This is a genomic window from Chitinophaga sp. 10T418 (assembly GCF_056394125.1).
The window spans coordinates 1-57,671 of sequence record NZ_JBFTHG010000009.1 but is presented as its reverse complement, the minus strand read 5'-3'; the positions used below and the strand labels follow the sequence as shown (position 1 = coordinate 57,671).

At 45.6% G+C, this 57,671-nt stretch carries 34 protein-coding genes (1 of these 34 running past the window's edge); 19 read left to right on the top strand and 15 right to left on the bottom strand.

The features are described 5' to 3' along the window. Positions 1-3,286, top strand: partial view of a discoidin domain-containing protein gene (locus AC1DCV_RS24455; protein WP_477025619.1) — the 3' portion only. Its footprint begins 989 nt before the window's first position; only the last 3,286 of its 4,275 coding nucleotides appear in the window; the start codon falls outside the window, past its left edge; it ends in the stop codon at positions 3,284-3,286. A 163-nt stretch (positions 3,287-3,449) separates the two neighbouring features. On the opposite strand, the gene AC1DCV_RS24450 is transcribed toward AC1DCV_RS24455, so the two are convergent. Next, complete coding sequence (locus AC1DCV_RS24450; protein WP_477025618.1) at positions 3,450-4,364, bottom strand: hypothetical protein; 915 nt, start codon at positions 4,362-4,364, stop codon at positions 3,450-3,452. A 549-nt stretch (positions 4,365-4,913) separates the two neighbouring features. On the opposite strand from AC1DCV_RS24450, the gene AC1DCV_RS24445 reads away from it, so the two are divergent. The 7 genes from AC1DCV_RS24445 (at position 4,914) to AC1DCV_RS24415 (ending at position 13,374) form a co-directional block, all read left to right on the top strand. Then, on the top strand, positions 4,914-9,797 hold the full coding sequence (locus AC1DCV_RS24445) for a PKD domain-containing protein (protein ID WP_477025617.1): 4,884 nt from the start codon (positions 4,914-4,916) through the stop codon (positions 9,795-9,797). 160 nt (positions 9,798-9,957) lie between these two features. Beyond that, positions 9,958-10,113 carry a hypothetical protein gene (locus AC1DCV_RS24440; RefSeq protein WP_477025616.1) on the top strand — a complete coding sequence of 52 codons (156 nt, stop codon included), beginning with the start codon at positions 9,958-9,960 and terminating at the stop codon, positions 10,111-10,113. Between the two features lie 202 nt (positions 10,114-10,315). Then, the gene (locus AC1DCV_RS24435; RefSeq protein ID WP_477025615.1) at positions 10,316-10,888 is read left to right on the top strand and encodes a hypothetical protein; all 573 of its coding nucleotides are present in this window, start codon (positions 10,316-10,318) and stop codon (positions 10,886-10,888) included. 13 nt (positions 10,889-10,901) lie between these two features. Next, a complete protein-coding gene (locus tag AC1DCV_RS24430) occupies positions 10,902-11,186 on the top strand; it encodes a winged helix-turn-helix domain-containing protein (RefSeq protein ID WP_477025614.1) in 285 nt (94 codons plus the stop codon). A 207-nt stretch (positions 11,187-11,393) separates the two neighbouring features. After that, complete coding sequence (locus AC1DCV_RS24425) at positions 11,394-12,098, top strand: hypothetical protein (RefSeq protein ID WP_477025613.1); 705 nt, start codon at positions 11,394-11,396, stop codon at positions 12,096-12,098. 29 nt (positions 12,099-12,127) lie between these two features. Beyond that, positions 12,128-12,877, top strand: coding sequence for an SDR family NAD(P)-dependent oxidoreductase (locus AC1DCV_RS24420; RefSeq protein ID WP_477025612.1), 750 nt, complete (start codon positions 12,128-12,130; stop codon positions 12,875-12,877). A gap of 38 nt (positions 12,878-12,915) precedes the next feature. After that, positions 12,916-13,374 (top strand): hypothetical protein, encoded by a 459-nt coding sequence (locus tag AC1DCV_RS24415; RefSeq protein ID WP_477025611.1) that lies wholly within the window; start codon positions 12,916-12,918, stop codon positions 13,372-13,374. 84 nt (positions 13,375-13,458) lie between these two features. Here the strand turns inward: AC1DCV_RS24415 and AC1DCV_RS24410 are convergent, their stop codons facing one another. The 6 genes from AC1DCV_RS24410 to AC1DCV_RS24385 all read right to left on the bottom strand — a co-directional run bounded on the left by AC1DCV_RS24410 (position 13,459) and on the right by AC1DCV_RS24385 (position 22,147). Further along, positions 13,459-14,631 (bottom strand): IPT/TIG domain-containing protein, encoded by a 1,173-nt coding sequence (locus AC1DCV_RS24410; protein WP_477025610.1) that lies wholly within the window; start codon positions 14,629-14,631, stop codon positions 13,459-13,461. Positions 14,632-14,641: 10 nt separating this feature from the next. Further along, entirely contained in the window at positions 14,642-15,307 is a 666-nt protein-coding gene (locus AC1DCV_RS24405) for a DUF4397 domain-containing protein (RefSeq protein WP_477025609.1), read from the bottom strand. 102 nt (positions 15,308-15,409) lie between these two features. Then, positions 15,410-17,131, bottom strand: a complete 1,722-nt coding sequence (locus AC1DCV_RS24400; RefSeq protein WP_477025608.1) for an NHL repeat-containing protein — start codon at positions 17,129-17,131, stop codon at positions 15,410-15,412. Between the two features lie 24 nt (positions 17,132-17,155). Beyond that, positions 17,156-20,425, bottom strand: coding sequence for a TonB-dependent receptor (locus tag AC1DCV_RS24395; protein WP_477025607.1), 3,270 nt, complete (start codon positions 20,423-20,425; stop codon positions 17,156-17,158). 121 nt (positions 20,426-20,546) lie between these two features. Continuing rightward, positions 20,547-21,509, bottom strand: coding sequence for a FecR family protein (locus AC1DCV_RS24390; protein WP_477025606.1), 963 nt, complete (start codon positions 21,507-21,509; stop codon positions 20,547-20,549). Positions 21,510-21,574: 65 nt separating this feature from the next. After that, positions 21,575-22,147 carry an RNA polymerase sigma factor gene (locus tag AC1DCV_RS24385; protein ID WP_477025605.1) on the bottom strand — a complete coding sequence of 191 codons (573 nt, stop codon included), beginning with the start codon at positions 22,145-22,147 and terminating at the stop codon, positions 21,575-21,577. A 280-nt stretch (positions 22,148-22,427) separates the two neighbouring features. On the opposite strand from AC1DCV_RS24385, the gene AC1DCV_RS24380 reads away from it, so the two are divergent. From AC1DCV_RS24380 to AC1DCV_RS24340, 9 genes are all read left to right on the top strand, one after another. After that, a complete protein-coding gene (locus tag AC1DCV_RS24380) occupies positions 22,428-22,946 on the top strand; it encodes an RNA polymerase sigma-70 factor (protein ID WP_477025604.1) in 519 nt (172 codons plus the stop codon). Positions 22,947-23,045: 99 nt separating this feature from the next. Next, positions 23,046-24,014 carry a FecR family protein gene (locus AC1DCV_RS24375; protein ID WP_477025603.1) on the top strand — a complete coding sequence of 323 codons (969 nt, stop codon included), beginning with the start codon at positions 23,046-23,048 and terminating at the stop codon, positions 24,012-24,014. Between the two features lie 105 nt (positions 24,015-24,119). Next, on the top strand, positions 24,120-26,705 hold the full coding sequence (locus AC1DCV_RS24370; protein WP_477025602.1) for a TonB-dependent receptor: 2,586 nt from the start codon (positions 24,120-24,122) through the stop codon (positions 26,703-26,705). A gap of 407 nt (positions 26,706-27,112) precedes the next feature. Beyond that, entirely contained in the window at positions 27,113-27,844 is a 732-nt protein-coding gene (locus AC1DCV_RS24365; RefSeq protein ID WP_477025601.1) for a DUF4397 domain-containing protein, read from the top strand. A 41-nt stretch (positions 27,845-27,885) separates the two neighbouring features. Next, complete coding sequence (locus AC1DCV_RS24360) at positions 27,886-28,992, top strand: efflux RND transporter periplasmic adaptor subunit (protein WP_477025600.1); 1,107 nt, start codon at positions 27,886-27,888, stop codon at positions 28,990-28,992. Positions 28,993-29,017: 25 nt separating this feature from the next. Next, a complete protein-coding gene (locus AC1DCV_RS24355; protein WP_477025599.1) occupies positions 29,018-32,128 on the top strand; it encodes an efflux RND transporter permease subunit in 3,111 nt (1,036 codons plus the stop codon). Between the two features lie 2 nt (positions 32,129-32,130). Beyond that, entirely contained in the window at positions 32,131-33,387 is a 1,257-nt protein-coding gene (locus tag AC1DCV_RS24350) for a TolC family protein (protein ID WP_477025598.1), read from the top strand. A 9-nt stretch (positions 33,388-33,396) separates the two neighbouring features. Further along, positions 33,397-34,098 carry a porin family protein gene (locus tag AC1DCV_RS24345; protein WP_477025597.1) on the top strand — a complete coding sequence of 234 codons (702 nt, stop codon included), beginning with the start codon at positions 33,397-33,399 and terminating at the stop codon, positions 34,096-34,098. A 63-nt stretch (positions 34,099-34,161) separates the two neighbouring features. After that, on the top strand, positions 34,162-35,028 hold the full coding sequence (locus AC1DCV_RS24340) for a glycoside hydrolase family 16 protein (RefSeq protein ID WP_477025596.1): 867 nt from the start codon (positions 34,162-34,164) through the stop codon (positions 35,026-35,028). 57 nt (positions 35,029-35,085) lie between these two features. Here AC1DCV_RS24340 and AC1DCV_RS24335 read toward each other — a convergent pair whose 3' ends face one another. The 4 genes from AC1DCV_RS24335 to AC1DCV_RS24320 all read right to left on the bottom strand — a co-directional run bounded on the left by AC1DCV_RS24335 (position 35,086) and on the right by AC1DCV_RS24320 (position 39,077). Continuing rightward, positions 35,086-35,799, bottom strand: a complete 714-nt coding sequence (locus AC1DCV_RS24335) for a hypothetical protein (protein WP_477025595.1) — start codon at positions 35,797-35,799, stop codon at positions 35,086-35,088. A 2-nt stretch (positions 35,800-35,801) separates the two neighbouring features. Continuing rightward, positions 35,802-36,485 (bottom strand): glucosaminidase domain-containing protein, encoded by a 684-nt coding sequence (locus tag AC1DCV_RS24330; protein WP_477025594.1) that lies wholly within the window; start codon positions 36,483-36,485, stop codon positions 35,802-35,804. Positions 36,486-36,726: 241 nt separating this feature from the next. After that, positions 36,727-38,109, bottom strand: a complete 1,383-nt coding sequence (locus AC1DCV_RS24325; RefSeq protein WP_477025593.1) for an MBL fold metallo-hydrolase — start codon at positions 38,107-38,109, stop codon at positions 36,727-36,729. 59 nt (positions 38,110-38,168) lie between these two features. Next, the gene (locus AC1DCV_RS24320) at positions 38,169-39,077 is read right to left on the bottom strand and encodes an AraC family transcriptional regulator (RefSeq protein ID WP_477025592.1); all 909 of its coding nucleotides are present in this window, start codon (positions 39,075-39,077) and stop codon (positions 38,169-38,171) included. A gap of 377 nt (positions 39,078-39,454) precedes the next feature. Here AC1DCV_RS24320 and AC1DCV_RS24315 point away from each other — a divergent pair, with 377 nt between their 5' ends. Continuing rightward, positions 39,455-39,913, top strand: a complete 459-nt coding sequence (locus AC1DCV_RS24315) for a hypothetical protein (RefSeq protein WP_477025591.1) — start codon at positions 39,455-39,457, stop codon at positions 39,911-39,913. A 979-nt stretch (positions 39,914-40,892) separates the two neighbouring features. Beyond that, on the top strand, positions 40,893-42,464 hold the full coding sequence (locus tag AC1DCV_RS24310; RefSeq protein WP_477025590.1) for a hypothetical protein: 1,572 nt from the start codon (positions 40,893-40,895) through the stop codon (positions 42,462-42,464). A gap of 148 nt (positions 42,465-42,612) precedes the next feature. Here AC1DCV_RS24310 and AC1DCV_RS24305 read toward each other — a convergent pair whose 3' ends face one another. The 4 genes from AC1DCV_RS24305 to AC1DCV_RS24290 all read right to left on the bottom strand — a co-directional run bounded on the left by AC1DCV_RS24305 (position 42,613) and on the right by AC1DCV_RS24290 (position 57,671). Then, positions 42,613-44,151: a S8 family peptidase gene (locus tag AC1DCV_RS24305; protein WP_477025589.1), complete on the bottom strand. Its 1,539-nt coding sequence runs from the start codon at positions 44,149-44,151 to the stop codon at positions 42,613-42,615. A gap of 137 nt (positions 44,152-44,288) precedes the next feature. After that, positions 44,289-45,257, bottom strand: a complete 969-nt coding sequence (locus AC1DCV_RS24300) for a 2,3-diaminopropionate biosynthesis protein SbnB (protein WP_477025588.1) — start codon at positions 45,255-45,257, stop codon at positions 44,289-44,291. Positions 45,258-45,282: 25 nt separating this feature from the next. Further along, positions 45,283-46,251, bottom strand: a complete 969-nt coding sequence (locus tag AC1DCV_RS24295) for a pyridoxal-phosphate dependent enzyme (RefSeq protein WP_477025587.1) — start codon at positions 46,249-46,251, stop codon at positions 45,283-45,285. 125 nt (positions 46,252-46,376) lie between these two features. Then, positions 46,377-57,671, bottom strand: coding sequence for an amino acid adenylation domain-containing protein (locus AC1DCV_RS24290; RefSeq protein WP_477025586.1), 11,295 nt, complete (start codon positions 57,669-57,671; stop codon positions 46,377-46,379).

Genomic DNA, 57,671 nt, shown 5'->3' with positions numbered 1-57,671 from the left:
GGAAGCTAACTGGGCCACCATGATCCATACCGACATGCATGGCATCAAAGTAGATCCTTACAATACCTCCAAACTGTTTAATTACAACGATGGCGGCGTATGGCTCAGCACCGACGGAGGTACCACCTGGGTACCCAAATGCAGCGGCCTGGCCACTTCTGAAGTGTATCATGCGTCCAATAGTCCTATCCGCAGAGATATGATCAGTATTGGCACCCAGGATAACGGAGAACTATATTATAAATACGCCGGCAATCCCTGGTTTACTAACAGAGGTGGCGACTGGGGCTCCAGATCTAACTTTGATTACAATACCAATAACCAGGTGTACTATTTCAACGGAAAAAGAAGAGCAGTGACCGGTGGCGATGCTACCTACAACCTGCCTTTTACCGGCACCAACAATATGCAGCTGGAATTCACCCCACAAAATGTAGCCATTGCTTTTGCTGCTGATACCGGCTTGTGGAGAAGTGCCAACATCACCGCGGCTTCTCCTGCCTGGACCAAACTGGTAAATAACACGGAAAAGATCAATGCCCTGCAGGTAAGTAATGCGAGTGCAAATGTGGTATACTACGTAACCACCAATCAAAAAGTATATCGCTCCCGTAATGCTACTGCTGCCACGCCTACATTCACCAGCGTGGCCGCTCCGGTAGCTACCAGTATAGCTGCCAGCGTTACTACCATCGCCAGCGATACCAATATCGTGTACCTCGCCTGCGGAAGTAAAGTGTACAGGTCTGCTGACCAGGGAAATACCTACACCGATATCAGTGGCTCTCTCCCTCCTGTGAATGTGATAAAACTACTGGAAGACCGCTACGCCACCAACGAATCTGTATATCTCGCTACGGCAAGAGGCGTTTATTATCGGAATAAAAACATGACCGATTGGTCACTCTACTCCATAGGACTACCTACAGTAGCAGATATTACAGATCTATTTGCCTACAATAACGGTGTAGCCGATAGCAGTGAATTGCGTGTAAGCTTTTACGGAAGAGGTGTATTTGGTACCAAGTTCAACAACCAGATTACACCATTAATCTCTTTTGCCTCTGTTAATGTAGGTACAACTGCTGCCGGCACCAACGTCTCCGGATGTAAGCCTTACACCGATTATACGCTCAACCTGTCAGTCAGTCCCGCTCCTGCCGGCAATGCCAACGTACAGCTGGTGGTGGGGCCTACGTCTTCGGCTATACGTGGTATTGACTATGATATCACCACTAATGGCAGCTTCACCACACCAGGTGATACCCTTATTTTCGCATCCGGTCAGGCAGCTGTACGCCCAGTTACCATCAGGGTATATGGCAGTAAAACGGATCCTATCAGTAAGTTTGCTCTTCTTACTTTCAACGTAACCGGCACAACAAATGCCATGGCCAATCCATCAGCGCAAACTGCCCGCATAAATATTACCTATCCGGATGCCTCTCCTGTAGGAGATACCGCATTGGTGAATCTGACGTATGGCAATGGTACCACCGGAGGAAGTGCGTCCAGTCCGTTCAATGGCACCCAATCCGATAAGAAGGCCCAGACCATTTATCCTGCCGATGAATTAAGGGCCGGCGGTATACAGAAAGGATACATTTACGCGGTGTCCTACCATGTAACTTCCAGGACAGTGACAACTACCAGCACCTTCCAGAATTTCAATGTAGCGATAGGTGCAACGCCACAAACAGCATTCACGGAAACCCTGTTCGATGCCAGTCCGCTTACAAGCGTATATTCCGGCAGCATCAGTGTTACCGATACCGGTTGGATACAGATACCGTTCTCCCAGCCTTACTACTGGGATGGCTACTCCAACCTCCTGATACAGTCCTGCTACAATAATACAGATGGCAATGACCAGGGAGACAACCTCGTTGCTTCTGTATCCGTGAGCGGTGCGAATCCTACCGCCTTCCAGCGGCAGACCAGTGGTGCCGGTTGTTCATTTAATGCGCCGGGATACGGCTCTACAAGACCTAACCTGATCATCAATACCAGGCCGTCTGTAACACCAGTAGCCAGCACATTGAATACCACTACCACCCAATATCTCGGACCCAATGCCACCGTATACTTTGCCGACACCAGTGGCAAAATCATTGCAAAGGTGCAAAACCAAAGCAGCTTTGATTATGGCTGCACCACGGTAAAAGTAGACCGTGCCGGTACCGGCGCCACTCAATTCTGGGACGCCACACCTGCACATTATCTCGCATCTAAGACAGTGAAAATAACACCTGCCAATAATAACGYGGCAGGCAAAGTAAGTGTAACCCTTTACTATAGCCCATCAGAAAAGTCAGGATGGGAAACTGCTACCGGCAAATCATGGGACAGTATACAGCTGGTGAAAGTTAAAAGCAACATCAGTAATGTAACGCCCGCCACGCCATCCCCGGATGGTCCGGGTACCATTGAGGTAGGCAGAGATACCAGCAGTAAAAAAGGCGCTACCATTTACTATGTAACGGCTACGTTTAATACTGGCCTGGGGGGTCTGGGTGTTGGTATCCCCGGTACACCGCCAGCATCGTCTGCCTGCAACACCCCTATACCACGCACGCAACTGAGGATTTATCAGTTCGACAGCCAGGAAACGGTTGGTGAAAGCGCGCCTGTTACCAATGTGATCGACGGCAACAACACTACCTTCTGGCATACACAATGGTATAACAGCACCGCTCCTATGCCACATTATGTAGCTGTCTACCTGGGTGGTGCATACAATCTCAGTAAGCTCACCTATGTACCAAGACAGGCAGCCGTTAATGGCCGCATCAATGCCTACCAGGTACATGTAAGTACAGATAGCATTAACTGGACACAAGTAGCCACCGGCAACTTTGTGAACAGCACGGCTTCACAGGATGTGGTATTCAGCCCTACAGTAAAAGCTAAATATGTAAAACTGGTAGCTACGTCAGAAGTGAATGGTAATGCATGGACTTCCGTTGGAGAACTGACCTTCACCGGTTGCCCTGATACTACCCTTGCGCCGATGATGCTGAAAACAACAATGGCTGCCGGGATTAACGTATACCCAACGATGTTACAACGCGGTCAAAGTATCAATATCCGGGATAAAGCGGCTGGCAACCTGGTCGTGAAGTTGTATGATATGAATGGCAGAATGATAAAGACACAGCGTATTACAGGCAGCGGCAAAATTAATACCAGCGACCTGCCTGCAGGTGTGTACATCTATAATATTTTCAATAGCAAGATAAGTACTGTTAAACAGGTAACGAGTGGAAAAATTGTGATAGCGAACTAATTGAAAATAAATGATATAAAAAGAGCTGCTTCAAAATTTGAAGCAGCTCTTTTTATTGTAATTAAATCTAAAAGGCGTATCCGGGGAAAATCACTTTAACCAATTTGCTCTGGCCACCTTGTCGGGATGTTCATAAAATAGCCTGCGGAGTTGAATCTCCCCATTACATGGCTTCTACGATCATCCAGGCTATTTTCGCGGGTCCTAAACCGGTCCTGTTTCTATTGGAAGTAATTGTAAAAGATTCACCCGGCGTGGAGGAGCTCACATTGACAATTAATACATAAAGGCTCGCAGGCCCAGACCCAATGGCTCCCTGCCCGCTTTGAGGCGTCAAAAATATACGGCTATTAGCAGTAAGCGCGGTGGTATTAACGGTGGCAGTATATTCGCCATCTGCAAGGTCTATGACCCCCATTCTTGCATCACTTGCACCTTCCTTTATCTTAATGACTTCTTTTGATTGGAAATGTGTTTCTGCATAATCTTTAAACAACAGCTCCCGCCAGTTACTCCACGCCGTTTTTGTATCGTCTTTAATTCTGAAGAAAACACCGTTAGGGCCCAGCAACTCGCCGTCCCAGTTAACGGCCATATCAAAACCTGTGGTCCCGTTGCCCACCATCAGGCCATTGTAGTAAAGTGTTGTTCCTCTTGATTGAAAAGCCTGGTCGGACAATGTGGGCATATCGATGCCGGAATAAATACCATATCCTACCACTTTATTCATAGGCCACTGTGCAAACGGAACAGCAGTACCGTTGGGAATAGTTTTATAATTGCTGCCAGCCAGATCATACCTGCTATCTCCCCATAAGCCCAGGTCTACTGTATCCTGGCCTGGAATAGAGAGCGCGTTGCCGGACATGTTTAACTGTAACTGCCGGAACTCTGTTCGTCCCTGTCCTTTATTAAAGAGAAAGCCGGGCACCTTCTGGGTCCTGTTTTCGAGGATTAACTCCGCCGTGTCACAAGTATTATAGATGCGGACACTGTCTGCGCGGATCTGGTAAACCGTTTGGCTAAATAATGAATGGCAGATAAAAATCAGTAGCAAAGTACTCAGCAAAGTTTTCATAGGAATAATAAGGGATTTGTTCAATTTCAGGCGATTAAGAAATAAGACAACATGGTGTACCAATGCAACGCATTGACACACTTCTATACAAAGTATTTACCGGGTTATAGATATTATGATGGGAGAAGCTTACCTGTTCTGTAGTATCAAAAACATTATAACTGCACCACGCAGCTATGATGAGTTGACAATCTTTGAGAACATTTACATTGATATCTAAAATTGGAGCGGTCGATAAAAATAATTGCTTCATTGTAAAAAGAAAGGGATCAATTACACAACAGTTGCTAAGCTGAACGCTTTACCACGCGCTGTTTAGCTCCCACAGGAAATAGGATCACGATTAACAAAATAAGTCTCCAAATCTAGGATATAATTTGAATTATTAAATGAATTCGTTGATCATGATTAACAAAATAATGGCCTAACTGATCTAGTAATGAATAAACGACCCCGCCCCGGCAAATCACCTCCGCTTTCTTTTTTAATGGCACATGATTGTACATTGCCATTAATAGCGTAAATTCAGGTAACACAACGTATCCATGAATGAACCTTTTTAGCCTGGCAAAGCTTAAATTGGGTCCATCACTACTTGCCTCTCTATTAGCAGGCTGTTTTATTTCCTTGGGAGCAAAGGCACAACAACTCAGAGCAGACTTTAATGCTACATCAACCAGTGATTGCGAACTGCTGCTAACAACATTTAGTGATAAATCGACAGGCCAGCCAATATCCTGGCAATGGGACTTCGGTAACGGATATACCTCTACCGAACAGCACCCCGGGGCTACCTATGTCAAACCCGGCATTTATACAGTATCCCTGACGGTAAAAGATGCGGCCGGACAATCTGCCACCATCACCAAAACAGGATTTATCACCGTAAGATCCAGACCTAAAGTGGATTTCACGGCAACAAACACAAGTGGCTGTGCACCGTTACAAACTATTTTTACAGATCAATCAGACCCGGTAAGCGGTACCTTACTTACCTATACCTGGGATTACGGAGATGGAACAACCGGCAGTGGCAAAAACAGTACGCACTCCTACCAGCAGGCAGGGAAATACCCCGTAACACTCATAGTTACCAACAGCTATCAATGCACCAGTTTTAAATTAGTGGATACCCTGGTGAAGGTAGCTCCTCCTATTGTGGCTGGCTTTAGCGTTGCCGATAAAATATTCTGTAAAGCACCTGCCACCATACAACTTACCAATACCTCCACCGGACCAGGCAACCTGGTGTACAACTGGTCTTTTGATGATGGAAGCACCTCTTCCCTAAAAGATCCCGGTACGCATACCTTTACCAGCAAGGGCCTCCACGGGGTTTCCCTCACCGTAACCAATGAACAGCATTGTACTGCCACTAAAAAAATAGCTGATATTAACGTAGCCGCATATACCACCAACTTCACCTTTCCGGCTCCGGTTTGTTCCAATACCCCAGGCACATTTGGCGGTGTATTTGCCACTACCGATCAGCTCCAGGTGGCCTGGGAAATAAACGGACAACCGGCATTGAACAATACAGATAATACTACTACCTACACCCCTTCTGCCGCGGGGCCACTAAATGTTAAGCTAACCGCTACTTATGGTAAATGTGTGGATGTGGTAGAAAAAAAGCTGGACGTAAAGCCATCTCCTGCTGCCAGCATAGGCGTAGTGGTACCACCTTTTTGTAACATGCCCGCTACCGCCAGGTTTACTGACAATGCCCCTGCCGCCGTTGCCTGGAAATGGGACTTTGGCGATGGTCAAACCTCCACCGGCAAACAACCTGCACATACCTATACTACAGCCGGAAATTATACCGCCACACTGATAACTACCAGCAAAGACGGCTGCATAGCTACCACTGACAGCAGCTTCAATATATCTCCGGTAAAAATAACAGCAGATGCAAAAAACAGAACTGGTTGTGAAGGACTGGTGACCACTTTCAGTGCCGTCACCAATAATGAAGACGTGATTAAAACCTACGAATGGGACTTTGGTGACGGCAGCCCGGCAGCTGCGCTGGCAACGCCTACCCATACCTATCATCATGCAGGCATCTACCCCGTTTACCTGACCTATACTACCGTCAACGGCTGTACGGGAAAAGTACAGACTGTCAATAATGTAGCGGTATATAAGAAACCGGTTCCCGCTTTCTTTTCACCGGATGCGCCGAAAATCTGCGGTAATAATCCGGCTACATTCAAGGATCAATCAGATATTGGTGACAACTGGCAATGGGATTTTGGAGATGGTGGCACCGGTACCGGCAAAAACACCACACATAGCTACCAACTACCCGGAACGTATACGGTACAAATGATTGTGGGTAATCATACCTGCTATGATACCCTTGTTAAAAAAGAATACATCACTGCTACCAACCCATTCCCACGATATGCTATCCGGCCGGTTGACTGTAACAAACGAACCACCATCGTTTTCGAGGATCATTCCATCGGTGCAGAATCCTGGCAATGGGATTGGGGCGATGGTACCGATACGGCCTATACTGTCGCCACTGCTACCTTAACCCACGTTTTTCCCGGCAGTGGTATTTACGAGGTGGCACTTACTACCAAAGACAGCCACTGTACCACACATGAAGGACTTAAGGTAACAGTAATTGCGCCTTCTCAGGTAGTGATCACTACAGATAAAACTACTTTATGCAGCAATGATTCGCTGAATGCGGCTATCACCAGCTACAACGCTGCTATCTATAAATCTGCCGGCTACAAATGGCTGGCCAATGGTGTAGACCAAAGTATCACTGATGATCAGCAAATATTCATTTACAAAAACCTGCCTCCCGGCAAAGAACTAATACAATTATCTGCAGAAAACCTGCAAGGCTGTATAGATCTCAGTAACATCATACCCGTAAATGTACGAGGCCCCGTTGCCGCGTTTAAGCTACCCGCCGCAAAGTGTGCAGGCAGCGAACTTACATTCACGGACATGACCAATATCACTCATAGCGCAGGCATTAGCCAATGGCAATGGGATTTCGGCGATGGTACCCCTGTTGCCACGTTCACAAAAGGCCCTTTCCTGCATACCTATAAACAACCAGGGAGTTATAACCCTATGCTGAAGGTAACAGACAAAGAAGGCTGTATCAGCTATGGCTATGATAATACCCTGCAGGTAAAAGGCCCCCACGCCGTATTTGATGCCAGCAGCTATCTTGTTAAACCAGGTACAGATGTATACTTCTACAACCACTCTACCGAAACCGGTGGCTCTATCACCAGTGTAAACTGGAGCTTTGGAGATGGCCATACCTCCACCGGCACCGGAACGGTCATCAACAATTACACCCTGTCGGGTACCCACCAGGTAGTATTGCAGGTGAAGGATAACAATGGCTGTGAAGACCACGCAGAAAAACAGGTAAGAGTATCTGCGGTTGGGGCCGACTTTACCTACAGTTCCATTTTTGCAAATGGTGGTAGCTGTGCCCCTATGATCTTCTTCTTTACCAATACTTCTCTCAGCTATGTTTCCAGCAACTGGAGTTTTGGAGATGGCACCAGTTCCACAGAAACAAATCCCATACATACCTATACGGAACCGGGACGCTATGTGGTGGTACTAACGGCTAAAGGCGAAGCGGGTGTAGAAGACAAATACATTGATACCATGGAAGTAAAAGGCCCCTATGCCGCTATAATAGCCAGTTCGGATGGTGGCTGCCTGGAAAAGGAAATTAAATTTAATGTTACCAACAATGGTGCGCAGGATTTCAGTTGGGATTTTACTGACGGTATTATCCTTCATACCACCGATCCGGTAGTGAAACATGTTTTCAAAACACCTGGTATCTATCAGCCCCGGTTGCTGCTCTCTGATGCTTCCGGCTGCAGAGGCAGTGCCCTGCTGCGCAGCCCTATTGTTATAGATAAACTGGATGTACAGTTAACGCCAACACCGGCTATTCTTTGTGGTAAAGGGACTGTGGCCTTCCACCCGGTATTCAATAGCTTTTCTATTGATCAGCTAGGCAAACCAGCTATCTATAAATGGGACTTTAATCCCTCACTGACACCCTCCAACGAAACAACTGCTACCCCATCTTTTTATATTCCTGCACCAGGCAAATATGATTTCAGTCTTACTACCACTACCGCCTATGGTTGCAAACAAACAGTCACTACTAACGTGAACGTATATACTAAGCCGGAAGCAAATATTGCCGGCCCGGGTAAAGTATGCGTGCAATCGCCCGCCAGTTTCAACGGCAGCGCCACCAACGACAATGGACTCACCTGGAACTGGAATTTTGGTAACGGGCAAACCTCGGCTGTCAGCAAGCCACCAGCGCAAACCTACTCCCAGCCTGGCCCCGTAGCCGTATCGCTTATTGTTACCAATACTGATGGATGTATTGATACGGCGAGGCACCTGTTGACCGTAAACCCGCTGCCCAATGCAAAAGCCACTTCACTGAGTGAATTTATTTGTCTTCATAACACTACCAGGCTGCAGGCCACCGGAGGCAGCACTTATGAATGGACGCCTGCTGTCGGGCTGGATAACCCATTGAGCGCAACGCCGGCGGCGAGCCCGGATACCAATACCACCTACCAGGTGAAAGTAACAGACATTAACGGGTGCATCAATACAGATCAGTTAACACTACAGGTACTTCAACCTTTTAAAATAACCGCAACACCGGATACCTCTCTTTGTTTGGGTGCAGTACTACCACTATCTGCTTCCGGAGCGGATTATTACAAATGGGAAGGCATGGGGTTGGCAAATCCGGATGCAGGTACTACCACGGCGACTTTAGCGAATACAGGTAACTACACCTACGCCGTGACGGGCTATGACAACAAAGGGTGCTTCTCTGATAAAACTTCCCTGCAGGTAATCGTAGCCCCTTACCCGTTAGTAAATGCAGGACCAGACCAGAACGCCCCGGCTGGCATGACGCTGCAGCTCACCGCTGCCGCCAGCAATGATGTTGTCAGCTACAAATGGTCTCCGCCCGAGGCGCTCCATTGCCCAACCTGTGCATCTATACAGGTGATTCCCAACCTTACTACCACCTACTCGGTGGAAGTGGAAAACAGGTATGGCTGTAAAGCAAAAGATGAGGTCACCATACATATCCTTTGCAATCAGGCCGCTATTTTTATGCCTAACGCATTTACACCTAACCAGGATGGACAAAACGACCGTGTATATCCCAAGGGTAAAGGCGTGAAAGAAATCGGGTACCTGCGTATTTATGATCGCTGGGGTAACCTCGTATTTGAAAATACACACTTCCAGATCAATGTGCCTGCTGCCGGCTGGGATGGGCGAAGAAATAACCAGGACGCCCCACTGGGAAGCTATATTTATTACATGCAAACTATCTGCGAAAATGGCGAAAAATTTGAGTTCAAAGGAAGTATTCTCCTGGTGAAATAAGTATGGCATTTAATTTTCGTGCGATCCGATCAGTGCTGTAAAATCGCAGCAGATTCCGTTAATTTTATTTTTTTCGGATAATGAATTACTACCAACGCATACTTACTTTCATTATTCGGCATTGTTACATCCTCATTCGTTTTAACCTAAATCACGATTTATGAAATCGACAAAGCAAAAAAAACTCCAATTGGGCAAAATCAAAATCGCAGATCTTAACAGCGTAAACCAGGAAAAAGGAAAAGGAGCTGGCAAGATCTGCCTGACTTCCATTGATGACACCAGTTGTCCTACCTGGTCCAGGATTAATTGCTGATGACTCCGCCTTCAGGCGAATCACAGCTATTTCTGCCAGGTACTTAAATATAAGGCCAGTATAAAGCACCGTTGCTTTATGCTGGCCTTACTATTTGGCTGGAAGCAGATGAATACAACACCATCACAAAATAAAATCCATCATTAAATTTGGTTTATATCGCAAACTATATTTACATTTGTTTTTAGAAAATAGCAAAGAGATGGACATCAGAGAGCATCATTTAGATCCGGCTCAGAGCCTGGAGGTGATCGCAGCAGTGATTGCACAGACTAAAGAAAACATAAAGGGGTATAGCTTTTTATACCTGCTTTGGGGTTGGCTGATTGCGATAGCCAGCTTTTCTTTTTTCCTCCTACAGCATTATACTTCCTTCAAATACTTTTTCCTTCCTTTCCCATTACTTGCTGTTACCGGCATTGTTATTTCCCTGTGGCGGCATAGTGCCATGCGTCACCAGTCCGAAACTTATATTGCCAGCTATCTTAAAAAACTGTGGCTGGTGCTGGGTATCAGCTTCGCATTGGTGATCTTTATCAATATTGTTGAAACCGCCACACCGTTTACATATACTTTATTGATTGGTGGTATCGGGACGTTGGTTTCCGGATTAGTACTTCGTTTTAAACCACTTGTATCAGGTGGCGTCTTATTCCTGCTTTTCTCGGTCATCAGTGTATTTACACCCGATAACTATAAACCTTTGCTGCAAGGCATTGCCGTGATTACAGGTTACCTTGTACCGGGGTACTTACTGAAATATTCCAGGACTTAAATTTACCGCTGAAATGTATAATGAATTAGATCCTGTTCTAAGTACTCCGGTAAGGCTGGCAATTATATCTGCATTGATTAAAATGAAACAGGCTGACTTCAGTTACCTGATGGAAATCACGAAAACAACTCAGGGCAACCTGAGTCATCAGATAAGGAAATTAAGCGAGGCAGAATATATAGAAGTGATAAAAACTTTTAAAGGAAACTATCCTCATACTATTTGCAAATTGACCACCAAAGGCAAGAAAGCTTTTGAGAAATATGTAGACGATATCAAAAAATATCTGCATTTATGAGAAACAAGCCACATACACATGATAGAACAGGCACCCTGGTTAGCCATGTGCCTGCATTGACATTTTTTTCAAGGTAGTTTCAGGGCGATATTTTTTTACCTTTTTAGTTTGCAACACAAACTACATTAACAGTAAAATGCTTACTCACAGTAAATATCCCGCTGAAAGGCTTTGAATAACTTTTCCATCATCATAAAAACAGTCATTATGTCTACCGCAAATCAAGTACATCATTCTCCTTATGAGCAGCACAGAGGGCCCAATCCGGGTGCACTCGCTATTGTATATACTACACTGTTTATAGCAAGCCTCATCATTTTCGGGGTATTGTCGCATGGTGCTGCCTTTCCCCGGCCGAACGGTTCCCTGGTGGATGCCCAACAGGTGTTTCTCCGGTTTCCGGATGCGATTAAATTCAATGCCCTTTTTCAGTTTGGGGCAGCGATACCGCTTGGCCTTTTTACCGCAACGGTGACGAGCCGGTTAAGTTTCCTGGGAGTAAATGCATCCGGTGTTAGCATTGCGATGTTTGGCGGTATAACTGCGTCCCTTTTTATTACTATTTCCGGCCTTTGCGGCTGGATAATGGCACAACCAGGTATAGCAGATGAGGTGCATGTCCTTCATGCTGTTCAACTTTTGAGCTTTGCCAGCGGCGGTATTGCTCATATTGTGGCACTTGGTTTACTGATGGCTGGTATATCTGTTCCCTGCCTGCTGGGAGGATACACCCCCAAATGGGTGGCCTGGTCAGGGCTGGTACTGGCGGGAATTGCCGAGCTATCTACGTTAAGCCTCGTTATTCCGGCAGCCGGGTATCTGCTTCCCCTTGCCCGCTTCGGATCTTACATCTGGCTGATCAGTACAGGATTTACCCTAACAAAACACAGGCAGGTAAACACTGCTCCATGATCTAATTAATCACCATTAACGGATAAAACATGAAAGATAAAGTTGTATTAATTACAGGAGCTACCTCAGGGCTGGGCGCAGCCGCCGCAAAGACTTTTGCGGCCCAGGGGGCCAAGGTTGTTTTCTGTGGAAGACGGACCAGAAAAGGATTAGCTATTGAAGCAGACATCCGCATAAAAGGTGGTGAAGCCACATTTATACAAACAGATGTTACCAACGAAGAACAGGTAGCGCACCTTGTAGCTGAAACAGTACGTTTATACGGCACTCCGGACGTTGCGTTTAATAATGCAGGCGCAAACTTATACTTCGGACCACTCGAAAATATGAGCAGTGAACAATTCGTGAACAATATGCAACTCAATCTCACTGGTATATTCCACGCGCTGAAATATGAAATAGTGGCTATGAAACAAACAGGCGGAAGTATCATCAATACCGCGAGTACCGCAGGCGTAAAGGGCGTGGCACAAGGCATCTCTGCCTATGTAGCTGCCAAACATGGCGTAATCGGCCTGACCAAAGCAGCAGCCCTGGAACAGGCCCGTAACCAGATCAGGATAAATGCATTAGTCATTAGCGCCATGGCTACAGAACAATGGTTGGCTGGAGTATACAAAACACCCGGCCTGTATGAAAAAATTGCAGCGGGTATGCCCAATGGCAAAATAGCCACCGTGGATGACATCCTACCTTTTCTTACTTTCCTGGCTTCAGATCAGTCTAAATTCATCACTGGTGCAGCCTTAGCTATCGATGGTGGCATAACAGCCGGCTAACAATCACGTTATGAATCCTTCACTTTAAAATAAACATCATGAATATCTTCGCATTATTCACTGCTACCGGCTGTGCGATGCTGATCTTTATCGTCGGCGCTTATGAGCGGATTTATCGTATGCCCAAATGGTTTGCTCATCCGCCGGAATCGTTTGGATTGATTACACCCCAAGCTAAAAAGTCAACCGTTTTCTGGATCCCCGCGCAGTTGCTGTTCATTGTTTCATTAATTACAGCGATCATCACCAACTGGAAATATCCCGAAGTTCGATGGTACCTGATCTTCGCATTTACCTGTTTTGCGGTAGTTGCCGGTTTAACCGGTGGTTATTTTGTAAGAGAGATACTGGCTTTTGCTAAAATGCCTGCTACCACTCCCCTTACGCCGGCGCTTGAAAAAAGAGCTGCGCAATGGTTGAAATGGACCACGACAAGAAATGTATTGCAGGCTGTTTCGCTTGGACTGCTGATTATTGCGCTTACTAAAATGCAATGATAAATCGGAACACGCACTATCACCCAAAAGGCTTGTAATCGCTGATTACAAGCCTTTTGGGTGATAGTGCGCGTCAAAACTTCGCTAGTAATATACAACGCCAGGTTCTCCATCTGTTTCAATAATTGTAACATTGCCTACCTGGTGTTCGCGCAATATTTTTACCCTGGGTTGAGTTTGATCATATGGCCCCCACACCTGCGCATATTTTACGCCATCTTCCATGATAATTTTTATAAAATTGTAATCATTTACAGGAACATCGTACTGCCAGAAAGCCAACTTCATTGTATAGGCTGTCTTCTCTTTGTCGCCATCCTGCATGGCAGAGAGCCGCATATTTTGCCCCGGCACAATAGTATTTGCCAGCATGCTGTTGTAGTTATAGGGTTTGTTCTTCACTTTTTCAAGGAAGGCCGCTTTACTGGTATTCTTCTCATAAGCCGCATTGCATGGTAAAAAAATGGTGTACTTCCTATCAGGAGAATTAATATACTGTAATACCGTGTCATAAACCGTTTTGTGGGTACTCAGATAATTGCCTCCGGCAAGCTCCGGGTAGCCACGCACCAGCGTATCCATATACGAAAATCCCGGATCTTGTTGTAACCATTGAGCCACGGTGCTGGCAGCATAGTTGGTTTGTCTTACTGGAAAGGGCGTCTCCGTTTTAAACAGGGGACCACTATAAGTTTGCCAGGAAAAGAAGCCGCTAACTGCATCTGCCGGTAATTTTACAAGAATAGTGTCTTTTCCTTTTCTTGATACAATCTGTACCTTTTTGGTACCAATAAAGATTGCATTGTTAGTTTCTGTATCACTAAAATTCTCTGTGTACAATTCAATGGTATCACCACCATAGGCTACAAGCGGGGCAAAGCTTTTTATCAGCGGTGTAGGTAGTACCACTATGTCCGGGCCATACACRCTGCTAAACTTTGTACCCTTGCTAAGGGTAACCATCACTTTGCCGTTTTGCACCTTTGCAGGTACCCTGATGGTGATGCTATCCGCAGATGAGCGTAGCATCTCCGATGGGCGTCCTGTTATAAATACTTCTGTAATTATGTCCTTTTGAACGAGGTTACTGCCGTATAAAGTAAGTTCATCACCAGCCTGTACAAAACCGGTACTTATTTTTTCAACTTTCACAGCGCCAATAACCATACCTTCACTGGGAGTATTGTCTTTCTTACAGGCAATCATGGTTGTTAAAACCAATCCGAAAATGCAGGAAAATATATGTATGCTTCTCATGGTATTTAAACTAAAAATTGGTGATGGTACTTAAGTTGATGGTTTTATTTACATTGCCATCTGCGGGGACACGATAGCCACGCAATATCATCGTATAGCACTTGCCCGCTTCCAGCGGAAACGATTTACGTACAAGGGTTCTTTCCACGCCAGCTTCATCTTTATACATAATGCGAATACCAGGCTTTATGTCCGGTGTTACGGCGGTATAATCCGTTGCCTTTCTGAAGCCAACGTCCTTAATAGCACCGATAAGAGTAGTATCTATTCTGAGGTATACAGTTCCCGCATCAGGACTAAGGTGTAGCAGTCTTATTTTAGCTTTGGCAGCATCGCGGGCTACGTCATCCTGTGTATACATGATGTTAAAAAAGCCAAGACTATCCAGCAGATAAACCGTATAATGTTTTTGATTCTCAAAAGGTAACAGCGTTTCAGAGATTTTAGCTGCATTTGCTGGTTGAGTAGTCGAATCGGTAAAGGCCATACGATAAAGGCCTGTATCAATAAACGAATACCTGGAGAAGTTGAAAGCACCTACCAACCCTGCCCCATTCTCATTATAACCACGGGTACCGTACAGGGAATTATTTACAAGTACCATACTGCTGGCACCATAAAAATCAGGTGAGCCATTGTACACCATCAAGTACGAAAGTGTAGGATACACGGGCATTCCAGCATCTTTACTACAGCCAGTTATTAAAATGGCGGAACATAAAATTATTATAAGGTATCTTTTCATTTGACTGTTTTGTTCTTGAATAAAGCTTGTGATTTATCTTTCTATCACCACTTTTACCATCCTTACGTCTACGCCGGCAGACACATTTTCATAACCGGCATACAGGTTGCCAAACTGATCAAATACAATACTGCTTAAGGTGCCAAGAATACAGTTGGTGCCTGGCTGTGTATATTTCATAAACTGCCGGTCTGAAGTGAATTCCGGAGGAAAGGCAGTAAATTTTGTCATTTGAGAAATAGTTTCGGACTGCAAATCCATTTTATAAATGGCGTTACGACCATAGAGTATATTCCCATCGTAATCAACATCAAATGTGCTAACAATCGAAAGCCCCACTTCTTTAAATGTACCGGTCGTATAATCTGTCCGTTGACCTTCCGGCAAGCCCACCACCGTAGACGCCTCTTTGGTATCCATGTTTACTTCTACAATGTTGGTTCCCCATCCGGCTCCCTCGCCCACTATATAAAATTTCCCGTTGCCTGCCTGAACCATACTGAGAGCGCCATACAAGCGTACTTCATCTCCAAATCCATCACTGTGCTCCGCAATCTCTGAGTAAAATATCACCGAATAGGTTTTATCATCTGTATCAACAAATTCGTAATACTCTCTATTGATCTTTCCCAGCACGGTTTGCACGCTTCCATCTTTTGCCAGCTTGCGAAGCAGGCTACCAGACTGAGTTCCTCCATCTATAAAATAGAGAATCCCTTGTTTGTCAAAAGTCAATGCGCGTGGGCTCCCGATCATTGCCGAATCTTTCGCCCCGTCTTCCAGCCCTCTGAAGCTCTTTTGATAATTGGAATAATAATAATCCACCGACCGGCCATTATTCCCGGCTAAGATCTCCACTTTACCCGTTGTTGGGTCTATACATTGAATAAGAGAATATAAGCTACGCAACCCGGTAATGGGGTCGGCTTCTATTGTAAATGAGTTGGTAAAATACAGTTTACCATCAGGCCCGGGTTTCATATCCAGTCCTGTTACCCCAATACTGTTAGTCGTTTCTGCACTAAGTTTCAAGGCAGCCCCGGTAGCAGCAAAGTAATTATTCCCTCCTCCTGCAATAGTGGTTACCATACCATCTTTCAGCCTGCGTATGCGATAGGAGCCATCACTCCGCTGATAGTCGAGAAAATAGAAACACTCCCGTTCTTTGTCGTAAGTAAGTTTTGCAGTGGTATTCACTACGGCGGTGCCAAATGGTCCATCTCTCAGCACTTCCGGAAAAGTATAATCAAAGGTCCCATCGTCCCGTTTCGTACTATCAGAGTACGCGATTAAATAAGGGACTACCAGCACTTTATTAGGCATCAGTATGTCGGGGCGCTTTACATTAAAATTCAGTGCGGGTTGTACGGCATCGTTTACACTAAAGTAAATACTGCCAGGACCTATTTTAGCCGCCTTAGGCACTACTATATCAAAAGTATCCATGGGAACGCTGAGGTTGTCATTCCTTCCCGGAACAGCTCCCACACGATGACCACGGCTTACCACAGGGGCTTCCACACCTGATACATATAGCTTGATAACAGCATCTGGCTGACCTATTTTAGCGTATACTGTAATGGTTTCATCTATCTGCGCCTCTTCAATATTCTTTGTATTTTTTACAACCTTAATAATACCTGATTCTTTATTCATGGCATCCAACCTTTCCTCAAATTTGGTACACGAAAAAAAGAATACAACCATGCTGCTGAATAGCAATGACAATATTTTTCCGTCTGCTTTTATATTCATAAAATGTTTCTGTTTAATTATCTTTTAAAAAATCATGTTCACCGCAAACGAGTAATAAGGGTGTTGGTAATACTTGCGGAAAATAAGATCTGAAGCCTCGTACAAGCCAGTACCCTGTTCAGGAATCGGCCTGGCCTGCTTATCATAGTGGTAGTTGTTTTTCCAGTCCTGGTAAAATAATACAGGAGCATTCAGTATATTCTGCACGCCTGCATTCATACTGAAAACTTTACTGATACGCTGTCTCCAGGTAATATCCAATTGATCCCGCCCTTTAAGCATAATATCGGCGTCCAATCGTTCGCCCTTGTTGGCGCCAACGGCATAAATGTAATCGCCTGCCCGGTTATAGGTAAATGATACTTTGGTACCTTTTGCTGCATCTTCGTAGTTAAGCGAAGCATTCAGCAGGTAAGGCGATTGTCCCTGCATGGGCCGGGAACGGGCGCCACTATAGCCTATGAACCGGGGCAACGGTGGCACATCCACGTTACTCTTAAACCAGCTGCCGTTTAAAACAGTAGATACTTTGCGGAAAAATCTGCCGGGTATAAAATCTAAATCTTTTCTTACTTCGGCTTCTATACCATATACCGTGGCTTTGCCGGTATTGGTATATACCAGCTGGTCAAATCCTTCGGAAAATATCTGCCGGAAACGTTCAATAGGTTTGTCGAGGTTTTTATAAAAGAAGCCAATGTTCATCATCTCGTTCCTGCGGCTGCTATTGGGATACCATTCCAATCGCAGTTCTGTATTGTGTATGTTTACCGTAGTCAGGTTAGGATTACCGGTGTAGGTTTCTTTATCTACATAGCTGGTATATTGCACAGGGGCGGCTTCCCGGAACTCAGGTCTGTTTAATGTTTTACCATAGCCAACACGAATAATGAAGTTACTATCTGCCTTATAAGAAATATTGATCGAAGGCAAAACGGAAGTGATAGGCTGATTAACCACCAGCGGATAGGCCGCCAGGCCATGCTCGTAACTGCCCAATATCCGGAAACGATTATGCTCGACCCTTACACCGCCCAACACGTTCAGACGATTATCCAACAGGTTTATATCCGTACTCAGGTAGCCGGCTGATATAACATTATCCGCATAGTACTGGTTGTTGGGAGTTGTTTTTTCCACCCATCGGTAGCCGGTACCATCTTCTCTGAACATGTCGGTATTAAAATAATGCTGCAGGTATTTTTCTTCTATACTGTGATTGGCCAAAACATTCCCATTTTCACCGGAAAGTTTGGAGCCATTAATAGCCAGGTTGGGATCATATAAATTGACGCCATTGAGCAATATAAAAGTTCGGTTACTAAAGTCCCGGGCCCTGGTTTCATGATAAACACCCGTTTTAAATCCCCAGGTATTATTAATGTGGTAATTAAAGTCGACGTTCCCCTGGTAGCTTTTTTCCTTTACATCGTTATATACTCTCGACAGCATATAATAAGAAACCACCTCGGTGCCCAGTATCCAGGGGCTTTGCTGCTGCATATTTCTGCTCAGCGTATAATCTCTGTTATCTGGTTCCTGTTTCTGTATACTGGAAAAACTTACATTGGCTTTAATTGTATTTCTTTTATCGGCCCCTAATAAATAGGTGCCCGCCAGTTGGCCGGAATACAAGCGATTTTCTACATAATACAGATTGGTATGCCTGTACTCATTACCCGGATAGTCGTCCAGCTGCAGGTAATCTTCCATTGCAATACGCTGGTTATTTACATTAAAAAAATTGCGAAGCTCCAGGGTTAACTTGTTGCTCACCTGCATTTCGTTGCTCTGTAATAAAGAAAGGCGGGCTGCGTGTATACCCTGCGTTATTTTACTATCGTGGTATTTGTACAGTGAGTTCTGCTCCGTTTCGCGCTGCTCATGCGTATTGGTGTAGGCAACGGTGGTCAGGTTTTTCAGGCTTCGTGCACCTATTTTCCATGCATCATAATAATTTATATTCAACCGCAGATCGGGTATGGCGTGGTAAGATTGATTAAGTGTATAAATGTTTTTGAACTGGCGTGAATACAAGGCATTTTCCGCAGGCGTAAGATGGTTAAACTTTTCTGCTCTTGGTATACCTTCGGGCAACTTACGGGTACCATCATCAAAACCTAAAAAATCGTATTTGCCACCAGTGTACGACCATACATCATTAAATGTGGAACCTGGCCGATACTGGGCGGAAAGCTGTATATCCACTTGTCGGGTCAGCTGGCTTTTCTTCGTATAAATTTTTACAAGTCCGCCGGAAAACTCACCGGGCAAATCGGCCGAAGGCGATTTGTATACTACCATTCGGTCAATGGCATTACTACTAAGCACATCATACGAAAAGGACCTGCTATCGGCATCAGTGGCGGGCGCCATGGCATCATTTAAAAAGGTGAGGTTGTACCGTTTACCAAGCCCCCGTACAATTACAAAGTTGTCGGGGGATATATTTACGCCTGATACCCGTTTTACCACCTCTGCGGCATCCCGGTCAAGGGTACGGGATATCTGCTCGTTGGAGATACCGGATATTACCGTTTGTGCCGAATAAATTTCGTTTACCAGTTGTGCATCCGTAGTATTGGCCACTCGTTTACTTTTTCTTGCCGTAATCACCACTCCCTTTATGTTAACCACATCTTCATTGCCCACCTGCATTTTTACATCTATTACCAGGCTTTTGTCGTCAGCCACCTTTATATTCTCTACCCTACCCTTTTTATATCCTACATAAGATACCAATAAAGTATAACTACCTGCCGTGATACCAGACAAACTGAAATTACCTTTTTCATCCGTGGTGGTATTATATGGTTTTCCATCAACACTAACCGTAGCACGGGCAAGCGGATCACCGTTTTCAAAATCCACCACTCTGCCGGTTATTTTGCCGGATGCTTTTTGAGGATAAGGAGCTTCTCTCTTTTTCTGATCGTTTGTATTTATCTTTTTTATAACGATCTTTTGATTTACTTCCTGCCATGCAAACCCGGTTCCTTCCAATAATGTTTTTAATATAACAGATAAAGGTTGGTTGGTATAAGTAGCGGTATGTTTTTTATTGATCTGTTTAAGTTCGTTGCCTTCATAGTAAAAACGAATACTTGTTTGGGCAGTTATCTTCTCTAAGCAATCTGCCAGGCTTTGTTCTTTAAAAGCGATAGTGATTTTTTGTTGTACCATTTCCTGCCCACTGGCTGAATAAGCCATACAAGCAATTGTAAAGAAACAGGTAATAACACCTCTCCATTGTTTTAGTACCCGTTCTTTACCACTACATAAAAATCTTTTCATTCCATTTTTAGTTTATTTTTGAAAAAAGATGTCCCTGTTTCATTGATGTCAATGAAATATCCCATGACCAAATGGGCATTTTAAAATATAACCGGGGGTTCGCGAGACGCTTCCGGTTTTTTTACCGATATATTTTTATTGTATTGGCATTTAATGGTTGATACTTTAACCCTGTTGAAATAGTAATAATATCCAGCATATCGGTGAGTGAATCCTTCGCCGTAAACTCACCCGTAAATACTTTTCCCTTCCCAACATCTGTTGACGACTGAATAACCAGGTGATATTGTTCCTCTAATATTTTCAATACTTCTGAGAGTGCTGTTGTTTCAAATACCAGGCGCTTGTCTATCCATCCGATCTGTCCTGCGGCGTCAATTTCCCCGATACTGGATTTTCCGTTAATCTTATTAAAACTAACTGCCTTGTTTGGTGTCAGGATAGCCAGTAATTGTTGCCGATGGCTGACATTTACCTTCCCTGTCAGTACGCTTACACCGGCGGCGCTGTCTTGCGGCTGATCATTGACTACAAAAGAGGTTCCGAGTACCTGTACATCTATACTTTTTGTATGCACCCAAAATGGTTGTGCCGGATTCCTGGTAACGCTGAAATATCCTTTACCATGAAGCACCACTTCTCTTAACTTCCCCCGGTATTTCCCGGGGTAGGTAAGACTGCTTTGAGGAGCAAGGGTGATCATGGTGCTATCGGGGAGCACGACCTGTTTTATGTCATAAATGCCGGTACTTACAGTTAATCTTGGGACGGGATCTACATAGTCCAGCAAATTATACCGGTATTGATAGCCCATATAGCCGGTTCCGGCAGCCAGTATAAACATAGCTGCAATGCGGATAAGGGGGTATTGCCATATTGAACGGCGTACAGCTGGAGTGATGCCTATACCGGTTCTTAGTTTACTTAAAATACGAGCTTCTGTTGCAACCCTTTCTGCTGACGATGACCAGGCAGCTTCGCTGTCTGTTTGCAGCAACCAGGTTTCCACCAGCCGTATTTCCTCCATAGTAGCGGTTCCTTGCCGGTATTTATGTAAGATTTGCTGTAGTTCGTGTAACTCCATGACAACCGTTTTATATATGCCCGATAAAGTGGCATTTTATCCCGGTCGTTTGTATTACCAAATTGTTATGAGTGGAGAATCAGCAGTAAAAMAAGGCTTTCTTTTACCAGGGGGCGTAAATTGCTGATGGCAATACTGAGTTGGTTCCTGACTGTTTTTTCAGTGATAGCGAGGGCTTTAGCTATTTCCTTAGGGCTTAACTGCTCTTCGCGGCTCAATCGGAAGATTCGTTGCATTTGCTCCGGCATATTTTGAATATGACCAGCAATTTCTTTGTCCATTTCTTTGGCCAACAGATTTTCCAGCGTTTCATTAAATGCCGGCAAAATATGTTCTTCCACATGTCCCAGTTTCTGATGATCCTTCATCATGGCTGTCAAATGATCTATTACTTCGTAACGAACAGCAGTAAACAGATAGTTGGAAAATGAACCTACAATGTTTTTGGTGGCCCGCTGCTCCCAGATATTCATAAAAACCTGCTGCACCACATCTTCCGCATCGGCCTTACTCTTAAGCCGGCTTTGTGCAAACAGGAATAGCTTTTCCCACATGCGGAGGTACAACGCTTCAAATGCGTTTATGTCATCGCACTTAATGCGTTCCAATAACTCTATATCCGTTAGCTCCGTGTACATGTTTGAAAGCAAGGCAGTTTGGGCCACGAAATTAGTCCATCCATGTTATTTCAATGTTAAGAAGCTGGCTACGGGATATTGCTGGCTTTCCCGGCAACAGGTCAGGGATAAGTTAAAAAAATCATAACAACATTCTACAACCATGGAATGAATAGAGGGCAAATCATAGTAATACGTTTATAGTTTATTGGGGGGAATTGTCATCCGTCAACTACATCTTCTCGCCCGGCCTACAACGGTAAGCAGATGTGTATTAGTCTCATATTTATAAAATTCATTGGTGAGTACAAATGACCATTACAAGCAGTTTCAACAGGTATTCGAGCAGTATTACAATCCACTTTGCAAATATGCTTTCAGCTTTATTAAAGAAAAGGAGATTTGTGAAGACATTGTACAGGATGTTTTTGCCAGGATCTGGGAAACCCGTAGAGATATTGTGATAGCTGAGGGGGTAAAATTTTATCTCTTCACAGCTGTCCGCAATAATTGTCTGACTTACCTTCGTAGGGAGCAGCGCCTGCCTGTTTATAGTCTCACAGAAATGGATATGGAAGATACCTGGCCTGCCACTGGTGTAGAGATCGGTTGTGGAGATGGCGTAAATTATAAAGCCTTGTTAACCCAGGGCATTGACCAACTCCCTCCCAAATGCAAGGAAGTATTTTTGTTAAGCCACCTGGGAGACCTCAGCAATCAACAGGTAGCAGATAACCTGGGCATATCCATTAAAACAGTGAATAACCAGCTATGGAAAGCATTGAAGTTTCTGAAAAACTTTGCTAAAAACATTCCCTGAGTAACTGTTTTCCTGTTTTTTTTGACGACCATAGGAATTTCACAAAAAATTATGTTTTATAACTGGGAGAGACAACATATGGAAGACTTACCTGATTATATGAAAAAGATACTACTAAGGCAGTTCCAGGGAGAGCCTGCCAAGGTAGATAATAAAATAATAAATGACTGGATGGCGCAGCATCCGGGACATAAACAGGACATAGCGCAGCTGATAGCCACCTGGCAGCTGTCGAATGAATTGTTGAAGGAGCCGGAATTCGATACTGCTGCCGCATGGAAAAAGCTTGATCAGCGCATTGTTGCAACGACAGAAAAAAAGAATGATACCTCCCGTTCCGTTTTCCGGATTCTCCCTCTCACCAAAGTTGTGATAGCAGCCGCTATTATAGCAGGGGTTATTTTCGCCGGTTGGTGGATGCAGCAACACCGGCAGGATGCTTTAACAACAGTGGCAGCTGTGACGGATCAACATTTATCCTTGCCCGATGGTAGTGTGGTGTGGTTGCGGAAAGGAGCTTCCATACGGTTTCCCAGGGTTTTTAATTCCCGTGAACGGAAAGTACGGTTAACAGGTGAAGCATTTTTCGATGTAAAACCGGCTAACAACCAGCCCTTTAAAGTAGAAACCAGCAAAGGATTGATTGAGGTATTAGGCACTTCTTTTCTGATAAATGCCGGCAGCCGTCAGGAAAGAGTAGCCGTAGTTACAGGAAAGGTGCTTTTTGCAGATAAAGATCATCCGCAAAAACGATGCATATTGACATCCAATGAAGAAGCCGTTTTTACAGGAACAGCATTTGAGCGGAAAACTTTTACAGACCACCATCTGCCATGGGAAGAAGAAGAATTAAGTTTCAAGGAAGCGCCATTAGAGCAGGTGGCCAAAACATTGACGATATATTACGATAGCCCTGTTAATATTGATACCATACTAACAAGCGGCGCCGGGCGCCTGACAATAACCGCCAGTTTTAAAAGCCAGGGGTTAAGACAGGTAGTGGAAGAAATCACAAAACTAACAGGGCTTCATTACAGGCATCAACAGGACAGCATTATTCTGTACTAATATTTTATTTGACTTATTGTAAGAGATATATCTCATAGAAATCGTGTTACATTTAACGACCTGCCGTCGCTACGGCATTGTTATGTCCTATCCTTCCGGCCATGGTTGCTGCCTGCTTTACTTCTACTCACCGCATTTCTTACGCATGCAACCATTGCAACTGCCCAACAACAGTCTTTAGTAAAGAAAAAGTTCTCCTGTCATCCTGCTACAGGGAATATTCCATTGTTATTGTCGAAGATCAGCAGCTATAGTGGAACTGTTATTGAGTACTCTACAAATTATCTTACTACAGATAGTATCTTTTCTATTGGAGAAGGTACGGTGACGCTGGGTGCTGTTCTGGGGAAGCTGCTGAACGGACAAAAAGTGAAGATTGAAGAAATCAATAACAAGATCATGCTGCTACCTTCCAGCATCGCCTTATCAGAGAAATTACCGGAGAAATATATCCTGTATGGATTTACGATGGAAGAAGGTAGTCTGGAGCCACTGGCGTATGCCTCTGTAAAAGATCTGGAGTCCGGTCAAATGTGCCAGTCTAACATGTTTGGCTACTACAGTATACTACTGCTGCCGGGCAAACACTACCTGGAGGTGAAACACAGCAAGATGCCACCCAGGATAATAGCCATATTTATAACGTCATCCACAAAGAACAATCTCGTTATTTCCCCCGTTAAACTTCCGGAGGTAACCGTTGATGCCGGCAATGCTTTACAACAGGATGGCGGCTCCCGGACGGATAAATACCTGACTGGTGCCTATAATAATTTTTTGGGAGAAAGTGATCCTGTCAGATCCCTGTACCTGATGCCGGGCAATGTTGAAACCCAGGAAACCACCGGCAAGCTCGTTGTCAGAGGAGGCGACCCTGATCAAAGTCTTTTCCTGCTGGATGGCAACCAGGTCTTTAATCCAAGCCACTTACTGGGAGAGATTTCTATCATTAACAATGCATCCGTAAAATCAATCAGGCAATATAAAAATGATTTTCCAAGCCGCTTTGATGGCGCCATATCTTCAGTAACAGAAGTAAATACCAGGGATGGGAACATGGATAAATGGACGGGAGAGGCCAGTGCTGGTTTACTTACAGGCGCATTGACCCTGGAAGGTCCCTTGCGCAAGGGACGCACAGCGCTCATGCTTTCCATGCGTAACAGCTGGTCCAATCCCCTGTTAGATATTCTGGATGACGACTATCGGCTCCGGTTTTATGATATTCATTTTAAGTTAACGCACATTATCGATGCGAACAATAAATTAATGCTTACCGGTTACCTGGGCAGAGACCACCTGAACCTGCGCCAGCATGACTATCAGAACCTGCAGGTGTGGGGAAACCGGCTGGCTACCGTTAACTGGAATCATCTTCTGGGCAAACGCTCTTTCGTTAATACCACATTGAATGTGAGTAATTATAATAACCTTGCAGGTATCAAATTTTCTGTGCTGAATGACAATACCGGAAAAGAAGAAGATAGCAAAGCATTCAGTAATTATGCCTCTATTGAAAGACTGGAAGCCAAGACACAATTTGAATATAATGCATTCTCTCAAGCCCGGTTAAGGTTTGGTGCAAAGGTTGCCCAAACCACCATAAAACCATTTAATACCAGCATCGCCACGGAGTTCCAGGAAGAAACAGACTACTACCAGCCTATGAAGCCGCTCCGCTTCAATGAATATGCTCTTTATATGGAAAACGAGTTCCGCATCGGCACAAATATATTGATAAGGCCAGGGCTTAATTATGCGATGTACAACTTCCGTAACTACCATCATCGTTCCCTGCAACCCAGGTTATTTGCCGCTTACCGGATCAATAAAGCCCAACAGGTTACTTTTTCGTATGCCCGGATGGTACAGTATCTCCACCAGGTCACCAGTCCTTTTCTGGGTATCAACAGCGAGTTCTGGGTACCAAGTACCGCGCTACTGCGTCCGGTAGAAAGTCATATGATCAATGCAGGTTATAATTTTAACGACAAAAAAGGACTTTTCCTTTCCGTAGATGCATACTATAAAACAATGCGAAACAATACCAATTTCGCAGAAAAAGGGAATATTTTTTACGATGAAGATGCCTGGGAAAAAGATATTCTTGCCGGAAAAGGCTGGAGTTATGGCGCAGAGCTACTCGCCCGGAAACAGGTTAACAAATGGCAGTTTCAGCTTTCTTACGCACTCACCTGGAGCCAGCGGCAATTTGCTGGTATCAATGAGGGAAAGAAATATCCCTTCCGTTATGATCGACGCCATAATTTAAATGCCGCTGTCAACTATAATCCACTCCCTAACTGGGATCTGGGCATAGTATGGTATTTTAGTTCCGGCGACCTGTTATTCCTTCCTCCGGGGATAGAGGAGGATTTTGATACCCCCACACCTCCCAATCCCGGCAACAAAGATCCTGACAACACCAATCCTTTCATCTTTGACAGATCAGGCTATCAGTTCAAACGTATCCCTCCTTATCATCGCCTGAATTTTAACACCAATTTCTCCTTCCATTCCGGCAAAACCCTGACACATAAAGTATCTGCCGGTGTGTATAATGCGTACCAGGCACGCAATAAATATATTTTAGATGTCTGGAACCTGCAAAATGATACCTACAATACCACCTTATCAGAAAACCGCCTCTTTGACMTTACTTTCTATTTGTCCTATACACTCCGGTTTTAATTTTTTCACGAAGACGTAGGAAGTTTTTACAATTAGCTGTTCTTACTATAGATATGGTTATGTTACCCCAAAATACAACTTTGCTCTAACTATAACCTACAGGTGTTCACCATGAAGGACCGGAGGCGTCGTAAAGGCGCCTCCTTATTTTTAATTAAGTTAGCACTCCTGCCTTACAACCAACCATCACAGGTAATTCTACAATTTTATCCAACAGCATACCGGAAGAAATCACGCAAACATTTCTGGTCTGGCAATGCTATCTTTTTTCTATCCGCAAAAGAAATGTTAAAGATCCATTTCTCTTTTCCTGGAGATAGGAATATGCATTGTATTCATGTTTCTACAGGGAGCAGATCATCATTTGATATCACCTAAATTTTTCTGTAAACTAAAAAATAATGAAAATGAGAAAAGCAGTTAACACTTCAAAAGCTGTAGCAGCATTCGTATTGGCAGGTGTATTCATCACAGCCTGCAAAAAGAAAACAGACCCCACACCAGGCGCGGAAATTTCCTATCTGCAGGTAATACATGCTTCTCCAAAGGCAGCGGAGATGCTGGTGAATATCAATCAAAAGAAAGCACTGCACAGAGTACAATACCTGTCTGCTCCCAAACCGTATGCTTCCATGCTGTCCGGCGCAAATCTCCCTGTCCAATTAACACTTGGCAGCAACATAGTAGCAGAAAATAAAATCACTTTTGAAAAAGCAGTTAACTATAGCTTGTTCATTTATGATACACTGAAAAATAATAAAGTAAAATTTGTTGTCTTAAAAGATGTGTTTACTAATCCAGGTGTTACAAAAATGAACATCCGTTTTCTCCATCTTTCGCCCAATACTTCCCCGGTAGACATCGACATCTTTAAGGGCAACGACAGCATCCGGCTGGAAAAAGCAAATGCGTTCATCGGAGACAATCCCAATACAACCGCACTTTCCACCTTTAAAGAGATTACCGCAGGAGACTATCGTGTAAAAGTAAAAGTACAGGTGGCTGGTAAACCGGTAACCCTGATTGACATACCTAAAATTCAGTTGACAGCACAGAAAACGGTGACCCTTTTCCTGAGAGGCCTTACCAACGGAACAGCCGGCAACGAAACCGGATTGCAGGTATGGCAACATAAATAAAGCAGGTACTCACAGTTCCCATGACAATTAACAATGGAATAATGAAACATATACAGGCACTATTGTATGGCGCAGTTTTACTGACGTCGTGTATAGAAAGAACAGCCCGGACACCCATCAGCAGTTGTGAATTGCATGGCGATACGGTGATAGTCAATCCGGAATCTGTTCTGGCGAAGAAAATACATATTGATACCATCACGGAACAACTGCTCCGCCAGCAGATGCCGGCCGTAGGAGTAGTAAAGGTGATTCCGAACCAATTTGCAGAAATAGCACCTGCATTTTCAGGAAGGGTCATGGCTGCCTATTTAAAGCTGGGGATGCGGGTTACCCCCCAAACACCACTGTTTACTGTTAGTTCACCCGATTTCATCACTGCTCAGAAAACATTCTTCCAGGCAAAAGAACAACTAGCCCTGGCAGCAAAGAAACTGGAGCGGCAACGTAATCTGGTGGCCAATGGCGTAGGTATACAACGAGAACTGGAAGAGGCCCAAATGAATTTTGATGTAGAGAAAAAAGAATATGAAAGTGCCAAACTGAGCATCCGGTTATTTAAAGCTGATCCGGAACAATTGATATTGGGACAACCTTTAATTATTTACGCTTCTATTGCAGGAGAAGTAGTAGAGAATAAAGTGGTGGTAGGTCAGCTAATTAAAAGTGATGGTGGCAGTGTAGCTGCCATCGCTGAATTATCCAAAGTGTGGGTAGCCGGTCATATCAAGGAAAAGGATATGGGTACCATCCGCGATCTGAGTCAATGCGAGATCTCCATTGCTGCATTGCCCGGCAAAACCGTGAAGGGAAAAATTTTTCACATCAATGAGTTGATGGAAGAAAGTTCCCGCAGTGTAGAAGTACTGATAGAATGTGAAAACCATGATCACCTGCTCAAGCCGGGCATGTTTGTGAATGTTGGTTTTACCAATGCTCCCTTACAGGCCATACTCATTGCCCCCAAAGCATTACTCCAGCAAAGTAATACGGCTTTTGTATTTAAACAGATTGCCGCCGGTAAATACATCCGTCAGGTGGTAGAAACAAACGGTATCCAGGAAAAAAAGGTAGTTGTAAAATCGGGGCTGTCGAAAAGCGAGACTATTATCAGCGATGGCGCCTATTACCTGCTGGACGCCAGATAGCACTTACGCATTAATCAAGAACAACATGATGAACCTGATTTATTTGACCATCAGAAAAAGATGGTTACTGATAGGCTTTTTTTTAATGCTGGCGCTGTTTGGCTATTACTCCTGGAAACAATTGTCAATAGAGGCATACCCGGATATAGCAGATGTAAGTGCGCAGATTATCACACAAGTGCCAGGCCTGGCAGCAGAGGAAATGGAGCAACAGATCACCATACCGGTGGAGAGAGTGTTGAATGGCTTGCCTGGCCTGAGTGTGATGCGTAGCAAGAGTACTTTTGGATTGTCTATTGTCACCATCGTTTTCCAGGATGGCTATGAAGATTACTGGGCACGCCAACGCATCAACGAAAAATTGAACACGCTGGCCCTCCCCTATGGCGCCAAACCGGGAATGGATCCACTGACTTCTCCCATCGGAGAAATCTACCGGTACGTTATAGAGAGTAAAGGCAATGACCTGCGGGAGCTTACAGATCTGCAAAACTGGGTGATCATCCCACGGTTAAAGCAGGAAGCTGGTGTGACCAATGTGACGAACTTCGGGGGAATTACCACACAATACCAGGTGGAGCTGGATCCTGCCAGGTTAGAACAGTACCAGCTATCTCTTACAGATATTCAATCTGCTATTGTCAATAATAACGCAAATGCAGGAGGAAGCATCCTTACCCAGGGGGATCTGGGCTATGTCATCCGCGGCATAGGGTTGGTTAAAACACTGGAAGGCCTTGGCGACCTGGTCATAAAAACTGAAAAGGGGGTTCCTATATTCTTAAAGGATGTAGGGGAAGTAAAATATGGTAACCTGGAACGCAAAAGCATCCTGGGCTTTACAGACAGGCAGGTAAATTACAACGAGAGCATTGAAGGCGTGGTGCAGTTATTAAAAGGTGAAAACCCTTCACTCGTATTACAGGGCGTACATCGTGCCATCGCCGATCTGAATAATAACCTGCTGCCCAAAGGCGTACGTATCCGTCCCTATATGGATCGCACAGAGTTGGTAAACACCACACTGAATACGGTTTCGCATACACTGCTGGAGGGCATGATGCTTGTAATCATAGTGCTCATTGTATTCCTCGGCAGCTGGCGCGGAGCGCTGATAGTGGCTATCACCATACCATTGGCGCTGTTGATCGCCTTCATCCTGATGTATTTTACCAACATTCCGGCCAATCTGCTTTCACTGGGTGCTATTGATTTCGGAATTATTGTGGATGGCGCCATTGTGATGATGGAAACTATCCTGAAGAAGCGGGAAGAAGATGAGATGGCTCCTTTAGAGGAGCTATCCATTGCACAACGGGCTGCACTTGTTGGCAAGCCGGTGTTGTTTGCCACCATTATCATCATTACCGCTTACCTGCCGCTGTTTGCCTTTGAAAGAGTGGAACGCAAGCTATTCACCCCGATGGCATTCACCGTCAGCTATGCCCTGGTAGGTGCATTGATTGTAGCCATGTTGCTGATACCCGGTCTGGCTTATGCCGTTTATCGGAAGCCCCGTAAATTGTATCATAACAAATGGCTGGAAAAATTATCCGCCCTTTACCTTGGCCGTATTCAGAAGATCATGAAGCGGCCGGGCCGGGTACTGTTTCCGCTCTCTCTTGTATTGATCAGTGCTGCCATACTTTCCGCCACGGTAGGAAAAGATTTTCTGCCATCACTGGATGAAGGTTCCATCTGGCTACAGGTGCAACTGCCCACTGGCATATCGCTGCAGAAATCAAAAGAAATGAGCGATTCATTGCGCGTGGCCACCATGAAACACCCTGAGATTACTTACATGATGGTGCATGCCGGCAGAAATGATGATGGCACCGATCCCTGGTCTGCCTCCCATTTTGAATGTTCTATAGGATTGAAGCCTTATAAAGACTGGCCCAAAGGCAAAACCAAAGCAGACCTCATAGATGAGCTGGGGGCTGAATACTCAGCCATGCCAGGTTATACAGTTGGATTCAGTCAGCCGATGATCGACAACGTGATGGACAGGATATCAGGAGCTCACAGTGAGCTGGTATTAAAGGTATATGGAGATGATTTTGCAGAAACCCGGCGGATAGCACAACAGGCACTGCAAACCCTGCGGAAAATAAAAGGTGCGGTAGATCTTTCGATAGACCAGGAACCACCGCTTCCTCAATTACAGATTAAAATCGACAGGGCTGCTGTTGCGCAGTACGGACTCAATGTTAATAACGTAGCAGAGCTGGTGGAAGTAGCCATTGGTGGCAAAGCAGTTTCCCAGCTTTTTACCGGCAACAAGGTATATGATATTACCTGCCGTTATAAAGAAGAAAGCAGGAATACACCAGAGAAGATTGCCAACTTGTTGCTACTCTCCCAAACCGGTGCCAGGATTCCCTTATCACAGGTAGCAACCATCAGTACTACCACAGGAGAAGGTACCATTACCCGTGAAATGAACAAAAGGCACTTAACAGTAAAACTTAACCTGCGGAATGTCGACTTGTCCTCTTTTATGGAGCAGGCCAGGAACAGTATTGAAAAAACGGTCACTTATGACCATGAGCAATACAGGATTGTGTGGGGAGGACAGTTTGAAAATCAAAAACGTGCATACGCAAAACTGGCGGTTATTGTTCCCATCACTCTGCTGTTTATGTTCTTCCTGCTATATGGTGCGTTCGGACGGTTCCGGCAGGCGGGCCTTATTCTCAGTATTGTACCATTGGCATTGTTTGGTGGCATGCTGGCGCTTAATGTCCGCGGCATGACCTTAAATGTATCATCTGCCGTTGGCTTTATTGCGTTGTTTGGTGTCGCTATTCAGAATGGGGTAATTATGATCTCCAACTTCAATGAATTGCGCATGCAGGGACAACCGCTGCTGGCTGCCGTAATAGCCGGTGCGGCCAACAGGTTCAGGCCTATATTGATGACAGCTACAGTAGCCGTGCTGGGTTTGTTGCCTGCCTCGCTGGCCACAGGAATAGGATCAGATGTTCAACGGCCACTGGCCACCGTGGTAGTATATGGCCTGTTGGCCGCCACCGTCATCACATTATTTGTATTACCTGCTTTATACTATATGCTTGAAAGCAAATGGGGCGCCACAGACTATCAGAAAAAGGATGAAAAAATATTAAAACAATGAACATGAAATATTGGGGCACCCTTTTATTACTTTCTTTAGCATTAGCAGGGAAAGCACAGATAAAAGATTCGTTGACCTATACCCGTTTTTTAACCGGTGTAAGTAATCACAACCTGCCGTATGTAACAGAGCAGTTCAATATCAACCTGGCAGAGGCCAGGTTGATATCCGCGAGGGTTTTCCCTGATCCTAACCTGTCATTCGGTTGGGTGGACAACGGGCAGAAAAGAATGAAAATGGGTTATGGATTTAATACTTCTGTCAGCTGGCTGCTGGAACTCGGAGGCAAAAGGCAAGCCCGCATTGGTCTCGCGCAAAGCCAGCTGGAGTTAACAGCGTCCCTGGTGGCCAACTATTACCGGCATCTCCGTGCAGACGCAACGCTGGCTTATCTGCAGGTATTGCTGAAGGAAAATTTACTCCAGGTGACCAGAGAATCCTACCAAAGCATGTTGAAATTTGCCAGGGCAGATAGCATCCGCTTTAAATTAGGAGAGATAAAAGAAGTAGATGCCCGCCAAAGTAAACTAGAGGCTGGCAACATGCTGAACACAGTATACAGTAATGAAGCTGCCCTCAACGCTGCCCAACTGCAACTCGCCATGCTGATGGGCAGGCAATCCGATACACTTTACTATCCGGTTCACCGCAGCCTCCAATTTGAACGGGATTTTAGTTTAAAAGAACTGATGAATACAGCTGTCGCCAACAGAGCCGATATCCTCGCCGCACTGAAGGATAAAGAAGTGGCTACCCGCATGGTTAAACTGGCACAGGCAAACCGGATACCTGATCTTGGACTGAACATAGGTGCGGCACAAAACACAGGAGCCACCAATGTGATTGCTCCTACTCCATCCACGAATGTTGTTTCGGCTGGCATTTCCATTCCACTGAAATTCTCCGGCAGGTACAGAGGGGAGCTACTCACGGCGCAATACAACGCCTCCCAGACTGCAGCACGTTACCAGCAGGCAGTGATACAGGTACAAACAGAAGTAGCCACCACCTATTACAATTACCTCTATGCCCGTAAACAAGTGGATCAATTCAATACCGGATTATTACAGGAGGCAGCTAAAGTGCTGGATGGCAAAATATATAGTTACCGCTCCGGCGAAATCAATCTGCTGGAAGTATTAAATGCACAACGCACCTACAATAGTATCAGACAAAACTATTTCGAAGCATTAAACGGATATGCCACTGCCTTAGTTGAAATGGAAAGAGCAGCGGGGATCTGGGATATTAATTTATAAACTTATTACATGAAACACGTTTTAGTGATACTATGCTTCTTTGCTACACTGCAACCGGCTTCCTCACAGCAGGACAGCACCAGGTGGCCAGCGGCCCCCCGATACAGGGAAGTATCTTTTGGATTACTGGCCGGGATTTCGTCCAGTTCACTTAATGGCAAAGATCTCCATCTGTTGTCAACCGGTGGTTGGGTGAGGCCTTTATCCGGCATATTTGCAGGCATAGTAGTCAACTCCAGGCTCGGAAAGCATGTTGGATTAAAAACGGAACTAGCCATCGGCCAAAGTGGCGCTGTATTACATCAGCTGGACAGTTCTACCCAACAGCCCTATAACAGTCGCTTCAAAAGTACTTACCTGTTCATACAACCCATTAACCCTACCATTTATTTCCACGGATTCCGGTTGTCTGCCGGACCTTATCTGAGTGGACTCCTCAGTGCCAGCATGGAGCGCAAAGGCAGTGATGGCAAAATATTTACTGATAAAAATATTTTCGGCACCCCTACCTCCTCCGGAGGATTCCGTTATAAAATAGATGCAGGCATAGTGATAGCACTAAATTACGAATTTAAAAACGGATTTAACATAGGCGCCAGTTACAGCAGAGGGTTTGTTCCGGTAATGGAAGATCCCCGGGTACAAACGCAATGGAAGGTGTATAACCAACAATTGAATTGCTTTCTCGGTTATAACTGGAAGAAAAAATAAAACGGACTGATATTTTACGCAGGCAATAATTTAAAACTCATTTACTCATTAAGATAGGATAGTATGACAGTAAGATTCTTTGTTATTCTCTCCGCAATCACGTTAGGCGCCTTCCCCTATATGGTATCATGCCCAAAGCGGGAAAAAGTGCTCCCTTTCCCTGCTAACAAACATGCGCTGGATACCAGTAAGTATAGTCTTGTATTTGAAGACAACTTTTCCGGCAACCTTGATAAATGGAATATCTGGACAGGTGGGGCTTATAATGATGAACTGCAATACTACCGGGAGGATAATTTAAAATTGCAAAATGGTATTTTAGCAATTAATGCAAGAAAAGAAAATGCAACCGGCCCCGAAGTACCTGGCAGTACTGATCTCAAAAATTTCGACTACACTTCAGGGCGGATAGAATCGAAGTTTGAATTTAATGCAGCTGTCTCCACGGGGGGTATAAGGATAAGTGCGGGCATCAGGCTCGCACCAGGATATGGCATGTGGCCAGCCTTCTGGACATATGGTGATCCCTGGCCCACACATGGTGAGATCGACATACTGGAAGCTACCGGTGAGGGACAAAGCTATACAACCGACTATTTTTATGGTAAAAAACCAGGAAAAGTACAAACTGACGATGACCTCACCGTTAAAACGATTACCAGCAGCACTGACCTCACCAAAGACACTCACCTCTATGAAGTTGAATGGACACAACATCCTCTCACTTACTATTTGGATGGACGGATAGTTGACCAGAAACTATCAACGGATCCTGGCGGGGAGTACATCTCTTCTTTTTATAATAAGCTTCAGCACGTGACACTGAATCTGGCCGTAGGTGGCAGGATGTTCGGTAGCAATTTTGATCCCTCCCGGATTAAAACGGGGACTATGTATGTAGACTGGGTCCGCATTTATAAGATAAAATAATCCTTATCCTGTATGCAGAATCCACAGATATAACCTTTACTAAAAAACGCCATTCACTTAGTGAAGCTTACCATTGGCCCAGGCAATAAACAAAGTATTAATATTTGAATTGATGGCCTGTTTGTATGCCTGGTTTACAACTGTCAGCCAATTAGTACCCGCCAGATCAGCGGAGCCATATTTTTCTTTGTATTGTTCCCGCGTTGTGCTAATTATTCTTGCAAATTTACCGGTGCCTTTGATATTCGCTTCATTAATCTGGCTGATATCAATGACGTCATTCTTTTTTAGGAATACCGTAACACCATCTTTAAAGAAATAGGCCTTAAATCCCGTGCCATCCATATCTTCATACACAATACCAAGAACCGGAAATTGCCCTCCGGAGGCTGATCTGACAGATTGAATAATAAGGTCTGTATTCTTTTTCTCCAGCTTACCGGTGGTAATTACACAGGTCGAAATAATCCAGGAAGCCAGTTTTTTTGAATCCGGATTGAGCATATAAACTTCAGCCGTTAATGCTCCTTTGATTTTATCTTTGACAGCGTATTTGTACAGAGCAACATTCACGCCTTCCCATCCTTTCAATGTATCAGTTGTACTGATCAGATGTTGCTCCATATACCTGGTCTTAATAATCTGTTTTTCTACACGTCCGGAAATAACGCTCAGACTATCTCTTAAATAGGTATCCAGAGCGGCATTCTCCTGTGAATAACAAGTGAGGGCGGCGTTCAAAAAAGCAATCGCCAATATGATTGTTTTCATACTTATAAATTTAGGGTATTAAATATTTTCTCGATGCCCTTGCGATAATATTTTCCGCCAAGATGATTGTATCCCTTTTCTGCGATGTCAAAAGCATATTGCAGCGAGGCTTCTCTTTCTGATAAAATATTATTACGGATGTTTTCCCGGTATCTCTCTGCAGCACCGATATACCTTTTACCTAATAAAATTTTATATACCAGGTATTGAATACATGCTGGTCTATCTGTAAAAACACGATACCTGTTATCTACCCGAATTGATTCATTAAAAATAACCCGGTTTTCGCCCAACCTTTTTAAAGCTTTATTATTCACGCCTTCACTTGGCTGCCCCCTTAATACATAGGCTGCAATGGTATCCCTGGTAAAAACTTTTATTCCAAACAGATTGTTCGCATAATAAGCGGTCCTGGTAAACCCATATCCACTTTCCGCAATAGCCATGGCTAAAATAGTCTTTGCCGGTAGTTTTTCTTTATTACATACTGAATCAATAAAGCCGCTGACGGATTCAATAAATTGCGCCTTTTCGATTGCCGCAGGATGATCAATGGCGCTGAGATAGCAATTATCATTTCTACCATTCACAGCATCTTCATTGGGTGTAGGAGGAAATTTGACAGTCTGGGCGGAAACAGTAAACACGACAAAAGTACTGAATGCCAACAATAGGACTTGTTTCATATTTCTGATTTTGGGGTCACGAAGTAAGAAAACAACTTAATACAGGGGGTTGAGTTTATAAAACCTCTGGCATAAAGGTATAAAAAATACATCAACAATACATGGATACGCTTAAACACGCGGAAAATCGTTTCCCTGTAACTAAACGTTAATCAGAAATCATTTAATTCATCAGTAGCAGGTAACTTCCTGTAATTCAGCAGGACAGGTCATAGCATCAATTAACCCGATGGCTTACCTATCATTTAGCAATGATCTCATCAAACATCCGGGAGGTAATATCTGACAATCCATGGTGGCCAATAATACGCTTATACGACAATTTATTTCTTTTCAGATACTGATAAAATTCCCTTGAAACGGGTATGGCAGGAATCAGTGTAGCGTCCTCTGGAAGAGATAACAGATCTCCTTCAAAAATGATGGACTCCTTTGGCAGGTACATAAAAGACAAGCCCTGTGCGTGGCTATTAGGCACTTCAAATAAATCGATGCGGTGTTTACTGTCACTGATAATTTTGTGATCTTTAAAAAAAACAAACGTGGGAGTTGTTCCGGCCAACAGGTCCCGTATAGGCTTTTCCATTGATGGCGTGCAAATAATGCCGGCGCCTTCGGCTATCAATTTACGAATACCGGCAATATGGTCCTTATGAAAATGTGAAAGATGCACATATTTGATGGGCTTACCAGGCAGCGTCTGATGAATCAATGCAATCACCGATCCGGTAACCTCTGCTGAAACCGGCGCTTCTGTGACCACTACATAATCTTCCATGTTGATGAAAATTACGTTCCTGTCATCATCTACTTTTTCTACTAAAAAAATGTCCGGTGCAATTTCTTTTGCTATGAGCGGCTTATTTATTTCTTCTTCCACATGATAACCTACCGGTAAATCAAATGTCCCGGGCGTAACCGCATCATTGATACYGAAAGTTGTTAAATGATCTGTAAAAACAGGCTTGTMATTTAATAGTTGCCTTACCATTTGGGGAACCCAATAACCATTAACACGGGTGTATTCATCAAAGTACTGCGTGCTGACATTATTACCCGCTATGCTGCTGTTTTTATGTAATTGCCCTGTTTGCGCATCCAGCCATAATTCCTGTGATCCCGATTTTAAAGTCCGGCGAATAACCACCTCCTGTGCAACATGTTCCAATTGCAGTGCATCCTGACTATTTAAAGCTTCTTCTAAAATATAATAAGGGATGTTGGCAAGTGCATTCTGGTAATTACTGTTGTAGAAGGAACTATTCAGTTTAAAAAGCGATTTACCTGTTCGTGATCCGACTACATCATATACATAGAATATCGAATCCCGGCCAATACGGATAGTATTAAAAGTATAACCTCCAGGGTAATGACTGACCGAATGATGCATATAGCGATTGTTCACCACGTCCACACTGATTTCATATGTATCTTTTTCCTCCTTTGGATGATTGTAGTCATAGCTTTGGAAGGGATTATAGATATCCCGGTTTGTGGCGTACTTAAAAGCTTTGACTGCGTCCCATTGCCCATTGGACCTCATTGCCCAACGTATAAATTCAGTGGGTTGCTGTGCTATTGAAACAATAGGAAAAAGCACTAAAATAAGAAGGTAGTATTTCATAAATAATTTCTTACCGGCAAAGCTAAAATATAAGAGCCGGCTGCCATGTGCAGAAATTATCATTTCTTGTTCCTGGAGGTATCAGGAGAAACACCATACCACTTTTTGAATACACGGCAAAAAGCACTGACATTTTCAAAACCGCACATCCATGTTATTTGCTGAATGGAAAGAGTGCTATCCTTCAATAATGCAACCGCATGTTCCAGCCGGATCCGGGTTAAATACTGATGCGGTGTAGTCTGAAATACGTTCCTGAACTGGCGTATCAGTTGCGGGGCAGACAAACAGGACAGACTACTCAATACGTCCAGATCTATATCTTCATTAAACGTTGAATGCAGTACATCCTTCGCTACACAAAGACGCTTATAAATTTCAGTTCTTGTTCCTGACTTGACTGCATCGACCCTTTTTGTCCGTACTTTTTCGTTTGTTTGTTGGGCAATCAGATGACGCAGTAAGTAGGTGAGCAGTTCATCTGCGCTGCTTTTATTATATCCGCACTCATCCAGATGATTTATTAGCCGACTTATTCTTTGCTGAAATAACAGGTCTGCGGTGTAAAGGGTTTGATGAAATTCCGGGAGTATACTTGTGGCAGCTGGACCATCCAGTAACTTTTCTTCCGTGTTCATACTATCGTAAAACACCTCCGAGGCAAATTCTCTCTTAAAAAAAACAGCAAGACTTTTAACTTTCTCATAACTATTTATGCTGCTGGAATAAGATTGATCTTCGTTCAGCATCAAAAATTGCGCGGGCCTCACTGCAATGTCGACATTATTCACACGATACCACTCCTCCCCGCTTAAAACTGCTTTAAGAGAAAGGCAACCTACATGATCTTCACAATAGCTTTTACTAACAGTTGCGTTAAAGATAATATTATGCTTACTGAATTTACTAAAATGCAATTGTTCATCGAAACCAGGCGCTGTATGATCCGGAAGCGTTTTAAAATACATACTTTTTAAATTATGCCCGTTAGGAATCCAATTTTCTTAAACTCTCTTCCGATAAGATAGTGTTTTCAAGAATGCTGTTGGCTAAATATCGAAATATATATAAAGATATCAAAACTTCTAAATTATCAGGATTCGATGTTCAACTTTAGTGGCGTACTTATCTGTTTGCTTCAAAAGCAAATTTGTCATGATTGGGAAGTAGCCTCCTATGAGATAATACCGCAGTAATATCTGCTAATTTTCAGGAACCGATTTTTAATTACTTCGACACCACCGGTTGACCGTATCACAGACCTAAAACAACCTGATGAAGCCATATTCTTTACCAGTAGCCCATATCACTCCTGTATTCTATTCACCTTCATAAAAATCTAAACATGAAAAAGTTAACATTGTTTATTGCCATGCTGCTTACGGTACAACTCATGTCTGCAGCTACCAACCCACACACAAAGAAAAATCCCGTTGTAAAGAAGACTGCTGTTTCCACTGATGTACATGGCCGTCGTTCTGCTTCTATTGTTGTTAGCGGCATCTATATCTACCGTGATGGCGATTATGAAACAATAAGCCCGCTATGTAGCATTCTCTCTACAGCTAAGGCGTATGTTATTAATCAGAACACGAACACATACAATTATATAAGTTGTCCGTCATCCAGTACTAATGTGGTTGTTTCAGTGGGAGATAAGATAGAGCTGAGATACAAACCACTTTCCGGTGGCCACGGTGATCCCGCCAGAAGCGGTTATTACATCATTACCCAGGAAGATATAAATAACGGGGCGGTAGAGCTAAGTATAGGATTTACTAATAATCAGCACCTGCAAAAATAACAGGCACCTGTAATACTTATTTATTTTCAAGTGTCGCGCTGCTATTAATGGTATCTGCATTATGAGCGGCATTGAACTAAAAAGGAAAAAAGACAACCCTTTTCAGAAAGGATTGTCTTTTTTTCTTTTACCGCGAAATAGTGCAGGCTTATCCGCAATTTGTCTATTCTGGTAATTAATAATAAAAGTACCTTGCCTGTTATTATTATACAATGAAACACAAGCCGTCAATACCTGTATATCATCTACGCGAACGTGCGGCCAGGAACTTTCACCTGTTTACTTTTGATGAATACCCCGGCATTTCACACTGGAACCAGGCCCACCGGGATGACCACTACCTCTTGTTAATTCTGATACAATATTGGCTTTGGAGAAATGTCATTGTACCCGAACCTTATTATCAGTGTTTCCTCCTGTTTTCATATTCTCCCTGGCAGACACCGGCAAAAAGCATGGCAAATTCGTCTTTCCGAAAAAAAAATAAAAATACACGTTAGGGGTATCCCTATTGCACAAACGTCTATTATAAAATAACAAGACACCACCAATTTAAAACACTGTTATAACCAGTAAGTTATAGGAAGCAATAGTATCACTGTTACATGGCAGTCAACATTTTTTGGTCAGATCTATTAAAAAAATACAGAACGCTGCATACAGCAGGAATAGCGCTGAGCTGAAGGCAGATACGGATATTATCCAATGCCGTTACCCGACAGTCAGTATCGCCTATTTTTGAGTATAAGCCCCATTTGTTCTTATGCAAAACTATCCGAAGCAAGCAAAAAAAAATTTACCCTCATCAGCTATTACCATCACCAGTTTGGGGAAGCGTATATTATGCAGTGTCAGACCTGTTATTGCGGCACTTGGCATGACGGCCTTAACCGTCTGCCTATGCCTGCTGTCTAATACCGCATCGGGGTATGTATATGGAGAGCATAAACTCATTGGAGACAAAGCCTTTTACAGGATAATGCAATCCATAAAAAACGAACCCGGCAGTGCAAAGCTGTTGCAATACCTGGAAAACCTGACCAGCCTGCAGGGCAACTATTACAACCTGACTGGTCTTTCTGCATCTGGCGCCTCTGCGGTAACTTATGGCACCATCAACGGTCTTGCCGGTGACCACCAGAGCGACCCCGTTTTACTGGAAGCGCAACTGAGGGATTCCGGCTCCATCATTCAGAAGATCATCGCCCTGCATCAAAAATACCTGGACAAGGGCATGAAAGCCGCCCCCGATGGAGAGCTGGTATCGTTGGATCTTAACTATGCCCTGGCAGCCACCGGCAACCTGTCGCATTTTTATGCCTATGGTAAAACGTTTCCTGACCACCTGAAAAACTTTGACGCCGATAAGATACGGGAAGCCACCACCTGGTCTAACCTCGCCGCCCTAACGAAAAGCCTGGGGCATACCAATGCCATCCGGATGTATGTAAGCCTTCACCTCGTAGCCCTTACACTTGCTGAGATGAGCGGCAGAAAAGCCCGCCAGGATGATGCCGATGCACATGCCCTGCTGCAGAGCGCCATCTTCATCAATGCTTTTGCTGATCACTTCCTGGAAGATGCCTTCTCCGCGGGTCACCTTATTGTGAACCGTACCATTGCGGAATCATTTACCAACAACAAAGCATTGCATGATTTTTATTGTGAAAATGGAACCAGTGTGGTAAACAGGAAAGGAGAAATATGGTATACTTATGGCGATGGAAAGTTTGAGGAAAATACAACCGCAGGTGAAAGGGCCATCGCTGCAGTCACCCTTTCCATACAAGATCTTTTTACGGCATTTAACGAAGCCGCCGGCAACAACCGCTACGTGGGCTTCCTGGACCGTATACCACAGAATAAACCGGATCAGGCCATGTACCTTATCCGCAACATCCCCGCCCTTTCTTACGTGCCCATACCCTATAACTCAAAGCTGGACGGACTCATGGCAAAAGGTGTTACTATTACAGTACCCATCAGGAAGGCTAATCAGCTGCTTTACTACCGCAATTTCATCCGGAGCAGGGTCGGCAATTCTATCGTGATCGGTACACAAAATGAAGTTACCAACACTGAATCCTTCCGTGGTTTTGAAATAAGAGTCAATGCCTTCAACTTCAGCAAACGATATAAGTACAACTCCAAGGGTGGTAAAAAAGGAATGCTTGATTACTGGCACGGCTATACGGCCTCATATGATTATATGAAGTACAACAACGACCCCGAAAAAGAAAAAAGTTACCAGGTCGCTGCCGGCATCAGAAGCAACTTCGATTACTGGCTGAGTGAAAAAAGATTCCTTGGCATGTACACCTACCTGGAAACAGGCGTCCGCTTCCAGCACCGTAAACCAGACCTGGTATTTATACCTTCCGTAGGTATCCATCTCGGCTCCCTTTTCAACATCAACTACTACAGCATGCCCGGCTGGCTGCGCATACCCGCTATGTATCTCCTGCCGCTGAAAGTACGTGCAGGCTCTATCCTCTCCCTGAAAGATAAACCCGTAAACTTCGCGGAAATAGAGTTGGATTTGTTTTTATAAATGGAAAACGCAGAGACTTAATTGCCGGTCACACCGGAACGGCTGCCCTCACAGCCGTATAAAAGATGACGGCGAAGACGATAATGCTGTAAAGCATATCATCTTCGCCGTCATCTTTTTCCATTCATTTCAATTATTCAAAATATTTTTATTGTCCTACAGCCACATCAGCATCGGGAATACCCCAGCCAAATGTGGTGCTTTTGTTGTTGGCTAAACTGGAAGCTCTTTTCATCCTGGCGATGATACTATCTTTGGGATAGGTGGGATATTTGCTCCATACCAGGGCAGCAATGGCAGAACAACTGGCAGTAGCTACAGAAGAACCACCTACTGTAGAAGGTGCATCACCTGTCATAGCAAGAGAAAGAGCAGTAGTAGCGGTAGAAGTCTTTTCCATTACGATAGTGAAAGCTACTTCACGGCCTACATGACAATCCACACAACGTTCTGTGAGGTTATCCTTAATACCGGTTACAGCCACTACCTGCGGCCTGTCTGCAGGATAAATTACACCAATCCAGTTAGGAATGCTGCTGTTGGAAGTACCTGCGGCACAGAACATCAGTTTACCCTTGTTATAAGCGTAGATGATGGCATCATTGATTGGATTGAAAGCGATGATACTGCCCATGCTCATGCTGATGATCTTAACATCTGCACGATCGCCGCCCAGTACGTATGCATCGGCCACGCCCTGTACAGACTCGGAAGAGAGGATCACCACGTTTTCTGCAGCGTGTACTACAATCAGGTTACTGTTGTAGGCAATTCCGGCAGAAGCACCATCGGTGCCTCTTGGACCGGCCAGTGCACCGGACATCGCGGTACCATGACCGCAAAGATCGGCAGGTGTGCCACCAGGGAAGGTAACCAGCTTTTCAATGGACCTTCCGGAAGAGGCGCCCTGATTGAAGTTAGCACCCAGGTTATCCTGGTCAGCGCTCACACCGGTATCGATGATCATTACTTTTACACCCTGACCTGTAGACCTGGCCCATGCCTGTGGTATCTTATGATAAGTGTAGTTCCACGATTGTTTTGCGCCCGGAGTGATATTGGTATAATCCACACCAGCTACGAGCCCCGGAGTGGCTACGTTGGTACCGCAACCAAAGGTGAGTACGCTGGATTCTGTACTAAGGCCTGATTTGGTCGCACCTTGATTCATAAATTTACCGTAACCGATAGGTTCTGTATAACGTACCAGGTTGGAAGCTCTCAATGCCTTGATGGTAGCAATGTTACTCACCTTAACAGTAAAGTAAGGCAAACGGTTTTCCTTAAATACCAGCAAGTCTTTATCTGTTTTGCCAGTTTTCTTTTCATTTCTCAGGACCAGGTCCATCAACTGGTTCCTGGCAGATTTCCAGCTTTCGTCCGCTACATTCACGGTATGCATCTTGTCGGCAAGGTTGGTAAATCCTGCGGGCTGGTAACCAACAGCCAATACGCTGTCTCCCTGTACCAGTGCACTCCATAAGAGACTATCGTTGGCAGCTTTCCATTCAAAATGTTGCGTTTTCGCCAACTGATCGTAAATAAAGGCATTGATTTTGGCTTTCGGAACAACACTTTCAGGATTTTGAACAATTGGACCGGAGGCGTTCAGCCTGGTTTCTCCCTTCTGGCAGGATACAATAGTGGCTAACAGGATAAACGCAATAAATAAATTCAAATTTTTCATGTGTAAAGTTTAGAGGTTATTGGAAATTGAAATGAATATGGTAACAAAGTGTGGGGTGGAATCCCGTCAGACAGCTTTAAGGTGGAGTACAGGGAGAAAGGAAAAACCGGCACCAGTTTCCTGTGCCGGTCAGCTAATTAATCAGGCATTACTGCCCCTATATTTTTACGGATGGCCTGATGGTAGTAATATCCGCCTACAGCAATATCAAAGATGGCCATCCCCATAGGATTGAACATAATCACGGCATCATCCTTACCGCTGAGCGCATCCTTACAAACTATATCAGCAATAGAAAGGGTGTCTTGTTTTTCAAGACCCATTACCTTATGCATATTTTCAATGTCTGTATTCTGACGGCATACTTCTTCCCAGTCATCTACAATTACCACATCCATATGAGATACCATCTCTACCTTATAGTCACGCAGCGACACATTCAATTGCAGGGAGCCCTTTAACGGCGCCTTATCCACATACGGACTGGTAGATACTGTGCAGGTGATGAAAATATCCGCATCTGTGTAACAGGCTTCCCAGGAATCACCTACTTCCACTTTTTCCCGCAGGGAGGCATCCACCGCGCTGAGGTCTACTCCTTTCACATCGTAGAGCAGCACTTTTTCCAGGCGGTTACCGAGGAGGGCGCTGATCATACTGAGATGCATTCTGCCGATAGGACCAAAACCGATAATGCCCACCGTAAAGCGCTCATCCGCTTTCTTCAGCGCCAGGTATTTTTCCACCAGCACACCGGATACTGCAGCTGTACGAACAGCACTGATCATGGATGTATTGATTACACAAATAGGCACACCTGAATCATGTTCATTCAGAATGGTGACGGAATTTGCGCGCAGCTTGTTCTTATGGATATTATCAGGAAAGCTGGCAATCCATTTTATTCCGGCAAGCGGGGAGCCTCCGCCTACATAGGCTGGCATGGCAATGATCCTGTTTTTGGGATCTCCGTACCTTAAGTAAGGCTTGATGGGTTGAGAATAATCATTTTCATGGAGTGCATCTGTTGCCGCTCTGATGACACCGGTCAATTCTTTCCAGTCAATTCCGATGTCCTGGATATTCTCTGCATTGAGATATAACATACGTTACTATTTAAGGGTGGTAATTTTAATTTGCTACGGGTACAGATTGAAGTTTAGCCGCCAGTTGTTCGCCCCATTCCTTGTTGTAGATGTTGTCCAGGTAGGTGAAGCCCTTGTCCGGAAAGATCATCAGCGAAACCGGAGTATCCTTGTGCGGGTTCTCTTTGAAATAATTTTTGGCAGCAAGATAAACTGCTCCGGAAGAAGCACCGGCAAAGATCACCTGCTCATTGAGCAGATCAAAGCAGCCTTTGATGATATCTGTTTGTGACACAATCACCACATCATCTATCAGGGCATTTTTTATAATAGGCGGTACCTGGCTGGCGCCAATACCGGAAATATACCGTTTTACAGGTGGCGCATTAAAGATCACAGAACCTTCTACATCTACTCCAATAATCTTTACATCCGGACGTTTTTCCTTAATACTTTTGGAGATGCCGGTGATGGCCCCACTTGAGCTGACAGCCACAAAAATATAATCGAGCCGTTCAAAAGACTGCATGATCTCTTCTGTTAATCCATAGTAGCCCTTATAATTGTTGGGGTCACCATACTGGTCTGCGATAAATGAATTTTCTATGGTCGCATGCATGTTGTTAACCGTTTCAATACGGGTCAATAGGTAGCCTCCGGTTTTATCACGATCGGTCACCTTTACCACCCGGTAAGACAACAGGTTTAGCAGTTGCTCGTAGGCACCGTTGATATTGGGGTCTATCACGGGGATAAACTTCAGGCCGAGTCTTTTACAGATAGAAGCTACTGCAATGGCCAGATTACCCGAGCTGGATGCAATAATGGTGGTGTTCTCATTGATACGGCCGGATTTCACGCCGTTATAAATGATACTGAAACCGGCACGGTCTTTTGAGCTGCCGGAAAAATTGTTGTACTCCAGTTTGGCAAATAAATGGGTATCATGGTTTTTCAACTGCATCAGCGGGGTGTTGCCAATAAAAGCGGATAACTTTTCAAGCTCTTTTAACATAATGAATGTTTTTAAAAATGAAGATTGTAAGTGTGTTTGAGTGGTCCGGGTTAGTCGTGTGAAATCGTGGCTCCGTTGCCGGTTTCGGGGAAATATGCAACGGAGCCTGTTCTATCGTTAGGGTATCATTTCTGCTGTAATATTTTTATAACCTTGTCAGCCATTACCGTGGCGTTATCACCGTCTACCATGGAAAGGTGGTCTCCTGGCACCATAACGGTTTGCACCGTAACACCATGGTCACGCCATCCCATGTATATGTCGGGCTTTCCGGAAGGGTTGTCCTCTGCCTTCAGTACTATCAGCGGCGCCTGTACGATACCAGCCACCTTGTACCTGTTATGTGCCACCAGATCGTACCAGGAGAGGGCAAGCATCCTCAGTACAAAAGCTGTCTGCTTTTTCTTCCCACCAATTTGTTCCTCCACAAAGGCTGTGATATATGGCACAATACCATCAAAAGGTAGTTTGGCGATATTGGCTTTCAGGGTTTCTGTCCATGCGGGATAAGGCGGTGAAATCAGGTGATACTGTTCAAAGAAGGTGAACATGCTGTTGTTGATATACTCAAGGTCCATCGGATGTGGCTGTGACACGGCCTGCATGTCAAGGATGAACACCGCTTCTACCGTTTCGCCGGCGGCTTCCAGTTGTTTGGTCATCTCGAAGGCAAGGCGTGCTCCAAAGGAGTGTCCACCAAGGCGATAAGGCCCTGCAGGCTGGATCTGTTTCATCCAGGTGATGCACAAGGCTGCCATTGCCTCCATGTTATCCAGTGCATGTTCTCCCTCAAATACACCTTGCATCTGGAAGCTGTAAAATGAATATGCCCCGTTAAAGGCCCTGCCCAGTTCCATGTAGGCGTCACAAAGCCCTCCAGCTCCCGGCAGGAAAAACAGTGGCGGCGCCGCTGCTATCTTGTTCAACCGTACAATGTGACCATTGTCCGGCAACGCCTCCTGCAGCAACAAACGTCCTTCCCCGAATTTCCCCAGTCCTGCTTCTTCCTGCTGCTGCTCCAGTTTCAAGGCAAGGGCCGCAATAGTCGGATAACTGTACAGTTCCCGGATCAGTATTTCCAATCCAAACTCTTTCCTGATGGATGCTGTGAGACGGATAGTCAGCAGGGAGTGTCCTCCCAGCTCAAAGAAGTTATCGTATATCCCTACCCGTGGTATTTCCAGCAGCATTTCCCAGATGGCTGTTAACGCGGTTTCGATTTTTGTGCGTGGAGCTACATATGTGGCAGCAGGTTGACCGCCGGTGTCCATTTTCAACAAGGCTTTCCGGTCTGTTTTACCATTGGCATTTACCGGTAGTTTGTTTACCTCTACCAGGATGCCCGGTATCATGTAATCAGGTAATTTATTTTTCAGGTATGCCAGTATGCCTTCCCAGTCAAAGCGGCCGGCCGGCACAATATAGGCGGCCAGTCTTTTACCGGTAGCTTCTGTTCTCACCAGTACTACGGCTTGTGTTACCAATGGGCATTGTTGCAGGATATGTTCAATTTCACCAGGTTCTATGCGGAAGCCGCGGATCTTTACCTGGTCATCAATACGGCCGAGGTATTCGATAGTACCGTCTGGCAGCCAGCGTCCGATATCACCGGTGCGGTATAAGCGGGCATCCGGAACAGTTGCAAATGGATGTGGTATGAACTTCTCTGCAGTAAGCGCAGGCTGATGGAGGTATCCGTTGGAGAGGCCGCTGCCGCTGAGGAATAGCTCTCCCCTCACCCCAATCGGCACAGGTTGCAGGTGTGTATCCAACACATAGGCCTGCCGGTTGTTAAGCGGTTGCCCTATTGGTGTAGAAGTATGATTATTTGTTGCCGGGATGGTATAGGTTAGAGAGAAAGTGGTATTCTCCGTAGGTCCGTAACCGTTAATCACTTCTATTAACGGCCACGCAAGTCTGATCTTTGTGATGTGTTCTTCAGACAGTTTCTCGCCGCCGGCCAGGATAGTGGTTAGTCCTTCAAACACACTGATGTCGGTATCTACCAGCTGATTCAACCAGCCGGCAGTGAACCACATTTTTGTAACGCCCTGCGCGCGGATGGTTTCTTTCAGCAAGGTGCTGTCCAGCAGTGTTTGTTCATCACAGAGTACCAGCCTGCCACCATTAAGCAATACACCCCAGTATTCAAAGGTGGTGGCATCAAAAGAAGGAGAACCGGTGGACAGGATTACATCACTTGCACTGAAGGATACATAGGTTACTTCTTTTACCAGGCTCACCACATTTTCATGTGTGACCATTACTCCTTTGGGAGTGCCGGTAGAACCGGAAGTATACATTACATAGACCAGGTCGGTGGCAGTTGCAGTTGTTGGTACACGACCGTGGTGAGGAGCGGCAAACAGTTCACCGAGAGCGTCGAGTAGTATAAGATCCCTGTCGTACCATTCCGCTGCCAACTGTTGCATGGAAGTGGAAGTGGTTACCAGCAGGGTGGCACTGATGTCTGCCAGCATATACCTGATCCTCTCGGCCGGGTAGGCAGCATCAATAGGCACATATGCCCCACCCGCCTTCAGAATACCAAGGATGCCCACAATCAGTTCTGTTGAACGTTCAGCACAGAGCGGCACCAATACGCCCGTATCTACTCCCTTGCTGCGGAGAAAGTGTGCCAGCTTGTCAGCACGTTCATCAATAGCAGCATAGGTATATGACCGACCGTTGCAGGTAAGTGCAATTGCTGACGGCGTAAGTGCTGCCTGCTCTTCAAAGAGGGCTGCCACTGTTTTATGGCGCGGGTAATCGGTAGCGTTATCGTTGAAAGTATATAACAGCTGTTGTAATTCTTCCGGTTGCAGGAAAGAGAGATGATCTATTCCGGAGGAAGGGGCTTTTACGATCGCCTGCAGCAGTTGTTCAAAATGGCGGATCAGCTGTAACACCGTTTCTTCCCTGAAAAGGTCGACCGCGTATTCCACGCTGCCACGCAGGCCACGTGTGGTTTCTTCAAGGGTAAAGATAAGATCCCATTTGGCGGTGGTATGTGCTGTTTTCTCTTCCAGCAGTTCCAGGTCACCCAATCCGAGATCAGGAACATCTGGTGTGTTCTGCAATACAAACGAAACCTGGAACAGTGGACTACGGCTCATATCACGCTGTTTCACCACGGTTTCCACGATCTTTTCAAATGGCAGATCCTGATGTTCATAGGCTTCCAGCGTAGTTTGTTTTACCTGCTGCAACAAGGCTGTGAACGACGGGTTGTTGCTGAGGTCATTGCGGAGCGCCAGAGTATTGATAAAGAAGCCGATCAGGTTTTCCATTTCCTGCTGTGTTCTGCCGGCAACAGGCGTACCTACACAGATATCATCCTGGCCACTGTAACGGTGCAGCAACACATTAAATGCTGCCAGCAACGTCATGAACAAAGTGGTACCCTCCTGTTTGCACAACTGTTGTATATCGGCATGCAGCTGAGGTCCCAGGTGGAACCTGCTGATAGCGCCGCGGGTACTTTGTATGGCTGGCCGTGTATAGTCTGTAGGCAGTTCCAGTGGCGCTGTATCTTCCAGTTTCTTTTTCCAGTAAGCGAGTTTTTCTTCCAATACTTCACCGGACAGGTGCTGACGCTGCCATACAGCGTAATCAGCATATTGTATATCCATTACGGGCAGTTGGGCACTACGGCCGGTGGTATAGGCGCTGTACAGCTCAACAAGTTCCTTTACTATAATACCGGTAGACCAGCCATCAGAGGCAATATGGTGCAGTACGACCACCAGTATATGATTATCCGCGCCTATCTCTATCAGGTATACACGCAGCACATCATCCTGCCGGAGGTTAAATGGTTTATCTATCAACGATTGAATATATTGTTGCAGTACAGCGGAATCATGCTGCAGCGTGTGGTTTGTCACCACATGAAACTGCCACTGATCCGGTGCCTTCACCACCTGGCTGGCCACTCCTTCTTCCTCGGCAATAACGGTGCGGAGTATTTCGTGGCGGTTTACGATGGTTGTCCAGGCATGCGACAGCGCGGCACGATCCAGCTGCCCCTTCAATCTCAACACCGTGGGCAGGTGATAATGTACGCTACCTTCCAGCTGATCAATAAACCACAAACGTTCCTGGCTATACGAAAGAGGGATGTGTGCGGGTCTTTCGCGGCGGATCAGTGCAGGCGCAACAGCAGGTACAAAGCGGTTCTCCAGTAATGTTGACAAGGCAGCCACCGTTGGATAATCAAAGATATCCCCAATGGCTACTTCTGCACCCAGTTGTTTCCTGATGGCAGAGATCACACGTATTGCCAGCAGCGAATGACCTCCGAGTGCAAAGAAATCGTCGTGTATGCCTACCTGGTCTACTTCCAGCAGGACCGCCCAGATGGCACACAACTTTTCCTGTGTGGGGTTTACCGGCGCAGTATAACCGGTAGTAACCGTATCGGCATGATCCGGGTCCGGCAATGCTTTGCGGTTGATCTTACCATTGGGCAGCATCGGGAACTGTTCCATTTCCAGGATGGCAACAGGCACCATGTATTCCGGCAATTGTTCTTTGAGGTATGTCAGTATCGCCGTTTTATCGAATGTATCATGTGGTATCACATAACCGATCAGGCGTTTGCCGCCGCTATGGTCTTCCCGTGCTATTACAACGCCCTGGCCTACTCCCGGTGCCTGCTCCAGCACACGGCTGACCTCTCCCGGCTCTATACGATATCCGCGGATCTTTACCTGGTCATCCACACGGCCGAGGAATACAATGTTACCATCAGGCAGATATTTAACCAGGTCGCCGGTACGGTATAGTTTTCCCGGCGCCTGCGGCGCGAAGAAATTATCTATGAAACGTTCCTTCGTAAGCTCCGGGTTGTGGAGATAACCGGCAGCCACGCCTTCACCACCAATGTACAGTTCCCCCGGAATGCCCACAGGACAAAGCTGCCCGGCCTGGCTGACCACGTATACCTGTGTATTGGAGAAGACTTTACCGATAGGAATTACGTCCTGGTAAATATGCTGTGTATTGACTACATGTAGTAATTTTCCAATAGTCGTTTCCGTTGGGCCGTAGTGGTTCACCACCATACAGCGTGCATTTGCAGCCCGGATATTTTCTATGACAGCCGCTTCCAGCGCCTCTCCTCCAAAGATGAGCAGTTTCTCCGGCAACAACAGTTGATCCTGGTCTGACAATGCTTTCCAGTGTGAGGCGACTATTTTGATACAATCAATACGATGCCAGCCGAAATAATCAAGCATGGCGGCCGCATCATTGATGGCTGTTTTAGAGAACAGGTGTAACTCACCACCACCGGCCAATGCAGGGAACAGCACCGTGTTACCCAGGTCAGTAGCAATGCTGGACAGCAGACCGAAAGAACGGCAACGGTCAAGCGGCAGGTGTGCCTGCAAACCGGCAATATAATCTGCCAGGTTTTGGTGGGTGATCATCACTCCCTTCGGCGTGCCGGTACTACCCGATGTATAGATCACATATGCCAGCGACGATGGTGCATGGAATATGCCCCGCAGAGTACTACCCGCAGCAGCAATAGCGGTAGCATCATCATCCAGTGAGATGATAGTGGCAGTGGTAACATCCTCCAACGTACTGCTGCCGGCGCTGTTGCTTACGATCAGCGTAGCAGCCGTATCTTCCAGCATGTATCTGATCCGCTCTGCAGGGAAATCAGGTTCCAGCGGAACATAGGCGCCGCCGGCTTTTAAAATACCCAGCATACCAATGATCATCTCCGGTGAACGGGGAATACACAACGGCACCAATGAACCCGTAATAACGCCTTTGCGGCGCAGATAATTAGCCAGACAGGCCGACTGTTCATCCAGTTCCCGGTAAGTCAGCTGTCGCCCTTCAAATACCAGTGCAACAGCTTCCGGATTACGGGCAGCTTGCGCAATAAACTGGTCTATAAAAGTTATGTCACGGTTGTAAGGCACCGATGCTTTTCCATATACCTGCAACTGGTGGTATTCGCGTTCATCATACAACGGCAATATATCTATCCGGGTATCAGGTGCTGCAGCAATAGCCACCAGCAACTGTTTAAAGTGCGCCATCATACGTATTACCGTATCTTCCCGGAAAAGGTCCTTGCTGTATTCTGCTTCTATATTCAGGCCATTGGATGTTTCCTGCACAGAGAACATCAGGTTGAACCTGGCTGTAGTATGATGAACCGGCTCGGTGGAGATGGTAATACCCTCCAGGTCGAAGGAGCTGTTACCCGTTTTTTCCGGCATCACAAACATTACCTGGAACAGAGGGCGCCTGCTGTTGTCACGATCTTTCATCACGGCCTCCACGATTTTTTCAAACGGTACATCCTGGTGTTCAAAAGCATCCAGGGTGGTTTGTTTCACTTGCTGCAACAAACTGATAAAGGAAGGGTTATTACCCATATCTGTGCGCAGGGTGAGCATATTTACAAAGAACCCGATCAGTCCTTCTATCTCAGGTTGCTGACGGCCTGCGGAAGATGAGCCGACTACGATATCTGTTTGTCCGCTGTAGCGGTACAATAACACCTTGTAGGCAGCCAGCAGTGTCATATACAAGGTAACCTCCTGTTGCCGGCTCAATTGCTGCAATGCATGCAGCACGCCTGCATCCAAATCGGTGTTCACACGGCCGCCGCGCATACTTGACACAGCCGGTTGTTTAAAGTCTGTCGGCAGGTTTAACGGCTGCACATCGGCTAGCTGCTGTTTCCAGTATGCCAGCTTGTTGTCGAGCGTATCACCCGATAACCAGGCACGTTGCCAGATGGCAAAATCAGCATATTGCAATAACAATGGGGCAGGTTGATAGTGACTGCCGGCAATGCCTGCATTATATCCTTCTACAAACTCCCGCGCCATAATGCCGGTAGATAATCCGTCGGAGGCAATATGATGCGTAGTCAGCACCAGCACATGTGTGGCCGGTGACAGTATGATAAGATGCCCGCGTAACTTGTGGTCTGCTGCGAGATTAAATGGTACAGCCACCAACGCGGCAATCAGTTTGTGCAGGGCCGCTTCATCTTCACGGTATACCGGTTCATCGATCTGTGTTAATACAAAACTATTTTCCGGCAGGATGCGCTGATAAGGTTTTCCCTCTTCCTGTTCTATTACGGTACGTAACACTTCATGCCGGTTTACAATATTGCGCAACGAAGTCTCCATCACAGCGGCATCCAGGGAACCTTCCAGTCTTAACACCACCGGGATGTGATAATGCAAACTGCCTTCCAGCTGATCTACAAACCACAGGCGTTCCTGGTTAAATGAAAGCGGAATGCGCGCCGGACGTTCCTGTTTTTCTATACCCGGCAACAACGTATCTGTTTGTTTCTCCTCCCGGATATGAGCGGCCAGAGAAGCAACTACCGGGTGTGCAAAGATGGCTTTTACCGGCAGTGCCACTTCCAGCTTTTTGCGGACGGCTGCCACCAGGCGCATCACCAATAAAGAGTGACCACCCAGCTCAAAGAAATTATCGTATATCCCTATCCGTTGTATACCCAGTAGTTCCTGCCAGATATACACCAGCGTTGCTTCCGTAGTATTGCGCGGCGCCACATATTCACTCACCAGCAATGCTGCATCAGGATCTGGCAGCGCCTTGCGGTCGATCTTACCATTGCCAGTCAGCGGCAGTTGTTCCAGTATCACAAATATGGCTGGCACCATATACTCCGGCAGCCTGCTTTTCAGCCAGATGATGACCTCTTCTTTATCAAAAGCTTCCTGCGGCACTATGTATGCTATCAGCCTCCGGATACCGGCTGTGTCGTCCTTTATGGCCTTAGCCAATACAACTGCCTGACTTACGCTGTCATGCTGTTCCAGTACACTTTCTATTTCACCTGGTTCTATACGGTAACCGCGGATTTTTACCTGTTCATCTATCCTGCCTTCATACAGCACATTCCCGTCCGGTAACCATCTACCCAGGTCACCTGTGCGGTACATCCTGTCGGCGGCGCTGAACGGATCAACAACAAACCGGGCGGCGGTGAGATCCGGGCGGTTGAGATAACCACGTGCCACCCCGATACCGGCTACACATATTTCACCGGAAACACCGATGGGACAAAGCTGTCCTCCAGTATCCAGTATATAAATACGCAGGTTTTGTATTGGTTTACCCAGGGGGATATTCGTAGTGCCGGGAACGTTATACATAAAGTAATGGCAGATATCATCCGACGCTTCTGTAGGACCATAGGCATTCACCACAGGGATGCCACCAAAACGGGGATGTTCAAACCATAATTTCAGTACCTGCCTTGTAACCGCTTCTCCCGTTACCAGCAGGAACTGCAGGGCGGCCAATGTTACTTCCGTGTGCTCCTGTAATAAGGAAGACAGATAGGAAGGCACCAGTTCAAGTATAGTCACCTGGTCCTGTTCCACAGCGGAGATCAGGGCTCCAGGCTCCAGTAATATTTCATCAGGATAAATGATGGTGCTGCCACCGCACAAGAGGGCCGCAAACATCTGCCATACCGAGATATCGAAGGTATAGGCAGCAGTGAAGGCCAGTATAGTGTGCTCATTCATTTTCAGATCATTGATCTTGGCGTACAGGTGGTTGAGCATACCACGGTGTTCTACCATCACCCCTTTGGGTTTACCGGTAGAACCGGAAGTGTAGATCACGTACGACAGGTGATGTGGTGCAGGTAAGGGCAAAGCCACTACCGGGATACCCTCCGGTTGCCATGCTGTATCCAGTGCTATCAGCGGGATACCATCGGGTATGCGTGTCCGAGTATAACTGCTGCCAACCACCAGGGTAGCACTGCAATCTTCCAGCATATACTGTATGCGTTCTGCCGGATATTCCGGATCAATAGGCACATAGGCCGCACCGGCCTTCAGGATACCAAGTATGGCGATCACCATTTCCGGCGAACGTTCTATACACACAGGCACCAGCATATCTTCCCCTACCCCTTTGCTGCGCAGGTAGTGCGCCAGCGCTGTAGTGGCGGCTCCCAACGCTGCATAGGTCATTGTCCTTTCACCAAACTTCAGTGCCGTATGATGCGGAGTACGGATCGCCTGCTCGTCAAATAACGCCACCAGTGTTTTATCTGCCGGATAGGCAACGGTTGTTTCATTGAATGACTGTAACAGCTGCTGTTGTGCGGATGTTGTCAATAGAGGCAGGGTACGGATGGATTCGGCAGGATCTTTTATCACCGACCATAACAGCTGCTCATAGTTTTCTACCAGTCTTGTAATGGTTTCGGGATGGAAAAGATCTGCACAATATTCCACATATCCTGACAATCCCGAAGCACTTTCCTGCAGAGAGATGTTGAGGTCAAACTTGGCGGCGGTATGCCCGGTATCGGCGGTATCCAGCAAAATTTCACCCAGGCGGAAATCAGGAACATCGGGAGTGTTCTGCAGTTCAAACATCACCTGGAAAAGTGGTGTTCTGCTGATATCTCTTTCCTTTACCACGGCTTCCACTACTTTTTCAAATGGCACATCCTGGTGTTCGTATGCTTTTAAGGTATCTTTCCTCACCTGTTGCAATACCTGTATGAAGGAAGTCAACTGGCTGAGATCACTGCGCAGCGCCAGTGTATTTACAAAGAAGCCGATTAGCCCTTCTGTTTCCTGTTGTGTTCTGCCGGCAATAGAACTACCCACGCAAATATCTTCCTGGCCGGTATAGCGGTACAGTAGTACCTTGAAGACTGCCAGTAATGTCATGAAGAGGGTACTGCCCTGCTGCTGTGATAAAGCCTGCAGATGTGCAGACAAAGCAGGGTTGAGCCGGAATACGCTGACGGCACCGCGGGTACTTTGTATAGCCGGACGCGGGAAATCCACCGGTAAGTTCAGTACCGGCACACCGGTCAGTTTCTCTTTCCAGTAAGCCAGTTTGTCTTCCAGCACCTTTCCGGACAGGTAACTCCGCTGCCAGACCGCATAGTCCGCATACTGGATTCCCATGGCCGGTAACGCAGCCTCGCTGCCTGTTTCAAAGGCCTTGTACAGTGCTGCCAGCTCACGAACCAGTATACCGCTTGACCAGCCGTCTGATGCAATGTGGTGAAGTGTTGCCACCAGTACCGCATCGTCTTCCGCCAGCCGGAGTAAGTGTACGCGCAGCATATGATTCTGTGTCAGATCAAATGGTGCGGAGGTCAGCGCTCCTATATGATGTTGCAAAGCGATATCATCATGCAGGTATCCGGGATGTTCGCTGATGTCCATTTGCCAGCTGTCCTGCTCAAGGATACGCTGGTAGGATACACCTTCTTCCTCCACAATCACAGTACGTAGTGATTCGTGCCTGTTCACGATCGTCTGCAATGCGTACGACAGTGCGGCTGTATTCAGGCGGCCCTTCAATCGTAATACGGTAGGAATGTGGTAGTGCAGACTGCCTTCCAGCTGATCAATGAACCACAAACGTTCCTGGCTATACGACAACGGAATGCGTGATGGTCTAACTCCCTTTACCAGCGGTGGTGTGCCGACTGGCGCCGTGTGCTGTTCCAGTTGCCGGGACAGTGCAGCGATGGTAGGATAATCAAAAACATCACCGATAGTTACTTCCAGTCCCATCTGTTTCCTCACCGCAGAGATCACCCTGATAGCCAGTAAGGAATGTCCTCCCAGTGCAAAGAAGTCATCGTGCACCCCGATGTCTTCTATCTCCAGCAGGTTGGACCAGATAGCGGCCAGTGTTTTTTCCAACGCAGTAACAGGCAAGGCCTTTTCTGTGGCAACTACTATTTCCGGATCAGGTAATCCTTTCCGGTCGATCTTTCCATTGGGTAATAAAGGGAAATGCTCCAGCGGTATCAATGCCGCTGGTACCATGTATTCCGGCAGGCGGCTGCGCAGGTATTCCAGGATGCTGTCCCGGTCAAAGTCTGCGGCCACTACGTAACCGATCAGCCGTTTGCTGCCTGTTTTATCTTCACGGGCAATCACAACACCCTGGCTCACACCCTCGCAGGACGACAGCACACGGCTGATCTCTCCCGGCTCTACGCGATAGCCACGGATCTTCACCTGGTCGTCCACACGACCCATAAATACGATGTTGCCATCAGGCAGATATTTTACGAGATCCCCGGTGCGGTACAGTGTTACGCCGTCTGACGGGAAATAAGGATCGTTGATAAAGCGGCCTGCAGTCAGGTCTGCATTGTTCAGATAACCTGCTGCTACCCCTTCACCGCCTATATATAGTTCGCCGGGAACACCCACCGGGCAACGTTGCCCGGCATCATTCAATACATAAATACGGGTATTGGAAAACGGCTTTCCTACGGGTACCACATTATCGTATATACGTTCACGTGATACCACGTGCAATAACTTACCTACTGTTGTTTCTGTTGGACCATAGTGATTTACTACGGTGCAGGTACTGCCTGATGCCCGGATACTGTCTATCAC

Coding starts and splice junctions, on each gene's coding strand:
- AC1DCV_RS24445 (WP_477025617.1), top strand. CDS start 4,914: ATGAACCTTTTTAGCCTGGCAAAGCTTAAATTGGGTCCATCACTACTT.
- AC1DCV_RS24340 (WP_477025596.1), top strand. CDS start 34,162: ATGACAGTAAGATTCTTTGTTATTCTCTCCGCAATCACGTTAGGCGCC.
- AC1DCV_RS24440 (WP_477025616.1), top strand. CDS start 9,958: ATGAAATCGACAAAGCAAAAAAAACTCCAATTGGGCAAAATCAAAATC.
- AC1DCV_RS24320 (WP_477025592.1), bottom strand. CDS start 39,077: ATGTATTTTAAAACGCTTCCGGATCATACAGCGCCTGGTTTCGATGAA.
- AC1DCV_RS24390 (WP_477025606.1), bottom strand. CDS start 21,509: ATGGAGTTACACGAACTACAGCAAATCTTACATAAATACCGGCAAGGA.
- AC1DCV_RS24395 (WP_477025607.1), bottom strand. CDS start 20,425: ATGAAAAGATTTTTATGTAGTGGTAAAGAACGGGTACTAAAACAATGG.
- AC1DCV_RS24345 (WP_477025597.1), top strand. CDS start 33,397: ATGAAACACGTTTTAGTGATACTATGCTTCTTTGCTACACTGCAACCG.
- AC1DCV_RS24365 (WP_477025601.1), top strand. CDS start 27,113: ATGAGAAAAGCAGTTAACACTTCAAAAGCTGTAGCAGCATTCGTATTG.
- AC1DCV_RS24330 (WP_477025594.1), bottom strand. CDS start 36,485: ATGAAACAAGTCCTATTGTTGGCATTCAGTACTTTTGTCGTGTTTACT.
- AC1DCV_RS24295 (WP_477025587.1), bottom strand. CDS start 46,251: ATGTTAAAAGAGCTTGAAAAGTTATCCGCTTTTATTGGCAACACCCCG.
- AC1DCV_RS24405 (WP_477025609.1), bottom strand. CDS start 15,307: ATGCCCGTGTATCCTACACTTTCGTACTTGATGGTGTACAATGGCTCA.
- AC1DCV_RS24430 (WP_477025614.1), top strand. CDS start 10,902: ATGTATAATGAATTAGATCCTGTTCTAAGTACTCCGGTAAGGCTGGCA.
- AC1DCV_RS24350 (WP_477025598.1), top strand. CDS start 32,131: ATGAAATATTGGGGCACCCTTTTATTACTTTCTTTAGCATTAGCAGGG.
- AC1DCV_RS24305 (WP_477025589.1), bottom strand. CDS start 44,151: ATGAAAAATTTGAATTTATTTATTGCGTTTATCCTGTTAGCCACTATT.
- AC1DCV_RS24435 (WP_477025615.1), top strand. CDS start 10,316: ATGGACATCAGAGAGCATCATTTAGATCCGGCTCAGAGCCTGGAGGTG.
- AC1DCV_RS24415 (WP_477025611.1), top strand. CDS start 12,916: ATGAATATCTTCGCATTATTCACTGCTACCGGCTGTGCGATGCTGATC.
- AC1DCV_RS24420 (WP_477025612.1), top strand. CDS start 12,128: ATGAAAGATAAAGTTGTATTAATTACAGGAGCTACCTCAGGGCTGGGC.
- AC1DCV_RS24310 (WP_477025590.1), top strand. CDS start 40,893: ATGCAATCCATAAAAAACGAACCCGGCAGTGCAAAGCTGTTGCAATAC.
- AC1DCV_RS24300 (WP_477025588.1), bottom strand. CDS start 45,257: ATGTTATATCTCAATGCAGAGAATATCCAGGACATCGGAATTGACTGG.
- AC1DCV_RS24355 (WP_477025599.1), top strand. CDS start 29,018: ATGATGAACCTGATTTATTTGACCATCAGAAAAAGATGGTTACTGATA.
- AC1DCV_RS24315 (WP_477025591.1), top strand. CDS start 39,455: ATGAAAAAGTTAACATTGTTTATTGCCATGCTGCTTACGGTACAACTC.
- AC1DCV_RS24375 (WP_477025603.1), top strand. CDS start 23,046: ATGAAAAAGATACTACTAAGGCAGTTCCAGGGAGAGCCTGCCAAGGTA.
- AC1DCV_RS24335 (WP_477025595.1), bottom strand. CDS start 35,799: ATGAAAACAATCATATTGGCGATTGCTTTTTTGAACGCCGCCCTCACT.
- AC1DCV_RS24450 (WP_477025618.1), bottom strand. CDS start 4,364: ATGAAAACTTTGCTGAGTACTTTGCTACTGATTTTTATCTGCCATTCA.
- AC1DCV_RS24360 (WP_477025600.1), top strand. CDS start 27,886: ATGAAACATATACAGGCACTATTGTATGGCGCAGTTTTACTGACGTCG.
- AC1DCV_RS24400 (WP_477025608.1), bottom strand. CDS start 17,131: ATGAATATAAAAGCAGACGGAAAAATATTGTCATTGCTATTCAGCAGC.
- AC1DCV_RS24425 (WP_477025613.1), top strand. CDS start 11,394: ATGTCTACCGCAAATCAAGTACATCATTCTCCTTATGAGCAGCACAGA.